This window comes from Acinetobacter sp. CAU_H_56 (genome assembly GCF_058599425.1).
The window spans coordinates 57,672-115,342 of the sequence record NZ_CM178654.1; the positions used below are offsets into that span (position 1 = coordinate 57,672).

Annotated in this window: 54 protein-coding genes (1 of these 54 only partly in view); 37 read left to right on the top strand and 17 right to left on the bottom strand. The window is 37.4% G+C overall.

Annotated features, from left to right (window positions below):
- Window positions 1-115 precede the first annotated feature (115 nt).
- From AC4MCC_RS00245 to dnaJ, 4 genes are all read left to right on the top strand, one after another.
- A complete protein-coding gene (locus AC4MCC_RS00245) occupies window positions 116-1,219 on the top strand; it encodes an efflux RND transporter periplasmic adaptor subunit (RefSeq protein WP_491885493.1) in 1,104 nt (367 codons plus the stop codon).
- 2 nt (window positions 1,220-1,221) lie between these two features.
- Window positions 1,222-4,359, top strand: coding sequence for an efflux RND transporter permease subunit (locus AC4MCC_RS00250; RefSeq protein ID WP_491885494.1), 3,138 nt, complete (start codon window positions 1,222-1,224; stop codon window positions 4,357-4,359).
- A gap of 130 nt (window positions 4,360-4,489) precedes the next feature.
- Window positions 4,490-4,867 (top strand): hypothetical protein, encoded by a 378-nt coding sequence (locus AC4MCC_RS00255; protein WP_341121036.1) that lies wholly within the window; start codon window positions 4,490-4,492, stop codon window positions 4,865-4,867.
- A 103-nt stretch (window positions 4,868-4,970) separates the two neighbouring features.
- Window positions 4,971-6,086 carry a molecular chaperone DnaJ gene (gene dnaJ, locus AC4MCC_RS00260; RefSeq protein ID WP_034703346.1) on the top strand — a complete coding sequence of 372 codons (1,116 nt, stop codon included), beginning with the start codon at window positions 4,971-4,973 and terminating at the stop codon, window positions 6,084-6,086.
- Between the two features lie 171 nt (window positions 6,087-6,257).
- On the opposite strand, the gene AC4MCC_RS00265 is transcribed toward dnaJ, so the two are convergent.
- Window positions 6,258-6,443 (bottom strand): hypothetical protein, encoded by a 186-nt coding sequence (locus AC4MCC_RS00265; RefSeq protein ID WP_004780424.1) that lies wholly within the window; start codon window positions 6,441-6,443, stop codon window positions 6,258-6,260.
- 856 nt (window positions 6,444-7,299) lie between these two features.
- Between AC4MCC_RS00265 and AC4MCC_RS00270 the strand changes: the two genes are divergently transcribed.
- From AC4MCC_RS00270 to AC4MCC_RS00280, 3 genes are all read left to right on the top strand, one after another.
- A complete protein-coding gene (locus AC4MCC_RS00270) occupies window positions 7,300-7,497 on the top strand; it encodes a hypothetical protein (protein ID WP_104426834.1) in 198 nt (65 codons plus the stop codon).
- Window positions 7,498-8,036: 539 nt separating this feature from the next.
- Entirely contained in the window at window positions 8,037-8,858 is an 822-nt protein-coding gene (dapB, locus tag AC4MCC_RS00275; protein ID WP_180033589.1) for a 4-hydroxy-tetrahydrodipicolinate reductase, read from the top strand.
- Window positions 8,859-8,915: 57 nt separating this feature from the next.
- The gene (locus AC4MCC_RS00280) at window positions 8,916-9,560 is read left to right on the top strand and encodes an START domain-containing protein (protein ID WP_034704880.1); all 645 of its coding nucleotides are present in this window, start codon (window positions 8,916-8,918) and stop codon (window positions 9,558-9,560) included.
- Window positions 9,561-9,609: 49 nt separating this feature from the next.
- On the opposite strand, the gene AC4MCC_RS00285 is transcribed toward AC4MCC_RS00280, so the two are convergent.
- Window positions 9,610-10,785: an MFS transporter gene (locus AC4MCC_RS00285; RefSeq protein WP_419375069.1), complete on the bottom strand. Its 1,176-nt coding sequence runs from the start codon at window positions 10,783-10,785 to the stop codon at window positions 9,610-9,612.
- 9 nt (window positions 10,786-10,794) lie between these two features.
- The gene (gene dkgB / locus AC4MCC_RS00290; RefSeq protein WP_419375070.1) at window positions 10,795-11,601 is read right to left on the bottom strand and encodes a 2,5-didehydrogluconate reductase DkgB; all 807 of its coding nucleotides are present in this window, start codon (window positions 11,599-11,601) and stop codon (window positions 10,795-10,797) included.
- 113 nt (window positions 11,602-11,714) lie between these two features.
- Here dkgB and AC4MCC_RS00295 point away from each other — a divergent pair, with 113 nt between their 5' ends.
- Window positions 11,715-12,605 (top strand): LysR substrate-binding domain-containing protein, encoded by an 891-nt coding sequence (locus tag AC4MCC_RS00295; protein WP_419375071.1) that lies wholly within the window; start codon window positions 11,715-11,717, stop codon window positions 12,603-12,605.
- Window positions 12,606-12,690: 85 nt separating this feature from the next.
- Here the strand turns inward: AC4MCC_RS00295 and ahr are convergent, their stop codons facing one another.
- From ahr to AC4MCC_RS00350, 11 genes are all read right to left on the bottom strand, one after another.
- Window positions 12,691-13,713, bottom strand: coding sequence for an NADPH-dependent aldehyde reductase Ahr (gene ahr / locus AC4MCC_RS00300; RefSeq protein WP_419375072.1), 1,023 nt, complete (start codon window positions 13,711-13,713; stop codon window positions 12,691-12,693).
- A gap of 4 nt (window positions 13,714-13,717) precedes the next feature.
- A complete protein-coding gene (locus tag AC4MCC_RS00305) occupies window positions 13,718-14,299 on the bottom strand; it encodes a DNA-3-methyladenine glycosylase I (RefSeq protein ID WP_419375073.1) in 582 nt (193 codons plus the stop codon).
- Window positions 14,300-14,322: 23 nt separating this feature from the next.
- Window positions 14,323-14,568 carry a hypothetical protein gene (locus tag AC4MCC_RS00310; protein WP_004780440.1) on the bottom strand — a complete coding sequence of 82 codons (246 nt, stop codon included), beginning with the start codon at window positions 14,566-14,568 and terminating at the stop codon, window positions 14,323-14,325.
- A gap of 15 nt (window positions 14,569-14,583) precedes the next feature.
- On the bottom strand, window positions 14,584-15,087 hold the full coding sequence (locus tag AC4MCC_RS00315) for a M23 family metallopeptidase (RefSeq protein ID WP_419375119.1): 504 nt from the start codon (window positions 15,085-15,087) through the stop codon (window positions 14,584-14,586).
- Window positions 15,088-15,177: 90 nt separating this feature from the next.
- Window positions 15,178-16,206 (bottom strand): A/G-specific adenine glycosylase, encoded by a 1,029-nt coding sequence (gene mutY / locus AC4MCC_RS00320; RefSeq protein ID WP_491876347.1) that lies wholly within the window; start codon window positions 16,204-16,206, stop codon window positions 15,178-15,180.
- A gap of 164 nt (window positions 16,207-16,370) precedes the next feature.
- A complete protein-coding gene (locus AC4MCC_RS00325; RefSeq protein WP_005233203.1) occupies window positions 16,371-16,730 on the bottom strand; it encodes an HIT family protein in 360 nt (119 codons plus the stop codon).
- A 79-nt stretch (window positions 16,731-16,809) separates the two neighbouring features.
- Window positions 16,810-17,544: a dienelactone hydrolase family protein gene (locus AC4MCC_RS00330; protein ID WP_491885495.1), complete on the bottom strand. Its 735-nt coding sequence runs from the start codon at window positions 17,542-17,544 to the stop codon at window positions 16,810-16,812.
- A 163-nt stretch (window positions 17,545-17,707) separates the two neighbouring features.
- Window positions 17,708-18,397: a BamJ family beta-barrel-assembly machinery protein gene (gene bamJ / locus AC4MCC_RS00335; RefSeq protein ID WP_005233205.1), complete on the bottom strand. Its 690-nt coding sequence runs from the start codon at window positions 18,395-18,397 to the stop codon at window positions 17,708-17,710.
- A gap of 48 nt (window positions 18,398-18,445) precedes the next feature.
- Window positions 18,446-19,150, bottom strand: a complete 705-nt coding sequence (gene bamJ, locus AC4MCC_RS00340; RefSeq protein WP_125279709.1) for a BamJ family beta-barrel-assembly machinery protein — start codon at window positions 19,148-19,150, stop codon at window positions 18,446-18,448.
- A gap of 166 nt (window positions 19,151-19,316) precedes the next feature.
- Window positions 19,317-21,500 carry a polysaccharide biosynthesis tyrosine autokinase gene (locus AC4MCC_RS00345; RefSeq protein ID WP_419375077.1) on the bottom strand — a complete coding sequence of 728 codons (2,184 nt, stop codon included), beginning with the start codon at window positions 21,498-21,500 and terminating at the stop codon, window positions 19,317-19,319.
- Window positions 21,501-21,928: 428 nt separating this feature from the next.
- Window positions 21,929-23,005: a polysaccharide biosynthesis/export family protein gene (locus AC4MCC_RS00350; protein WP_179992915.1), complete on the bottom strand. Its 1,077-nt coding sequence runs from the start codon at window positions 23,003-23,005 to the stop codon at window positions 21,929-21,931.
- 747 nt (window positions 23,006-23,752) lie between these two features.
- On the opposite strand from AC4MCC_RS00350, the gene rfbB reads away from it, so the two are divergent.
- The 13 genes from rfbB to AC4MCC_RS00415 all read left to right on the top strand — a co-directional run bounded on the left by rfbB (window position 23,753) and on the right by AC4MCC_RS00415 (window position 37,645).
- Window positions 23,753-24,811: a dTDP-glucose 4,6-dehydratase gene (gene rfbB / locus AC4MCC_RS00355; RefSeq protein ID WP_491885496.1), complete on the top strand. Its 1,059-nt coding sequence runs from the start codon at window positions 23,753-23,755 to the stop codon at window positions 24,809-24,811.
- Entirely contained in the window at window positions 24,811-25,686 is an 876-nt protein-coding gene (gene rfbA / locus AC4MCC_RS00360; protein WP_104426847.1) for a glucose-1-phosphate thymidylyltransferase RfbA, read from the top strand. The genes rfbB and rfbA overlap by 1 nt, the downstream gene beginning before the upstream one ends.
- 5 nt (window positions 25,687-25,691) lie before the next feature.
- Entirely contained in the window at window positions 25,692-26,117 is a 426-nt protein-coding gene (locus AC4MCC_RS00365) for a sugar 3,4-ketoisomerase (protein WP_491885497.1), read from the top strand.
- A gap of 94 nt (window positions 26,118-26,211) precedes the next feature.
- A complete protein-coding gene (locus AC4MCC_RS00370; RefSeq protein WP_491885498.1) occupies window positions 26,212-27,300 on the top strand; it encodes an acyltransferase family protein in 1,089 nt (362 codons plus the stop codon).
- Window positions 27,301-27,387: 87 nt separating this feature from the next.
- Window positions 27,388-28,503: a DegT/DnrJ/EryC1/StrS family aminotransferase gene (locus AC4MCC_RS00375; RefSeq protein WP_491885499.1), complete on the top strand. Its 1,116-nt coding sequence runs from the start codon at window positions 27,388-27,390 to the stop codon at window positions 28,501-28,503.
- Window positions 28,504-29,748, top strand: a complete 1,245-nt coding sequence (locus AC4MCC_RS00380) for an O-antigen translocase (RefSeq protein WP_491885500.1) — start codon at window positions 28,504-28,506, stop codon at window positions 29,746-29,748. It begins immediately after the preceding gene.
- Window positions 29,749-29,763: 15 nt separating this feature from the next.
- Entirely contained in the window at window positions 29,764-30,651 is an 888-nt protein-coding gene (locus tag AC4MCC_RS00385; protein WP_491880972.1) for a glycosyltransferase family 2 protein, read from the top strand.
- 131 nt (window positions 30,652-30,782) lie between these two features.
- Complete coding sequence (locus tag AC4MCC_RS00390) at window positions 30,783-31,925, top strand: O-antigen ligase family protein (RefSeq protein ID WP_491885501.1); 1,143 nt, start codon at window positions 30,783-30,785, stop codon at window positions 31,923-31,925.
- Window positions 31,926-31,927: 2 nt separating this feature from the next.
- Window positions 31,928-32,797, top strand: coding sequence for a glycosyltransferase family 2 protein (locus AC4MCC_RS00395; RefSeq protein ID WP_419375084.1), 870 nt, complete (start codon window positions 31,928-31,930; stop codon window positions 32,795-32,797).
- The gene (locus AC4MCC_RS00400; RefSeq protein WP_419375085.1) at window positions 32,794-33,948 is read left to right on the top strand and encodes a glycosyltransferase family 4 protein; all 1,155 of its coding nucleotides are present in this window, start codon (window positions 32,794-32,796) and stop codon (window positions 33,946-33,948) included. The genes AC4MCC_RS00395 and AC4MCC_RS00400 overlap by 4 nt, the downstream gene beginning before the upstream one ends.
- Before the next feature lie 83 nt (window positions 33,949-34,031).
- Entirely contained in the window at window positions 34,032-34,985 is a 954-nt protein-coding gene (locus AC4MCC_RS00405; protein WP_491885502.1) for a GNAT family N-acetyltransferase, read from the top strand.
- Between the two features lie 845 nt (window positions 34,986-35,830).
- Complete coding sequence (locus tag AC4MCC_RS00410; protein ID WP_491885833.1) at window positions 35,831-36,469, top strand: sugar transferase; 639 nt, start codon at window positions 35,831-35,833, stop codon at window positions 36,467-36,469.
- A 306-nt stretch (window positions 36,470-36,775) separates the two neighbouring features.
- On the top strand, window positions 36,776-37,645 hold the full coding sequence (locus tag AC4MCC_RS00415; protein ID WP_491885834.1) for an IS982 family transposase: 870 nt from the start codon (window positions 36,776-36,778) through the stop codon (window positions 37,643-37,645).
- Window positions 37,646-38,034: 389 nt separating this feature from the next.
- Here AC4MCC_RS00415 and AC4MCC_RS00420 read toward each other — a convergent pair whose 3' ends face one another.
- The 3 genes from AC4MCC_RS00420 to AC4MCC_RS00430 are packed head-to-tail and all read right to left on the bottom strand — an operon-like array spanning window position 38,035 to window position 41,794.
- Window positions 38,035-40,230, bottom strand: a complete 2,196-nt coding sequence (locus AC4MCC_RS00420) for a polysaccharide biosynthesis tyrosine autokinase (RefSeq protein WP_491885503.1) — start codon at window positions 40,228-40,230, stop codon at window positions 38,035-38,037.
- Window positions 40,231-40,265: 35 nt separating this feature from the next.
- Window positions 40,266-40,694: a low molecular weight protein-tyrosine-phosphatase gene (locus AC4MCC_RS00425; RefSeq protein ID WP_034706709.1), complete on the bottom strand. Its 429-nt coding sequence runs from the start codon at window positions 40,692-40,694 to the stop codon at window positions 40,266-40,268.
- Window positions 40,694-41,794 carry a polysaccharide biosynthesis/export family protein gene (locus AC4MCC_RS00430; RefSeq protein ID WP_491885504.1) on the bottom strand — a complete coding sequence of 367 codons (1,101 nt, stop codon included), beginning with the start codon at window positions 41,792-41,794 and terminating at the stop codon, window positions 40,694-40,696. Before AC4MCC_RS00430 ends, AC4MCC_RS00425 begins: the two co-directional genes overlap by 1 nt.
- Before the next feature lie 294 nt (window positions 41,795-42,088).
- Here AC4MCC_RS00430 and tviB point away from each other — a divergent pair, with 294 nt between their 5' ends.
- The 16 genes from tviB to AC4MCC_RS00510 form a co-directional block, all read left to right on the top strand.
- Window positions 42,089-43,387, top strand: a complete 1,299-nt coding sequence (tviB, locus tag AC4MCC_RS00435) for a Vi polysaccharide biosynthesis UDP-N-acetylglucosamine C-6 dehydrogenase TviB (RefSeq protein ID WP_491885505.1) — start codon at window positions 42,089-42,091, stop codon at window positions 43,385-43,387.
- A gap of 28 nt (window positions 43,388-43,415) precedes the next feature.
- Window positions 43,416-44,366: a Gfo/Idh/MocA family protein gene (locus AC4MCC_RS00440; protein ID WP_491885506.1), complete on the top strand. Its 951-nt coding sequence runs from the start codon at window positions 43,416-43,418 to the stop codon at window positions 44,364-44,366.
- Window positions 44,363-44,950, top strand: coding sequence for a UDP-2-acetamido-3-amino-2,3-dideoxy-D-glucuronate N-acetyltransferase (wbpD, locus tag AC4MCC_RS00445; RefSeq protein WP_491885507.1), 588 nt, complete (start codon window positions 44,363-44,365; stop codon window positions 44,948-44,950). Before AC4MCC_RS00440 ends, wbpD begins: the two co-directional genes overlap by 4 nt.
- Window positions 44,947-46,032 (top strand): DegT/DnrJ/EryC1/StrS family aminotransferase, encoded by a 1,086-nt coding sequence (locus tag AC4MCC_RS00450; protein WP_491885508.1) that lies wholly within the window; start codon window positions 44,947-44,949, stop codon window positions 46,030-46,032. The genes wbpD and AC4MCC_RS00450 overlap by 4 nt, the downstream gene beginning before the upstream one ends.
- 3 nt (window positions 46,033-46,035) lie before the next feature.
- Window positions 46,036-47,328, top strand: coding sequence for a lipopolysaccharide biosynthesis protein (locus tag AC4MCC_RS00455; protein WP_491885509.1), 1,293 nt, complete (start codon window positions 46,036-46,038; stop codon window positions 47,326-47,328).
- On the top strand, window positions 47,315-47,863 hold the full coding sequence (locus AC4MCC_RS00460) for a serine O-acetyltransferase (protein ID WP_491885510.1): 549 nt from the start codon (window positions 47,315-47,317) through the stop codon (window positions 47,861-47,863). Before AC4MCC_RS00455 ends, AC4MCC_RS00460 begins: the two co-directional genes overlap by 14 nt.
- Window positions 47,864-47,880: 17 nt before the next feature.
- On the top strand, window positions 47,881-49,038 hold the full coding sequence (locus AC4MCC_RS00465; RefSeq protein WP_491885511.1) for a hypothetical protein: 1,158 nt from the start codon (window positions 47,881-47,883) through the stop codon (window positions 49,036-49,038).
- Window positions 49,028-49,288 (top strand): hypothetical protein, encoded by a 261-nt coding sequence (locus AC4MCC_RS00470; RefSeq protein WP_491885512.1) that lies wholly within the window; start codon window positions 49,028-49,030, stop codon window positions 49,286-49,288. The genes AC4MCC_RS00465 and AC4MCC_RS00470 overlap by 11 nt, the downstream gene beginning before the upstream one ends.
- Window positions 49,289-49,443: 155 nt before the next feature.
- The gene (locus AC4MCC_RS00475; RefSeq protein ID WP_491885513.1) at window positions 49,444-50,274 is read left to right on the top strand and encodes a glycosyltransferase; all 831 of its coding nucleotides are present in this window, start codon (window positions 49,444-49,446) and stop codon (window positions 50,272-50,274) included.
- Window positions 50,275-51,378 carry a glycosyltransferase gene (locus tag AC4MCC_RS00480; protein WP_491885514.1) on the top strand — a complete coding sequence of 368 codons (1,104 nt, stop codon included), beginning with the start codon at window positions 50,275-50,277 and terminating at the stop codon, window positions 51,376-51,378.
- Between the two features lie 29 nt (window positions 51,379-51,407).
- Complete coding sequence (locus AC4MCC_RS00485; RefSeq protein ID WP_491885515.1) at window positions 51,408-52,580, top strand: nucleotide sugar dehydrogenase; 1,173 nt, start codon at window positions 51,408-51,410, stop codon at window positions 52,578-52,580.
- Between the two features lie 8 nt (window positions 52,581-52,588).
- The gene (locus tag AC4MCC_RS00490) at window positions 52,589-53,842 is read left to right on the top strand and encodes a glycosyltransferase family 4 protein (protein ID WP_491885516.1); all 1,254 of its coding nucleotides are present in this window, start codon (window positions 52,589-52,591) and stop codon (window positions 53,840-53,842) included.
- On the top strand, window positions 53,835-54,446 hold the full coding sequence (locus AC4MCC_RS00495; protein ID WP_491885517.1) for a sugar transferase: 612 nt from the start codon (window positions 53,835-53,837) through the stop codon (window positions 54,444-54,446). The genes AC4MCC_RS00490 and AC4MCC_RS00495 overlap by 8 nt, the downstream gene beginning before the upstream one ends.
- Window positions 54,439-55,095 (top strand): NeuD/PglB/VioB family sugar acetyltransferase, encoded by a 657-nt coding sequence (locus AC4MCC_RS00500; protein WP_491885518.1) that lies wholly within the window; start codon window positions 54,439-54,441, stop codon window positions 55,093-55,095. The genes AC4MCC_RS00495 and AC4MCC_RS00500 overlap by 8 nt, the downstream gene beginning before the upstream one ends.
- A 31-nt stretch (window positions 55,096-55,126) precedes the next feature.
- Window positions 55,127-56,296, top strand: a complete 1,170-nt coding sequence (locus tag AC4MCC_RS00505) for a DegT/DnrJ/EryC1/StrS family aminotransferase (RefSeq protein ID WP_491885519.1) — start codon at window positions 55,127-55,129, stop codon at window positions 56,294-56,296.
- A gap of 135 nt (window positions 56,297-56,431) precedes the next feature.
- Window positions 56,432-57,671, top strand: partial view of a polysaccharide biosynthesis protein gene (locus tag AC4MCC_RS00510; protein ID WP_491885520.1) — the 5' portion only. The gene runs 635 nt beyond the window's last position; 1,240 of the gene's 1,875 nt are visible here — the first part of the coding sequence; the start codon lies at window positions 56,432-56,434; its stop codon lies off the right edge, out of view.

The window sequence follows — 57,671 nt, forward strand, 5'->3', positions numbered from 1 at the left end:
TTTTAACTGCAGAATCCTAATTAGTGTACCGGGTGGTATATTAATTAAAAAATAAGCAATTTATATATCTACCTATTTTGCCCTAAAAATGATGATTAGATAAGAGCGAACAATAATGAGCACGATACAGAGCGCACTGGCTGGCATGATCGTCCTATGCAGTATGGCTTTCTCAGGATGTAGCAAGGACAGCGCTGCAGCAGAACAGGAAGTTCCATTTGTCATGGTGACCACACCGAAAACTTCACATCAGGAATTGAAAAGCTATGCCGGTGATATCCAGGCACGTCAGCAAACAGCACTGGCATTCCGGGTAGGCGGGCAGGTCACCCAGCGTTTTGTCGATGTAGGTGATCAGGTAAAAGTCGGGCAAGTCTTGGCGACCCTAGATGTGAAAGATGCTCAACTTCAATTAAATGCAGCACGTGCCCAGCTAGAAAGTGCTCAATCGGCCAGTAAAATTGCTCAGGATGAATTACAGCGTTTCAAGCAGCTGTTACCGACCAATGCTGTGAGCCGCTCGCAATATGATGCGGTTGAAAATCAATATAAGGCAGCTGCGTCAAATCTGAAACAGGCCCAGTCCAATTATGATACGGCCAAAAACCAGACCGCTTATAACCAGCTCATTGCCAATAAAAATGGGGTAATTACTGCACGCAATATCGAAATTGGTCAGGTCGTTGCAGCAGGGCAGGCTGCCTTTGAACTGGCGATTGCCGGTGAGCGTGAAGTCGTAATTGGGGTTCCTGAACAGGCGATTTCCGAAATTAAAACCGGTCAGCCGGCCTGGGTGACGTTATGGTCCAAACCGAATGAAAAATTTGCTGCCTTTGTTCGTGAGATTTCACCAGCAGCAGATCAATCGCGTACCTTCCGGGTGAAAGTGGCTTTACGCGAAGGTAATAGCCAGATTCAGCTCGGTCAGAGTGCCCGGGTGTTCTTCCAGAACAGTCAGGACAATGTCCTTAGCGTTCCTTTATCCAGCGTTTCAGCGACTGATCAGCAGGCCTATGTGATAGTAGTCAAGCCGGATCATACTATTCGCAAAGTGCCGGTGCAGCTGGGTGCTTATGGCCGTGATTCTGTGCCAGTCTTCAGTGGTTTAAAGGCTGATGATTATGTGGTGATTGGTGGAGTGCATCTGCTGCGTGACCAGCAAAAAATCAATCCGATTGACCGTGAAAACCGTAGTGTGAAAATTCAGGCAGGGAGTTAAATATGAACTTTAACCTGTCTGAATGGGCCTTAAAGAATAAAGGTCTGGTACTGTATTTCATGATCCTGCTCGGTTTGGTGGGCATCGTATCCTATTCCAAACTGTCACAAAGTGAGGATCCGCCGTTTACCTTTAAGGTGATGGTAATCCAGACTTACTGGCCGGGTGCCAGTGCTAAAGAAGTATCCTTACAGGTTACCGACCGGATTGAAAAAGAGTTGATGACTACCGGACAATATGACCGAATCATGGCCTATTCCCGTCCGGGAGAATCTATGGTGACCTTTATTGCCAAGGATTCCTTGGCTTCCAAGGATGTCGCAGATGTCTGGTATAACGTCCGTAAGAAAATCAATGATATTCGGCATGAATTACCGCAAGGCGTACAAGGTCCATTTTTTAATGATGAATTTGGCGATACCTTTGGCAACATCTACGTCATTAAAGGCAATGACTTCGATTATGCGACGCTTAAAGAATATGCCGACCGTTTGCAGTTACAGTTGCAACGGGTCAAGGATGTTGCCAAAGTTGAACTGATTGGACTCCAAGACCAAAAAATCTGGATCGAAATCTCCAACACCAAAGCCACCCAACTGGGTATTCCGGTGACTGCCATTCAGCAGGCACTGCAGCAGCAAAATGCCATGACTCAGGCGGGCTTTTTTGAAACCGGTTCTGACCGGATTCAGGTGCGGGTCAGTGGGGCGCTGAATAATGTCGAAGAATTGCAGCAGCTACCTTTACTGGTGAATGGCAAGACCATCCAGCTCGGCGATGTGGCTGAAGTTTATCGCGGCTTTACCGATCCGGCACAACCGCGTATGCGCTTTATGGGCGAAAATGGTATCGGTATTGCCGTATCGATGCGTAAAGGCGGTGACATCATTGCCTTGGGTAAAAATCTGGAACAGGAATTTGCCCGTTTGCAGAAAACTTTGCCTCTGGGGATGGATCTGCAAAAAGTCTCAGATCAACCAGTAGCGGTGAAGCGCAGTATTAATGAATTTATGAAAGTTCTGGCCGAGGCAGTGATTATTGTTCTCTTGGTGAGTTTTTTCTCACTCGGTTTCCGTACCGGTCTGGTGGTGGCGTTCTCGATTCCGCTGGTACTGGCAATGACCTTTGCCGGTATGCAACTGTTTGATGTTGGCCTGCATAAGATTTCTTTAGGGGCCTTGATTCTGGCACTCGGGCTTTTAGTCGATGATGCGATCATTGCCATTGAAATGATGGCAATCAAAATGGAGCAGGGTTTTAGCCGCTTACAGGCGGCCGGTCATGCCTGGCGGACGACTGCTTTTCCAATGCTGACCGGAACCCTGATTACTGCTGCCGGTTTCCTGCCAATCGCGACAGCAGCATCCAGTACCGGGGAATATACTCGCTCGATTTTCCAGGTGGTGACGCTGGCACTGTTGGTATCCTGGATTGCCGCAGTTCTGTTTGTCCCTTATCTGGGTGATAAACTCCTGCCAGATTTCAATAAGGATCTGGTGCAGAGAGCGCCATGGTATCAACGTCTCTGGGCGCGTTTACGCAAACGCCCTGAACCGGAGCCGCTGGTACATCATGCCGGTGAACATCATGATCCTTATCAGACTAAGTTTTATCAGGGCTTTCGTCGCTGGGTAAATATCTGTGTCACCTACCGTAAAACGGTCATCGCGGCGACTGTCGGGATTTTTGTGCTATCCATTTTGATGTTTAATCTGGTGCCCAAACAATTCTTCCCGCCATCGAACCGTGCCGAAATTCTGGTAGATCTGAAACTGGAAGAGGGCGCTTCATTAAAAGCGACTGAAGCGGCAGTGAAAAAAGTTGAAAACTTCCTGTCCAAACAGGAAGGGATTGATAACTATGTGGTCTATGTCGGTACCGGCTCACCGCGTTTTTATTTACCTCTAGATCAGCAATTGCCGCAAGCCAGCTTTGCCCAGTTTGTGGTCTTGGCTTCATCACTTGAAGACCGCAATGAAATCCGTAAATCCTTAAGCGACCAGATTCGGGTGCTGTTACCAGAAGCCCGTACCCGGGTATCTCTACTGGAAAATGGCCCACCCGTCGGCTATCCATTACAGTTCCGTGTATCGGGTGAAGACCTGGGATTAGTCCGTCAATGGGCACAGAAAGTTGCAGCAACGGTCGGAGACAATCCGAATACCACTAATGTGCATCTGGACTGGGGCGAGCCAAGTAAAGTGATTAAACTGGATATTGATCAGGACCGCGCCCGTCAGCTTGGCGTGAGCAGTAGCGATTTGGCCAATTTCCTGAATAGCTCGATTTCTGGAACTGCGATTGATCAATATCGTGAAAAACGTGAACTGATTGAAATCCGCTTACGGGGTGATCAGGCTGAACGTGTCGATGTCGGTTCACTGAGTAGTCTGGCAGTACCGACCACGAATGGGAGCTCAGTTCCTCTGGCCCAGATTGCCAAGATCGAATACAGCTTTGAAGAAGGCCTGATCTGGCATCGGAATCGTTTGCCGACCATTACGGTACGAGCCGATATCCGGACACAGCTGCAACCGGCAACTGTGGTGAATGAGCTGAAAGATCAGTTGGCGCAGCTCAGATCAGAAATGCCAAGTGGCTATCTGATTGAAGTAGGCGGGACAGTCGAAGAATCTGCACGTGGGCAGAATTCAGTAAATGCAGGTATGCCATTGTTCCTGGCAGTGGTGATGACTTTGCTGATGATCCAGCTTAGAAGTATTTCACGTGCCTTTATTGTCTTCCTGACGGCGCCATTGGGCATTATTGGCGTGGTCTTATTCCTGTTAATTTTCAATAAACCTTTTGGCTTTGTGGCTATGCTAGGCACGATTGCTTTGTCAGGCATGATCATGCGTAACTCGTTGATTCTCATTGACCAGATTGAACAGGATATTCAGGCAGGTGAATCGCAATGGAATGCAATTATCAATGCCACAGTGCGCCGTTGCCGTCCGATTGTCCTGACTGCACTGGCTGCCGTTCTGGCCATGATTCCTTTATCCAGAAGTATTTTTTTCGGGCCAATGGCGGTTGCAATTATGGGCGGATTGATCGTTGCGACGCTATTAACGCTGTTTTTCCTGCCAGCCTTATATGCACAATGGTTTAAAGTGAAAAAAAGTTTAAATTCTGTTTAAATTTGTCATAATTTCAGGTGCGAAATATTGAAAATTTCAATATAGTAGTACCTGATTTTTTAATAATTCAAAAAAGACATACTGCTGCGGAACTCGCTTGTGCTGGGCCGCACACTAAGGTTGACTAAACATGACTCAAGACACACTCACCAAGATGCGACGCTCCGTGGCGATGGCTTATGTCTTCATGTTTTTTGCTTTGTTTACAGTGGTGAGTGGTGTATTTGCTTACTGGTATGCACGTAAGGTGACCCAGATTGATTATGCCGAAGTCTGGTTACAGGCACAGGCACTCTGGATCATGCGCAATATTGTGATTTATTCAGTACTCGCGATTTTTGCTGCGCTCTGGTTTATTCCATTATTTTTCTTTGCCTGGGATAGCCAACTTTGGGTGAAAGCCTGCACAGTCGCAGGTGTGGTATTCAGCTTTATTGCCATTATTTTCCTCATTAATGCCTGGTTCAAAGGCATCTTCAAATTTTCTCAAAACAAAGCCGTATTCTAAGCTTTCAATTTTTTTTCAGAATTCCCCTTGTAAAGCTGGGTTTAACCCCAATTTTAGACCACAGTCAATATTAAATAGAATTCCGTGAGGAGCATCGCCAGACATGGCTAAACGTGATTATTATGAGGTTTTGGGCGTTTCTAAAACCGCTAGTGATGATGAAATTAAAAAAGCCTACCGTAAGTTGGCGATGAAATATCATCCAGACCGTAACCCGGACAATCCTGAAGCTGAAGAGAAGTTTAAAGAAGCTTCAGAAGCGTATGAAGTTCTGTCAGACAGCGAAAAACGTAGCATGTACGATCGCATGGGCCATCAAGCCTTTGAAGGTGGTATGGGCGGTGGTGCTGGCGGCTTCGGTGGTTTCAGTGCGGAAGATATTTTCAGCCAGTTTGGGGATATTTTCGGTGGAGCGTTTGGTGGGGGTGGCCGTGGCCAGCAACGTCAACGCCGTGGTTCAGACTTACGCTATGTAATGGAACTGACGCTCGAAGAAGCAGTGAAAGGCGTTAAGAAAACCATTACTTTTACTGCACCAGCGCCATGTGATGCCTGTGATGGTAAAGGTTCTAAAAATCCGAATGATGTTGAAACCTGTCCAACCTGTCATGGTGCCGGCCAGGTACGTATGCAGCAAGGTTTCTTCTCGGTACAACAAACCTGTAGTACCTGTCGTGGCCAAGGCAAGATCATCAAGAACCCATGTAATAAATGTCATGGTTCAGGTGTATCTGACCGTCAGCAAACCCTGGAAGTTACTATTCCAGCCGGTGTGGACAATGGCGACCGCGTACGTTTGACTGGTAAAGGTGAAGCGATCCGTGATGGCCAATCAGGTGATTTATACGTTGAAGTCGTGGTACGTGAACACGAAATCTTCCAACGTGACGGTGCAGATCTGTATATGGATGTGCCGATTTCAATTGCGGATGCAGCTTTGGGTAAAGAAGTTCAGATTCCGACACTAGATGGTCGTGTCAGCCTGAAAATTCCTGAAGGTACGCAAACCGGTAAACTGTTCCGCTTACGTGGTAAGGGCGTGAAACCAGTACGTTCAACCATGCAGGGTGATCTGCTTTGTCGTGTTGTTGTAGAAACACCGGTGAACCTGACTGCGCGTCAACGTGAACTGTTGAAAGAATTGCAAGCAACCATGGAAGATGAGGGCAGCCAGTCTTCTCCAAAGAAAAAATCTTTCTTTGATCGTTTGTTTGACTGATTGAATGAGATTGGAAAGGACGCTCAGGCGTCCTTTTTTATAGCTTAAATTCGGAAAAGACGTATAAGTTAATTATTAGATAGAAATAATGAGAAAATTATTCTTTTAATGATATTAGCTTTTTAAGAAGGATTTATATCCCTCACGCAGAGAAATATAAATCCTGTCATATTATTGCGCTTCAGTTGCTTGAGCTTCTGATGCTGGAGCTTCGCTTGCAGGTGCTTCAGCAGCTTGAACTTCAGATGCAGCTGTTTCAGTTGCAGCAGGAGCTGTTTGTGCTACTTCTTCAGCAGCAAAAGTTTGTGATGCAGCAATTAACGCTACCCCGGCAAAAGTTAATTGAACTAATTTCATATAAATTTCCTTGTATTAAAAATAGTGTACTACTCAGTACACTTGGCAAAAATGTTGACATAAAATGTAGATATTGATGTTTTTTTGTGTGTACTTATGTTTACTAATGTAATTTGATGTTATTTAAATAATTGAAATATAAGATTAATCATTAATCTCATAAAATTGAGCTAGTGGCAAAATATATAAGAAAATGGATTTGTTAATGTGATGTATGTCACATATTTGCATTTCTAAAGAATGAAATTTAATTTAAATTCTAAAAGAAAAACCCCAGCATCCTGCCGGGGTTTTTCGTATGGGTTCGCTCGGTATAACTCCTGTCGTACCTTACTGTCCTTGTGCTGATCTATTGTTATTCTTGTTTGGAACTTCCTGTTCCTGATGAGTTCATCATAGGAAACTTCCAGTATTCTGGATAGCAGCAAAAGGCCGAGATTAATGTGAGCCAAAGCGTACAAAGAGTCTGGTTCTTACCTTTGCCAGACAGAGAAAAATACTTTGTCTTTTAAAACCGCATCATCAGGATATGAAAATCCTGAGTTAATGATCTCTCCATTCATTTGACTAATAAAATATTATGAATAATCTGGAATATTAAAAGAATTGTTACAAAAACTGGTTCCTATTAAATTTTTAGTAATCATGAGATTATTAAAAATTTGATATATAAAATTAATTTTTAGGCTGACAATCTTGCTAAATAGGCAGGATTTAGAAGGTTATTTAATCTGTCGATTCCTCAAAACTTGCAGAACTTTTTCTAATTTGTAATCCTTGCGACCAAGGGTGTCTAGCTGAGCTAAGGCAGGTATTTGTTGTAGTCGGGCCGCTACAACTGATAACAGGTGCCTATATGTTTAATTTAAAGATTTTTAATAAGATCTCTACTGAAGTCTTGACCTTAAAAAATGACCTTGAGCTGAATTCCGAGATTCAACTCATCACTAAATATAAAACATCTATTTGTGAAGATTATAAAAAAGCGATTATTTTGATCTTTAAAGAACGTGGATATACCAGCTTGGAAGTTGGTCAACTACTTGATGCTTAATCCTTAAACATTCCTAAATTTAAAAAAGTATGGATTTACCTTTCCATTTACCCAAGCAATCCATCGTGTTTTATCGAAAATAATGCCATGCGCTAAAGGCATATGCTTCAGTACGCGATGATGGGTATTTAGTTCAATAATATCAGTGGTACTTATATTGCTGAGGCGGTCAAATTGGAGTTGCAATATATTTCCCTTAAATGCAAATGATCTAAATATGAAAAATCAAGATCATACGTATTATAGAAAAATATTTTTTATCTTATTAAATTCAATTATTTATAATTAAAAATTAATTCTTATTAATTAGAATTTTCTTTAAATAAGTTTATCTCTGACTAAGCATTTAATCATTATTTTTCTAACAGAATTATTTTTCTTTTTACTCGTCCATAAAATATTGTTTATATGGACTGCATATCAAAATCCCTCATGACCTTCTTTAATTCTTTTCATTGATTTTTATGCGATCAATCTTAGTGTTATGAGCGAGTTTTGCTATAGTAAGAGCAATTTCGAATCAACATCAGGACTATGTTATGTCAGCGACACCACGCATTGGGATTTTAGGTGCAGGCGGCCGTATGGGACGCATCCTTATTCAGGCGGTGAAAGAAGCCGGTTACCAATTGGCAGCAGCTGTTGAGCGCCCTGAAAGCTCACTCATTGGTGCAGATGCCGGTGAACTGGCTGGCGTAGGGAACTTGGGTGTAAAGGTTGTCGGCCATCTTGAAGAAGTGGTCAAAGACTGTGACGTGGTGATCGACTTTACTGCGCCTGCTGCGACGGTGAATCATCTTAAAATCTGCCGTGAAAATGGCGTTGCGATCGTGATTGGTACTACTGGTATGAATGACGAACAAAAAGCTTATCTGGATGAATCTGCAAAAGAGACTCCAGTGGTGTATGCAGCGAACTATTCAGTAGGTGTGAACGTTTCGATCAAACTGCTAGAACTTGCCTCTAAAGTCTTTGGTGATACGGTCGATATTGAAGTGATCGAAGCACATCACCGTCATAAGGTAGATGCGCCATCAGGTACAGCTTTAATGATGGGTGAGGCGATTGCTGGAGCACTGGGTCGTGATCTGAAAAAAGATGCGGTATATCACCGTGAAGGGCATACGGGTCCACGTGAACGTAAAAGCATTGGTTTTCAGACCATTCGTGGCGGTGATATCGTCGGTGAACATACTGCAATGTTTATTGGCGAAGGCGAGCGTGTTGAAATTACGCATAAAGCCACCAATCGTATGAACTTTGCAGCGGGTGCCGTACGTGCCGCAGCTTGGGTCGTTGGTCGTGATGCGCGTAAATATGACATGAAGGACGTACTTGGTTTTAACGATATTCAAGTATAAATTTTCGTCAAAATCCTATATAAAAATAACTTAAAACTAAAATAAGATGACAATGGAATGAAGAAATTAATATTAATGGCGTGTGCTGTAGCCTTTGCCGCTACAGCACAGTCGACCTCTGTGCAGAATGCCAAGCTCAGTATTAATAAAAATAATATTAAAGTCTGGACCTATCAGGATGAGCGGAATCCCGTTTTTCTCTATAAAGCCGAAACCACCTACAATGTCCCGATTGAGAATGCCGTCTCTTTAATTCTGGATGTTGATCATGCAGTGAAATGGGTGCCTTATATGGGCAGTATCAAGGTGCTGTCGCGTGATGATAAAAAAGGTGATTTTATCCTGTATATGGTGCTGGATTTTCCATTTCCTTTAAAAGATCGTGATCTGATTGTGCAGGGTAAAATGATCAAGGATGCAAATGGCCAGATCACCATCAAGAATAAAGCGATTCAGACCGGTTATGCCCTAAATCCGAATTATGTACGTTTGACTGATTATCAGGGAGACTGGACTTTCCAGAAACTGGCGAATAACAAGGTCAAGGTATCTACTTATGGTTATGCCAATCCTGAAGGTTCGATTCCTTTGACCTTTGTGAATATGTTTGTGCAGCAGCAGCCTTATCAGATGCTGCAAAAGATGAAAACCGAACTGGCTAAACCTGTGGCAACGCCTGTGTTACCTGAAGCTTTACGCTAAATAGCCAATAAAGAGTCCGCATCAGGCGGACTTTTTGATGAAGGAAATTTTAAGAGCATTGCTGCGCAGGAATATCTTGCTGTGGAGCCAGTTTCATTTGAATCACGACCAGAAGCAAAGCAACAGCACTGAGCCCAGCACCGGTAAATGAAACCGCACTATAGCTAAGTCCCAGATTTAGCACACTGGCTCCCGCAATCGCACCCAAAGCATTCCCGAGGTTAAAGGCACCAATATTTACCGAAGAAGCCAGTCCAGGCGCATCATAAGCCACGGACATGACTCGCATCTGTAAAGGTGGAACTACGGCAAAGGCAGCAGCACCCCAGATGATTAATGCCAGACCTGCGCCAAGAGCTGTGCTTGCCAGAATCGGGAAGAGCAGCATCATCAGCATGAGCAAGATTAAAAAGCCGATCAGGGTTTTATCTAAGGATAGGTCTGCAAACTTGCCACCCAGATGATTACCAATCGAGAAACCTACTCCAATTAGTACCAGCATCAAAGTAATCAATGCAGGGGAAGCCTGAGTAAAGCTTTGCAGACTTGGCGCAATATAAGTATAGAGAGCAAACATGGCACCCGCGCTCATCACGGTGGTCAATAAAGCTAACACCACTGGTAAACGGGTCAGGACTTGCAGCTCCTGCCTTACATCCGGTTTTTGGCTGCTTTGACCTTCAGGCAAGGCTTTCCATAGGGAGAACATGGTCAGCAAACCAAGCAGGGAAATACCCAGAAAAGCCGTACGCCAGCCGATATGTTGCCCTATCCAGGTTGCCAGTGGTACCCCGCCAATATTGGCAATGGTCAGGCCCATAAACATCATGGCTACGGCGCTGGCCTGTTTATCTTTCGGAACGACACTGGCCGCGACAACCGAACCAATTCCGAAGAAAGCACCATGGTTCAGGCTGGTGATGATGCGTGCTCCCATCAGCCCCAGATAATTAGGCGCTAATGTCGCCAGAATATTGCCAATCGTAAAAATCGCCATCAGTAAAATGAGAGATTTACGTTTGGAATAACGGCTTAACCAGAGGGTCATTAGCGGTGCACCCAACATCACCCCTAAGGCATAGGCACTGATCAGCATCCCGGCACGAGGAATCGAAATCTCCAGATCGCGGGCGATTTCTGGCAGAAAACCCATAGGAGAGAATTCAGTGGTACCAATTGCAAAGGCGCCAACCGCCAGTGCAAGCAAAGGAAAATTAATTTTCATGGTTTCTGCTTAGTCCCAGATAGGTGCCAGTTGTTCCGGATCGACTTCGCGGCCATTACGCTCCAGGGTACTGATCAAAGCCATTTCTTCTTGAGTCAGCTGTATCTCCTGCGCTGCCAGATTGGCAAGTAGATGTTCACGTTTGGTTGAAGATGGAATCACCGCAAAGCCTTTTTGTAAGGCCCAAGCCAGTGCAATTTGTGCAGTCGAAGCCTGATGCTGGGCAGCAATTCCTTGCAGGACAGGATCATTTAGCACTTTGCCATAGGCCAGTGTCATATAAGAGGTGACATCAATCTTCTGAGATTGTAGGAAATTGACCAGACGCTGATTTTGTAAATAAGGACTGAGTTCAATCTGGTTAGTGGCGATATGCTCCAGACCAATCGTATCAATGGCTTGTTGGGTCAGCTCAATATTGAAATTGGACACACCGATATGCTCTGTCAGACCTTGCTGTTTGGCTTCTAATAAAGTTTGCATCAGCTCAGGAATTTGAACGCCTAAGCGAGGAGCAGGCCAGTGAATGAGCGTCAGATTGACTGCATCGGTACGCAGTTTATGCAGGCTTTCTTTGAGGCTTGGAATCAGTTTGTCAGGTGCGTAATGATCTGTCCAGATTTTGGTGGTAATGAACAGCTCGTTACGATTGACCTGACTTTCTGCAATGGCCTGACCCACTTCCGCTTCATTGGCATAAATCTGTGCCGTATCCACGGCGCGATAACCGACTTCCAATGCTGTTTTGACTGAATCAATGACGGTCTGTCCAGACAGGCGAAAGGTACCAATACCAAATTGAGGAACAATATTCATAGCTTTAATCTTTAAGTATTTTCGATGTTGAGTATTTTGTGCTTTTTATTGTTGCGAAAAAATAGCTGAATTTGCAAAATATTATTGACTGAAAATCAATAAAAGAGTGACAAATGAAATCGACGATTGAAGAATTACAGGCTTTTGTCACTATTGTGGATAGTGGTTCTATCGTCATGGCGGCAGAACGTTTGGGGCAAACCACTTCGGGTGTCAGTCGGGCGCTGCAACGTCTGGAAAATAAATTAAATGTCACTCTTTTAGAAAGAACCACACGTAAACTCAAACTGACTCAAGAGGGCCAGCTATTTCTAGAAAAGGCGCGCAAAATTCTCAATGATTTGGCAGAAGCTGAGGATGCTTTGCTGAAATCAGATAGTGATACGTCAGGATTGATTCGGGTTGATTCAGCGACACCTTTTGTGCTGCATGTAATCGTGCCGCTAATTCAGGAATTTATGCAGCGCTATCCCCAGATTGAAATTGAACTGAATAATCATGATCAGGTGATTGATCTGCTGGAACATAAAACCGATGTCGCGATCCGCTTTGGAGAACTGCATGATTCCAGCCTGCATGCCAGATTATTATGCCGCAGCCGTTTGTATATTGTGGCTAGCCCTGAATATTTACAGCAAAAGGGCAGACCGCAATCAGTGGCAGATTTATCGGAGCATACTTTGCTGGGATTTAGTCAGCCTACGCATTTGAACACCTGGCCGATTCAGCTGAATGGCGAACCTATCATTGTAAAGCCAAAGATTAGAGCACCCAATGGGGAAACTGTCCGCCAATTGGCTTTATATGGGGTGGGTATTACTTGTCTGTCACGCTTTCTGGTTGAGGATGATTTACAGGTGGGTCGTTTAGAGGCACTATTTGAAGACCAGATTGAGCTGCATTATCAAAAAATTCATGCAGTCTATTACCGTCAGGAGCATCTGCCTAAACGGGTACATCTATTCATTGAATTTTTGGCTCAGAAGCTGGCTAAATATTTATAAACCAATTGTTTATAAATATAGTTATAAAAAATCTACCCTAACATGATGCTAGGGCAGATCTAAATTTACTGATGATCGGTACAAATTAGAAATCGGCTTTCAGTACAATCCGGTAACGGGCTTTGCCTGAATGCAGACATTCAATCGCCGCATTAATTTCCGACATGGGGAATAGTTCAATCTGTGGCGCAATATTTTTACGTGCCGCAAATTTTAGTAACTGACGTAAAGCTGCTGGTGAACCTGTCGGCGAGCCAGTCACAGATTTAGCACCACCAATCAGTGAACCTGCAGAAATTTGCATGGGTTCCAGTGGTAAGCCCAGCATATGTACAGTGCCATTTGGCGCTAAAGTTGATAAATAAGCCTGCCAGTCTAGTGTGACATTCACAGTACTCATTAATAGATCAAATTTACCACGGAGCGGTTTAAGCGCTGCTGGGTCGCGACTATTTACTACATGGTCTGCACCCATAGCTTTCAGCTCATCGGTTTTATCCAGATTTGAAGTAAAGGCGGTAATTTCACAACCCCACGCTTTCAGCAGCTTGATCGCCATATGTCCCAAACCGCCAATACCAATCACACCGACGTGGTGAATGGCCCGAATCTGGTGTTTCAGAATCGGATCAAATACAGTAATCCCGCCACAGAGCAGGGGACCGGCACTTTCCGGGTCGAGATCCTCAGGTAAGGGAATTACCCATTGCCAGCCAGCACGGACTTTATCCGCAAAACCGCCTGCATGACCCACAATGGTTGCAACCTGACCTCCGGTACACAGCACTTGCTGACCTGAAATACAAGGATCGCAATGTTGGCAGCTTTCCGCAGTCCAGCCAATACCGACACGTTGACCTACTTTTAGGCCTTTGGCTTCAGAACCCAGTTGCGTAATGGTGCCGATGACTTCATGTCCGGCCACCACAGGATAGACCGAAGATCCCCAGTCATTATTGAGTACTGAAATATCAGAATGGCATAGACCGCAGTATTCAACTTTCACTTCAACCTGATGCGGCTGAAGTTCACCCGCATCAAATTGATAAGGTTCCAGGGCGGCGCCGGCAGACATTGCGGCATAAGCTTGAATAGTATTATTGGACATAGATTCAGCTCTTATTTGAATGGGAGGATATTGTTTTAAAGTGACAGTGATTTTCATGGTCATCGACCATGCCGACTGCTTGCATAAAGGCATAACAGATCGTAGGACCGACAAACTTAAAGCCTGCTTTTTTTAAGGCTTTGGACATGTTCTGGCTTTCAATGGTTTGTGCTGGAGCCTGACGATAATCTGCAACATCATTATTTAACCGGGGCTGATGGGCAAAGGACCACAACCATGTGACCACATCAATTTCTTGAGATTTAAGCTGTTGCCAGGTCCGGGCATTATCACGAATCGCAGTTAGTTTACCGATATGCCGGATTAGACTAGCATCTTGCAGTTTTGCGGTGAGTTGCTCATCTGTAAAAGAAGCAATCGTTTCAATCGAATATTGAAAGAAATGTTTGCGATAAGATTCACGTTTTCTGAGTACGGTAATCCAGGCTAAACCGGCCTGTTGGCCTTCCAGACACAGCATTTCAAATAGGCGTTTTTCATCATGCAGCGCCTGTCCCCATTCCTGATCATGGTAAGCAGCATACAGAGAATCATCAGAGCACCAGCCACAGCGTTGGATCGTCAAGGGATGCTCCTTTTTTGATTATCTTATAATTTAAATGTCGTCCACTGATCTTGCTGATTGTCCCAGTAGGAGAGTTCTGCCTGCTGCAGATCACTGAACTGGATCCACATATCCTTACCACTTTTATCGGCATAACCAGTACTGATCAGAAGCGCCTCTTCGGTAATTTCCATGATCCAGCCCTGATAGGTCTGGCCATTGAGCACGATTTTCTGTTGATTGCCTGATTCAGCAAATTCGACCAGACGGTTGATCAACGCTTCTGACATGTAAACTTCCTAAAATTAACGTAAATATGGATAGGGGTTAACAACACCACGGCCCTTACCACTTAAATAGAGACCATAATGCAGATGTGGCGCGGTATGCCGGGCATTGCCAGTATTACCGACATAACCAATGACATCGCCCTTTTTGACATAGTCACCAACTTTCAGGCCACGCTTATGACCATCCAGATGTGCATAATAATGCCAGGCACCACCTGGACCCAGAATCCAGACTACTTTACCACCCAAATTGTTATTCCGTAAATCCGCGATCAGACCAGGCGTCGCACTGCGAACCTTGGTTCCACGTGGAGCCAGAATATCAATGCCCTCATGCAAACGGCCACTACTACGCGAAGCTCCCCAAGTATCTTTCAATTCACGAGCCTGGACCCGATCTACCGGAATCGGCAGAGAAGAGGGCATACGCATATGATTCAGTTTTTTGACCAGTGCCGGATTAAGCTGAACCGCAGAAGGATGTTTCGGTGCGCTATTACACGCCACCAGAAATAACATCACCAAAGAAAGTCCGACAAACGCAAGAGAATGGCGCAAAATATTTATCCTTAAATGAGGCCAGTATGATTCTTCTTGTTCCAGACTATGTCATAAATTTACGGTAGAAATCAATTTTTTCATGGCGGTTGGAATACCTGCATTGACTGCAGTTTCCGGGTTCATCCAGATGCCTTGTAACTCAATCGCCAGATGTTCCTGCTGATCTTCATCGACTGCAAAAACCATGGCTTCAAGCTGCCAGGTAAAATGGGTGAAACTGTGGCTGATCTGGGCTTTTTGTACGAGATTTTTCAGACCGAGTTGCTGGCACAGTTGTTCAAATGCATGAGTGTCTTCAATAATGGGCAGACACCAAAGCCCGCCCCAAAGACCACTATTAGGACGCTGTTGCCATAGCCATTCATCACCTGACTGGATCAACAGCACTTGAGCTGCTTTGACCGGTACCGGCTTTTTGGCTTTTTTAAAGGGCAATTCATTTTCCAGACCCTGCTGATGTGCCTTGCAATGTTGCTGCATCGGACAATACAGGCATAAAGGCTTTTTAGGAGTACAGACGGTCGCACCGAGATCCATAATCGCCTGGGTATAGTCATGATTCCGCTCAACCGGACATAATTGTTCAGCAAGCTCCCACAAGGCACGTTCATGAACCGGTTTAGACAGATCATCTTCGATCGCAAAAAACCGTGCCAGCACCCGTTTGACGTTGCCATCCATGATTACGCCGTACTGACGTAGACCTAAAGACATTAAAGCACCAGCGGTTGATCGGCCAATGCCGGGCAGGGCGATCCATTCTTCCAGGCTCGTCGGGAAATGGCCCTGACTTGCCACAATACCGGCTGCCTTATGCAAATTGCGGGCACGAGCATAATAGCCCAGCCCCGCCCAATAGGGTGCGACTTCATCCCAGGAAGCTGTACCGAGGTCCTGTACCGTCGGAAAACGCTGAATAAACCGCTCAAAATATTGCAACACGGTTTTGACCTGAGTCTGCTGTAGCATGATTTCAGAGACCCAGACTTTATAGGAATCATCAGCCACTTGCCACGGCAAATCATGGCGGCCATGCACATCAAACCATTCTAAAAGGGCATCTGAAAATACAAACATGAAAATAGAACAAACTGGAAAACGAGGCCTAGTATAACTGAAGAGACTCAGCTAAAAGATGAAAAGTCTGCTAAAACAGCGAGACTGTAAAAGAGTAAAAATGAATAAATAGAAGGGACAAGTGAACACTTCAAAAAGCATTCACTCAGCAAAAAATTAAATTCTTATTCTTCAATGCCCCAGCGTGCATCTAGCTTTAATACTTTGCCTTCATAACGCGGGATTATATGAATGTGTAAATGTTCTGATTTTTCCTGAAATACTTCGCCATCATTAAACCCGACATGAAAACCGGAAGGCTGATAGCGTAATTGCAGTTCATTACGAGCCTGTTCGAGTAAGGACATCATACTTTTACGTTCTTTATCTGTGATTTCAAAAAATGACGCCACATGACGTAATGGAGTAACTACATAATGTCCTTTGGACAGCGAGTTGGGTTCAGGTAACACGACAGCAAAATCATTTTTAGCCAGAATATCGTATTCGTCAAAATTACAGTACGGGCAGTTATTTTCAGTCATGATATTGGCTCCTTTCATTGAATTTATTTTTTTCATGTATGACCCAGCTCGATCATGAGCCGGATCAATTTATCTGTTATCAAGCGAGTTGTCGTGCCAGTAATTCATACATGGCAGCCAAGCTTTGTTTCTCTGCTTCAGCATTGTAGCCCAGATCTACACCATTGGCCTTGGCGCGCTCATCCGCAAGCGGGTTGCTAAATCCATGCTTGGCATTTTCAAATACAATCACATTATGCTCGACCTTAGCCGCCTGCATTTCTTCTTTAAAGCTGGCGACATCATCCAGGCTCACCATACTGTCCTTTTCACCATGTAGAACCAGAATTTCTGCCTGTACTTGGCCTTCTTGTGCAGGTGCTTTAGGAGACAGGTTTGCATGGAAAGTAGCCACAGCTTTTAACGGTGCATTTGAGCGAGCCAGATCCAGAGCCGCTTTACCGCCGTAGCAGAAACCAATCGCAGCCAGTTTTTCCGGATTGACTTCATCCTGTGCCGCCAAAGTATCTAAAGCAGCTTTCGCACGGTTCACAATAGTGTCCGGATCTTCAAACGTCTGCATCATCCATTGATAGGCCTGATCAGAGTTGGCGGTCACTTTCTTGTCACCATACATATCAATTGCCAGCGCTGCATATCCATGTTCCGCCAGTTCACGGGCACGCTGTTCAGTATAGTCATTGCGGCCCCACCATTCAGGTGCCACAATAACACCTGCCACAGGTGCATCAGTTTCTGGTGCGGCAAAATAACCAATCAAAGTGCTGCCATCCTGAGCAGTATATTGAATTTCGCGGGTCTTGATTGCTGCCATGCTGAAGTCCTCTATTGTTGTTGAATATTTTGATTAAACTATAAAATAGCAAAACTGCTATGAATATACATGAAAACCGCCAACTAATTCGTTTCTCATCAGTACAAAAAAAGAGAGGCAAATAATTTGCCTCTCTTTTTAATTTTTAAAATTAAAGGAATTTTTATTTAATAATTTCCAGTAGTTCGATATCAAAGATCAGGGTACTATTTGGTTCAATAATATCTCCCGAACCAATCTGTCCATAGGCCAGATCAGCAGGAATAAAGAAACGGTATTTAGCACCGACTTTCATGAGCTGTAAGCCTTCTGTCCAGCCAGTAATCACCTGGGTGGTACGGAAATCGACTGGCTGCTGGCGGGCAATCGAACTGTCAAAAACGGTACCATCAATCAGGCGACCTTCATAATGCACGCGGACATTACTGTTAGCACTTGGTGATTTCCCTTTACCTTCTTTCAGCACCAGGTATTGCAGACCAGATTTGGTGGTTTTAACGCCGGGCTTTTTGGCATTTTCCTGCAAGAAGGCTTTGCCAGCTTTGGCATTTTCTTCAGCTTTCTGTTTCAGCACAATCAGTTCTTTGGCATCACTTTGACGTTTATACTGAGTCAGTACCTGGGTCATTTCTTCATCGCTTAAACTGGATTTTTGTCCAGCAGCGGCTGTCTTTAAGCCCTGGCTAAATGCATCTAAATCAAGATCCTTTAAAGTGTCAGCATTACTGCGCCCCATCAGATAACCAAAGCTATAGCCAATCTTCTCAGCTTCACTACTTGTATTATTGATCTCTTTAGCAAAAAGGCTGCCTGAACTGAGCAGCAAAACCATTAAACTGATTTGTATTTTCATTATCAATTCTCAAAAATAAAGGAGAGCTGATCGCTCTCCCTATTTGTATTATTTTACTTCGATTAATTCCACATCAAAAATCAAAGTGCTATGTGGAGGAATCGTACCAGGGACACCCTGTTCACCATAACCCAGATTTGACGGAATATATAGAGTTGCCTTACCGCCTTCTTTCATCAGCTGCAGACCTTCAGTCCAGCCTGGAATGACCTGATTTAATGGAAACTCGATCGGTTCGCCGCGTTCTACTGAACTGTCAAATACAGTGCCATCTACCAGTTTACCGGTGTAATGTACTTTCACAATTGAAGAGGCTTTTGGCTGTTTACCTGTACCTTCTTTAGTGACTTGGTATTGTAAGCCGGAAGCAGTTGTTTTAATGCCTGCTTTTTTCGCATTTTCAGTCAGGAAAGTATCACTTGAAGCTTGAGCTTGTTTTGCACTATCAAGCTGCTTTTGTTGCATTTCTTTCTGGAACTGCTCATAAGCTGCCTGTAATTCTTCTTCCGTATAGGCAGGTGCAGAACGCGCATGTCCTTCACGTACACCGGTCACAAAACTGTTAATGTCCAGCTCAGGAGGAGTTTGGTGAGCCACTTCATAACCGAGTGCATAGCTGATTTTAGAGACAGCAGAGGCATCTTTAGATGCTTTTGTAGTTTGAGTAGCAGGGTTTTGAGTTGCATAGTAAACAGGTACTAGCGCGGCACCGCCTAAAAGAACAGCGACGGCAATCGGTAAGGCCTTACTCATGTATTTGTCCAATCTAATGTTATCGTTGAGGTTCAGTCCATCTTAGCAGAAAATTTTAAGAAATCTTGTAGAACGGGTGGTTTTTTAGCAAGTGAATACCTGCATTTGGTACGACTCAAAAAAGAAAAAACCAGCAATGATTGCTGGTTTTTTGGGAGCTATCAGATTAGCTGGTTTTGGCTTTCGGCTTATAACTATACGTATAATCATAGCTATAGCTGCCACCGGCTGAACGCTGGATATCGTTCAGGATCAGACCATTGACAGTACTGCCAGCCTGTTTAAAACGGTTTACTGTAAGCGCCAGTTCCTTCATCTGGGTTTTTGCATAGCGCGCTACAACCAGATTGAGTCCGACGTATCGGGATACAATGATCGCATCCGTAACAGCCAGTACCGGTGGAGTATCAATGATAATATGATCATAGTGCGGGATCAGTTTTTGCAACAATTCCTGGAAGCGTTCTGAATTTAGAAGCTCGGCTGGATTAGTTGCATTTTCACCACAGCTGATGACATTTAAGTTCGGCACATTGGTAGTTTGTACCACTTTATCCAAAGATACGTGTTCATTCAGATATTCAGTTAATCCATACTGGTTATCCAGATTAAAATATTTGTGTATATGACCACGGCGCAGGTCTGCATCAATGATCAGTACACGCTTATTTTTCTCTGCCATGATGACTGCCAGATTGCTGGCAACAAAAGATTTTCCAACTTTTGGTGCTGGCCCTGAAATCATCATGATATTGTTTTTAGCCTGAGTCAGGGCAAAGTGGCTCGCTGTACGAATGCTTCTTAAGCTTTCAACTGCCATATCATCACTGTGTTTCAGTGCCAATAAGAAAGGCATTTTTTTCTTTTTCAGTAATTTCAGGCCAGGCTTCTGAACAGTAGAGTGAGCGATATTGGCATAGACTGGAAGATCCAGCTGGTATTCGATCTGACTGCTATCTTTCACACCAGACCGTAACATGTTACGGAATAATGCCACCAGGATGCCCAGGAAAATACCAAAGCAGAAGGTTAAAAATAAAATCAGTGGCTGTTTCTGTTGAATCTGGTCAACTGGCTCAAGTGCGGTATCAATAATATGAACATTACCGCTTTCACCTGCTTTAGCAACACTCAGTTGCTGATAAGAATTTACTAGATTGGTATACAGTTGCTGTTTCACCTCAACATCACGAGATAGTTGTAAATACTGGCGTTGAATCTCTGGAATATTTTTAAGTGTTGAATTCAATTCACGAATCTTGCCATTCACTACGCGAAGTTGGGCGGTAATTTCACGCATGGCTGGATGGGCAGCTGCATACTTGGCACCTATTTCCGCCTGTCTCTGTTCAAGTAGAGCTCTTTGTGATTCTAAATTAACACTTTGATTTAAATATAATTCTGACTCTCTGGTGATATCAACAGTATTATATTTTTGGCGGAAGCGATTGAAGGCAAACTCTGCATCATCAAGCTGTTTCCGTAGATCAGGCAATTGTTCATCCAGGAAAGCCAGTGTTCGTGCAGTGTCTGTTGAACGGCGTGTAATATTATGCTGGCTGTAAACTGCTAAAATCGTATTCAGGACTTTAGTAATGTGCTGTTTATCTTGACCCTGATAGCGAAGTTGCAAAACGCCGCTCAGATCACCTTTTTCTGTAATCGTATAATTGGCAAGAATAGAATCGATCGCTGCAGGCAATGAGAGCTTTTTCACCTGATAGCTGTTATCAAGATTATCTTGAGTAAAGATGGCAATTTTCCAGTCACCCTGTGCAGCTTTAGCCTCAACCGGCTGGTTTAATGCGCCTTGAAAGACGATTTCTTCGGTCAGTGGATTGATCAGGCTAAAGCTCTGTTGTTGAAATTTCAGCAGCAGATTTTTATCCAGATAAGCTACAGGGACTTCAAACTGACGGATATCAAAACTTTTTTGACCATCTTTAAAGCGTACAGTTTCGGTCTGATATTCAGTTTGAGAAGTTCTGCCTTGAATCAAACGGTTAATAAAAGAGTCTTCGGTGCTGGCAATATGCAGATCCAGATTTAAACGGTCAATTACGGATTCGAGAATCGTACGTGATTTTAAAACCTCAATCTCGGCATTGGATGAAGACATCTGACTCACAATGCTGGATAGGCTACCAAGTAAAGCAGCTGAAGAGCCTCTACTTTCTTCGACCTGGACGATTGCATCAACCTTATAGTTAATCGCTGCGGTACGTATGTAAAGCAGCACTACAATCAGGCTGAGCAAACCACATAGCAGGATGAGCTTCCATTGCGCGAGCAGGGAAAAGAACACCCCTTTTAGGTCAATCATATTATCGGTATTGTTATTTTTGTTCATAATTTTACTATCTAAAAGTTTAAAAGTGATTTTTCCAGTCATTGATGCCGTTTTGAATTAACTCAAAACGGCATCAATGACTTGCTGCCCCTGCGAGAAAGGATCCTCAATATTCTGTTTTTTTATCCTCTCTGAGTATGTCGAGTCCGCTAAAGACCAGACATTCTGATTATGATCAGAATAATGTTGTCTTTAATTTAATCTGTTTCATATTCGGTTTTTGAGCACCATGGAGTTGCAGGTGAAGTCCATGGAGGAATTAAAAATAGTGTTTTTATTGCTAGTCCCGGTCATTATTTCAATGACCCAACCTTATAGATTTAATCTGAAAATACGGGTAGATATTATAAATAAATGTTTAGCTATTGATTGATGATCAACATGTCCAAAACAGATTGCTAAAAGATTTTTAATTTTCATACTTTCACCTATCGTATAGCTGAACCAGCGACATATGAAAATGGAAGAATCTGGCTCACTACACGTTCCCAACGGGTCAGACCGGTAGCATCAACATAGACAATATCGTTACTATTCATCTTGAACTGTTTAGCCAGACCAAAATCTCCCAGATTTTTTAGACTTAAGTGATAGATTTCAGTCATCTTGTTGTCAGAATTGCCACGCAAGACATAAATTCGACTCGGATTGGCAGAATATGGATTAATCCCTTCGCTTTCACCCAGTACATCAGCGAGTGTCATGCCCTGATCACGGATAGGTAATGGTTTATTGGTGCCGGCTTCACCCATGACATAGATTTTCTGGTTTTCCCGAGGACTGATATACAGCGTGTCATTGGGTTGAATCAGTAGCTTATGCAAGGAATAACCCGCTTTTTCCAAAGCAATCGTATTCAGATCATAGGTCACTCCTTGGCGTACGAGCTGGATTGAAGTGGAATCACCTTGCTCATTAATCCCGCCAGCCAGGCCCAGCGCCGTATACACACTTACCGGCTGATCAGTCAGATAAAATTGTCCAGCTGATTTCACATTCCCTACTACTGAATAACGCTGTCCCTGATAGGAAATCACTCTCACGACCACATCTGGATTATTCAAATAAGGAATTAACAGACGTCGTACTTCCTGATTCACTTGTGGAAGGGTTTTCCCGGCTGCTTTATAACGATTGATGAATGGAAACTGGATATAACCATTCCGGTCAATTTGATAACCATTGTTATTGTCACTAGCTGTAGGAACTGCACTAATTTCAGGATAAGCCCATAACTGGAAAGATAAAATATCTCCTGGATTCAAGCGGTAATCCTGCACCTCAGTCTGAAAGAGAGGAGTATAATGACTGAGATTATGCGTTTGCGCAGACTGTACTACAGGTAATGTATCCTGAGTCAGTTTCACCAGATTGACTGGAGTTCCCAGTTCAGTTTGATAGATTCCTTCTGTCGGTAAATCATACGTTTGAAAGCCGGATGTTGCTGCACATCCAACCAGAGATAGGCTTAAGGTAAAAGTACCTAAAAGGTGTCTATAGTTCACTTGAAACCCCTTTATTTTTATATGTTCAGAATTGGTATTTATTAATAATTATTAATTTTTTTGAATTCGGTTTATGTGATTAACGTCTAAAAAATATAATAGATCACATACCTTGTCTATAGCTATTCTTAAGTCAATTTAATAAGTCTGAGCTGAAATTTAACTGTAAGATTGACGAAAATAGACGTGAAACCGTGATTAAATAAGCTGTAGAGATATAGTGAATTGCTTAAGATGACATAAGAATATTAATTGTTTCCAATTGTTATTTTTTAAATAAGTACTGTTCTTCAGTGATAGAAGGAATTAAGCCCTGAAATTAATATAGAAAAGTATTTTCATATAATTTTTATTTAATCTAGAGGTTTTTTAGATCATTGATTTTTCTTAATATTCAATTATATTTTAATGGATTTTAAAATAATTTATTTTTATAGTAATCAAAATAATCTGTTGTTAATTAAAATAATATTTAATTAGTTTAGGTGATTGTTAAATTAATATTAGTGGAAAATTATCTAAAAACTTGAAACCTATATCAGATGGATTAAGTTTAAAAAAAATTATCCAGATTTTTAAAATGTAACTACATTTGATGATTAGCTGTTCTATGGGTGGTTTGTGTAATAAAATTAATATATCTTATAGACAAATCAATAAAAACAGATATGCCTAGACGGCAACAACACATTAAAAATAATTTGTGAAAAGTAAAATAAAAAATATTAAAGGATAATCAAAATGGTGATGAATATATTGGTAACCGGTGGGGCCGGTTTTATTGGATCTGCCGTCATTCGACATCTCATCAACGAGACGGAACATCATGTATTAAATGTTGATAAGTTAACTTATGCAGGTAATCTGGAGTCACTTATTTCTGTATTGGATCATCCCCGTTATCAATTTGCGCAAACTGATATTTGCGACCATGTACCTTTAACCCGATTATTCTCAGAGTTTCAGCCAGATATCGTTATGCATCTGGCTGCAGAGTCTCATGTGGATCGTTCGATTGATGGTCCGGCAGAATTTATAAATACAAACATTGTGGGAACTTACACCTTACTAGAAGTAGCTCGAAAGTATTGGCAAAACCTATCTACGATTAAAAAGTCTAGATTCAAATTCCATCATATTTCAACGGATGAAGTATATGGAGACTTAGAAGGTACAACAGACTTATTTACTGAAACTACGCCTTATTTACCAAGCTCACCTTATTCAGCGAGTAAAGCCAGTTCGGATCATTTGGTTCGGGCCTGGCATAGAACCTACGGTTTGCCAGTCGTAGTCACGAACTGTTCAAATAATTATGGTCCTTATCACTTTCCTGAAAAATTGATTCCTTTAATGATCTTAAATGCCCTGGATGGGAAGTCATTGCCAGTTTATGGCAATGGTCAACAGATCCGGGATTGGCTTTTTGTAGAAGATCATGCGCGTGCTTTATATCAGGTTGCTACCGAAGGCACCGTAGGGGAAACCTACAATATCGGGGGGCATAATGAAAAACAGAATATTGAGGTAGTTAAAACCATCTGCAAAATTCTGGATGAGCTCAAACCCCGTCCGGAGGGAAAAATTTATGAAAGTCTCATCACTTTTGTTAACGATCGGCCAGGGCATGATTTGCGTTATGCAATTGATGCTTCAAAAATCGAGCGCGAACTAGGCTGGAAGCCCCAAGAGTCCTTTGAAACAGGTATCCGGAAAACGGTGCAATGGTATCTGAATAATCTGGAATGGTGTCAGCGTGTTCAGGATGGTTCTTATCAGCGTGAACGTTTAGGGGAGGCAGTATAATGTTAAGAACAACAAAAGGGATTATCTTGGCGGGCGGCTCAGGTACACGTTTGCATCCTATTACCAAAGGAATCTCAAAACAGTTACTTCCAATTTATGACAAACCAATGGTTTATTACCCCTTATCGGTATTAATGTTGGCCGGTATTCGTGAAGTCCTAGTGATTAGTACACCAGAAGATATTGAAGGGTTTAAGCGCTTATTAGGGGATGGTTCACAATTTGGCATGGAGCTGAGCTATGCGATTCAGCCTCGTCCTGATGGTCTAGCACAGGCCTTTATCTTGGGTGAAAAATTTATCGGTCAAAGTAATGTATGTCTGGTATTAGGCGATAATATTTTCTATGGTCAAGGTTTTACACCGATGTTACGTCAGGCGGCAGCACGGCAAAAAGGTGCAACAGTATTTGGCTATCAGGTGAAAGATCCTGAACGCTTTGGCGTCGTAGAATTTGATGAACAGCAACGGGTAATTTCAATCGAAGAAAAACCCCAAAATCCAAAATCTAACTTTGCGGTGACGGGTTTATATTTTTATGACAATGATGTCATCCAGATTGCCAAACAGGTCAAACCTTCTGAACGGGGTGAGCTGGAAATTACCTCGATTAACCAGGCTTATCTGGAACGCGGTGATTTAAATGTTGAACTGCTGGGACGTGGATTTGCCTGGTTAGATACAGGTACCCAAGGGAGTTTGCTTGAAGCCGCTCAATTTGTTGAAACATTGGAAAGACGTCAAGGTTATAAGGTTGCCTGCCTGGAAGAAATTGCCTTAAACAATGGCTGGTTGAGCAAAGAGCAAGTTTTAGCGATTGGTCACACCATGCATAAAAATGGCTACGGTCAATATCTGATTTCTTTGGTGGGATAATAAGCATGAATTTAATTGAGTGGATTGAATTACCTAACCTGGGAGATCACCGTGGCAGTCTGGTCGTCGCAGAAGCCAATCGAAATATACCCTTCAGTATACAGCGACTTTATTATATTGCTGGTGCTCAACCTGATGTTCCACGTGGGTTCCATGCACATAAGCAACTTCGACAGATTGCTTTTGGAATTCAAGGTAGCTGTAAAATGCTGATGAATAATGGCAAAGAAAAACAGGAAGTTTTAATCGCTCAATCTAATAAGGGGTTATTGATCCCACCTATGGTTTGGCATGAGATGCATGATTTTTCAGAAGATTGCATCCTATTAGTACTGGCAAGTGATTACTATGATGAAAGTGATTACATTCGTAATTATGACCAGTTTCTAAAAGAAGTAGACCAGACTTTGGTTGAGCAGATCATTAAATAATAAAATTAATTCATTAGAATGAAGGCCTTGCTAAAGAAGAAGCTTCAAAAGATAGAATTAAAAAATAATAATAAATATCAAGGAGATATATGGCGTGATTAAGCCGCTTACATCATTGCGTATGTTTTTCGCACTTTTTGTTTTTCTGAGTCATTTGGCTTTTCTAAAAGGAACAGACTATGCCAATATTTTTAATAGTATTTTTGACGAAGGCTTTTTAGGGGTCAGCTTTTTCTTTATTTTGAGTGGATTTATCTTAGCCTACAATTATAAAGAAAAGTTTTTAATCGGAAATATTTCGAAAAGAGAATTTTATATTTCTCGTCTAGCCAGAATATATCCAGTACATATTGCCACAACAGCACTGGTATTTTTATTAACCTTTGCTCAGTCTGGGAAAGGTTGGGAATATTTAATCCAGCATGTTTTTCTGATACAAAGCTTTTTTACATCAGAAGAGATCTATTTTTCATTGAATTCTCCTTCCTGGAGCATCTCGGATGAAATGTTCTTCTACCTGCTGTTTCCATTTGTATTTTTGATTTCTGAAAAAATCAGAAGTTATATTTTTATACTATATCTTATAGGTATTTTGATTCTAAATATTCAGCTTGATAAAAATCAGGATCACTATTGGTTATATATTTCGCCATATATACGTTTTTCTGACTTCTTACTCGGTATTATTCTTTTTGATATTTTTGAAAAAGTAAATGTGGGCTATTCCAAAATTAAGCAACCTATAGTTATATTTGAATTAGGGGCTATTTTACTTTTTATTTTATTCTTTGTATTTCATAATAAAATAGATATAAGTTATAGATATTCAATTTATTATTGGGTGCCTATGGCAGCAATTATTTTAATTTTTTCCCTGTCTCATGTTGCCCAGAAAAAAAGTATAATTACCCAGTTTTTATCAAATAAATACATGGTATTAGCAGGGGAAATCAGTTTTTCTTTTTACTTGCTACATGTTTTGGAAATACAAATTTTAAATTATATAAGAAAAATATTTTTATTGAATATGGACTTAATGCTGTTTTCCTTTTTTATATTTATTGTCACTCTAATCGCTAGCTTTTTAATGTATAGGTTTATTGAAAAACCACTAAATAAGAAAGTAAAACAATTTTTATTGGAGCCAAGCTTTAAATCTAAAGGTTATGAACTAAATAAATAGGATTGTATTTAAATACTATAGGTATATTAATTTTAATTAATATGAGATTAAAAAATAAATATAAATTTTTATATGAGATTGATAAGAATGATTCCTTTTCTTGATCTGAAAGCAATAAATACTCAATACCGTGATCAACTGATTGCAGCTTGCACTCAGGTAATCGACTCTGGTTGGTATATCTGTGGCAAAGAATTAGAAAAATTTGAGCATAATTTTGCAAATTATTGTGGAACACAATATGCCATAGGTGTTGCTAATGGCTTGGATGCTCTTATTTTAACGCTACGCGCATGGAAGGAATTAGGAAAACTCAAGGAAGGAGATGAGGTTATTGTCCCTTCAAATACCTATATTGCAAGTATCTTAGCAATTTCACAAAATAATCTGAAACCGGTACTGGTTGAACCGGATATAACGACTTTTAATATTGATACCAAGAAAATTGAGGCAGCCATTACTCCAAAAACAAAGGCAATTTTGCCTGTGCATTTATATGGACAACTTGCTGCAATGCCAGAAATTATGAGTATTGCCAAGAAATACCATCTACTGGTTTTAGAGGATTCAGCCCAAGCTCACGGTGCTGAAATAGGGGGTAAAAAAGCAGGAAATTGGGGAGATGCCTCAGGCTTTAGTTTTTATCCGGGTAAAAACTTGGGTGCATTAGGAGACGGGGGAGCGATTACCACCAACGATGCCGAGTTAGCGCATATGCTTAAAGCTATACGTAATTATGGTTCACATGAAAAATATAAAAACCTGGTACCGGGTGTAAATAGCCGTCTTGATGAAATTCAGGCTGCAATCCTGAATGTGAAACTTAAATTTTTAGATCAGGAGAATCAGCATCGTCGGCATATTGCAGATCTGTATTTAAAAGAAATTCAAAATCCCGCAATTGAGCTCCCGTGCAAAAATATAGACACCGAGACATATGCACAACATGTCTGGCATTTATTTGTGATCAGAACAAAGTATAGGGAAAAATTACAACAATATTTAGCAGAAAACGGGGTACAGACACTCATTCATTATCCAATTCCGCCTCATCAGCAGCAGGCTTATCAGGAATGGAATGGCTTAAGTTTTCCAGTTTCAGAACAGATGCATGCGGAGGTCCTAAGCTTACCAATTGGACCCACTTTATCTATGGATGAAGCAAAGCAGGTTGTTCAATTGTGTAATGGTTTTCAAGCATAGATGAATCTATTTAGGACCAGTGTACTGAATGGTGTAGCCGTTTTGATTAAAACCATCACCATGTTTGTACTAAATAAAATTCTGGCTGTATATCTAGGACCCACTGGATATGCAGCGATCGGCCAATTCCAGAATTTTATTCAAATGGTGACGACTTTTGCTGGTAGTGCCATTAATACCGCAGTAGTTAAATATACGGCTGAATATCATGAAGATGAGACTAAACAACGAGCAGTCTGGAAAACAGCAGGAAGTATTGTTTTTCTATTTAGTTTCGTTTTCGCGATTCTCATACTTATTTTTCAAAAGCAGCTGGCATTATATATATTTCAATCACTTAAGTACCAAACGATTTTTATATGGTTTGCCATTTTTTTAATATTTTTCAATTTTAATACGCTATTTTTAGCCATATTGAATGGGAAAAAAGAAATTTTAAAGCTGGTACTTGCAAATATTGCCGGTAGTTTATTTGCACTTGTGATCACTGGTATTTTGGCAATCAAGCTGCAGTTATATGGGGCTTTAATTGCATTATCCATTTATCAGTCAATTGCATTTATAGTGACATTAATACTCTGTCATAGAGCAGACTGGTTTGAGTTTTCCTCACTATTAGGAAAAATAGACTTAGGAATTACTAAAAAATTTGCCTCATTTATTTTCATGGCATTAGTCAGTGCGATCTGTGTGCCGCTATCGCAAATGTTAATTCGGACTTACTTAACCCAAGAATTTAGTCTGGCTTATGCGGGCTATTGGGAGGCGATGATCCGTCTAAGCACAGTATATCTTTTGCTTGTAACCACTACATTAGGCGTGTATTACTTGCCGCGCTTATCAGAACTAAATGCAATTGATGAAATTAAGAAAGAGGTCTATTTAGGCTATAAGTTTATTTTTCCACTTGCTGTTCTAGGCGGAATTTGCGTTTTCATACTACGTGATTGGATTATCAACTTATTATTTAGTCCATCTTTTGCCCCTATGCAGGATTTATTTCTTTGGCAAATGATGGGAGATGCCTTGAAGATAGGAAGCTGGATACTGGCTTATTTAATGCTCAGTAAAGCAATGACTAAACTCTATATTTGTACAGAGATTATATTTACAGTGTCTCTCATTGCTTTAACTTATATATGTACTCAAGTATTTGGTTTTGAAGGAGTTTCTATTGCTCATCTTATAAATTATGGGCTGTATTGGATCGTAATCAGTTTATTTATATTTAAACAATTAAAATAAAGAGGGAATAATATGATGATAAGTGAACAACCCTTAGTCTCTATAGTTATACCAAGTTATAATCATGAAAGGTTTATACGTGATAGCATCAAGAGTGTTATTGACCAGTCTTATCAGAATATTGAGTTAATTATTATTGATGATGGATCTACAGATGCTTCAGTAGAAAAAATACAAGAATTAATTCCATTATGTGAAAAACGATTTACCCGATTTGAGTTTAGACATCGTCCGAATAAGGGCTTAAGCGCAACGCTAAATGAAGCATTAGAATGGGCACAGGGGGAATATTTTTCCTCCCTTGCTTCTGATGATATAATCTTAAAAGATAAAATAAAAATACAAACCAAATTTCTAAGCCAGAATAAGAACTGTATAGCTGTATTTGGAGGAGTATCAATTATTGATAATGATTCTAATCTTGTGAAAAATAGAGTTAAAAAAAGAAAAAGTTATACCTTCGACCAGATTTTATTGTTAGAACATGATTTGCCGGCTACTACACAACTTATTCGTACTCAAGCTTTAAAAAAAATAGGTGGCTACAATGCAGAAGTACAAATAGAAGACTGGTATATGTGGCTACTTTTAGCGCAAGCAGGGGAGTTATGCTATCTTCCTGTGCTTTTTGCAAAATATAGGTTGCATGATAGTAATATGCATAAGCAAACGACTCTTATGCACGATTCAAGAATGATGATTCTAAGTGAATATCAGAATCATATTTTATTTAATAAAGCAAAAAAAAGAGCTTTATGGATTAATGCATTTGAGCTAGGGCTATTATCTAAAAAGAAATCATTAGAAAAGATGATAAAAATTTTAAAAGAATATCCTACAGAAATTTTAACATATGATTTTTTTAGATTTTTTTATTGGTTATTAATTAAAAAAGATTTTTAATAATTAAAAAATTTTATATCAATAATTATATTTTAACTATGTTTAATAAAATAATTTAGTTAGTAATATAAAAATATTAATCATTTCTTTTGCTGATTCTAGGCATTAGATAATAATAAAAGGAATGGATAATGATTATTTTAAATGAAAGTAATTCAAAAAATAACATTATTTTTTTAGATGATATTAATTTAAAAGATAAAGTGGTTATATACTTTATCTTGCTGTCATTTTTCTTATCTCAGTTTTATTTTTGGTCTAGTGGGGTTCCACAATTTAGTCACCTTTTTATTATGGCGGCTATATTTTTATTATTCAGCCATAGCTCAAAAATAACCATCGAATACTCAAGTGTAGCCTTAATCTTTGTCGCATATACAGTTTGTGTAAATTTTGCTTGGTATTTGATCGTTCTAGATCCCAGTTATATGGTTTCTACCATTTACTGGATCTTTAACTTGTTGTTTTTTTTATTATTAATGAATTTGAGTTCCTCTCAAGTTAACTTTTTTTATGAAAAAATACTGTTTCTTATTCCATTTTCCTATGTAATAGAAATTGCGATCTGGGCAAGTGGATTAGGTCGTTACAATTTTGAACCACGATACAATGGTCTTTTTAATGATCCCAATCAGATGGCATTTTGGGTTTTAACTACCTGTGCTATTTTTTTATATATTTCTGAAAGTAATTTAAAAAAGATAATCGTTTATTTTTTAGCTTTATTCTTAATTCTATTGACCATGTCAAGGTCTGCTTCAATTGGCTTCTTAATGCTGACTTTAGGATTTATATTTAGTCAAAAAGGAGATCTGAATAAAAGAATATTTGTATTTTTTGGAATATTAGTCATTTTTAGTACCCTCAGTTACTTTTTATATCATTTAGGAGCTTTTGATAGTGTTGTTCTGCGTTTTGTCGAAGCCCTAGATCAAAAAGACAGCCAGGCGGAAGGACGAGGTCTTTTTAACTTCCTTGAATATCCTCAATATTTAATTTTTGGTGCTGGCCAAGGTGCACACTGGTTATATAATCCGAAAGGAAACGAAATTCATTCAACCTGGTTAGGTATCCTTTTTTATTATGGGATCGTCGGTATCTCTTTATTTTTAATCTTTTTATATCAAATATTTAAAAAATTATCATTTTCAAACAAGCTGATATTCTTGGGGCCGATGCTATATGGGTTTACAACTTATAGTGCGCGAACACTCATTTTTTGGTTTTTATTGGCCGCTTTTTTACTATTTTCAAATAATAATAAGGAAGAATAACAATGTATATTTCTATAGGAATTCCATTTTTTAATGCTGAAAAATATTTAGAAGATGCGATTAAATCGGTATTAGCGCAAACTTTTCAAAATTGGGAATTAATTCTGGTAGATGATGGATCAATAGATCGATCTTTAGAAATTGCCCGCTCATTTAATGATCCGAGAATCCGTATCATAGCTGATGGGCATAATAGAAGATTACCTTACCGTTTAAATCAGATTATCAATGAAGCAAAGTATGATTTTATTGCACGTATGGATGCTGATGATTTAATGGCAGTGGATCGTCTTGAAAAACAGATTAAAGTACTAAATGAAAATCCAGATATTGATGTTGTAGTCACCAGCTTATATTCAATTGGAGACAAGAATGAAATTTTAGGAAAGAGAATCTATTCTAATCATCAAATGCAGCCCAAAGAAATTTTGCAAGGTGTTACTAATATACTGCATCCTTCATTACTTGCCCGAAAGGCGTGGTGTAAAAGGAACCCTTATCAAGTCGATAATTGCTTAGCTGAAGATTATGAACTATGGCTTTCAGCTGCGATAAAAAATGATTTTAATTACATAGTTTTACAGGAACCCTTATATTTTTATAGAGAAGTTGAAAATGTAAAAAAAGAAAAAATGATCCGTGGTTACAATACCCAGATCGGAGTAATCAAAAAATATTATAATAGTACTATTTCCGATCTTGAAAAAAATAAGATTGTTTTAAAGTTTGAAATTAAAAAAATTATTGTAAAAGTACTAAATTTTTTGAACTTAATGCAGATACTACATAAGCGTAGAGTTACATCAGTCTCTGACTCCGATAAAAATTTTTATGCTGCACAATTAGAACTCATAGAGCGTATAAAGCCATGATCTCTAAAAAAATTATCATCATTGGAACGACTGCCTCTAATCTTTACGGTTTTCGAAAAGATTTTATTTTGTCTTGTCTGGCACAGAATTATCATGTTTATGCCTTTGTATCTGAATATACAAATGAATGGTTGGCCAAAATTCAAGATTTAGGAGTCACCTTAGTGACATATCAGCTTAGTCGAGGAGGATTGAATCCCTTGGCTGATTTACGTTCAACTTATCAGCTGGCTAAAAAAATAAAAGAAATTCAACCTGATATTGTATTCTCCTATTCAACTAAGCCTGTTATCTATGCAACGCTAGCTGCCTATAAGACTAAAGTGCCTTATATTTATGGCATGATCGAAGGACTAGGATCACCTTTTACTATTCATAAATATGGCCAAAGCTTAAAGGCTAAATTCATACGTTTTGTGCAAGTGTCACTATATCGGCTTGCATTTCCATATCTAGATAAAATTATTTTTTTAAATCATGATGATCCTAAGGATTTAGTCCATCATTATAATTTGCCACATAAAAAAAATGCGATTGAAGTCTTGGGGCCGATTGGCCTTAATTTACAAGATTATGCTTATACAAAATGGAATAATCAGGAAAATATATCATTTATATTTATAGCTCGATTGATCGCTGAAAAGGGAATATTTGAATATATAGAAGCAGCAAGAATAGTAAAAAGAAAATATCCTGAAGTTGTATTTAAAATTATTGGTGGATTAGATCCTGAAAATCCAACTGGCTTAAAGCAAGCTGAATTAGATCAGCTAATACAAACAGGTATTATCGATTATAGTGGTTTTGTGACTGACGTAGACCGAAGAATACGTAATAGCGCAGTTTTTGTATTGCCGTCTTATTATCGAGAGGGGGTGCCCCGTAGTACACAAGAAGCAATGGCTATAGGACGTCCGGTAATCACCACCGATGTTCCAGGCTGCAATGAGACTGTAGTTGATGGATTGACAGGTTTCCTTATTCCTAAATGGGATGTGGCTGCATTGGTAGAGAAAATGACTTATTTTATAGAACATCCTGAACAAATAAATAAAATGGGCTATCAAGGATTTCTCTATGCTAGAAAGAATTTTAATGCGGATCATATAAACCATAGACTATTACAAATGATGGGCATTAATAGGCTTTAAAAAAGTAATAGTATTTTCCTTAATAAATAGAAAATTATATTTGATTTAAAAACAATAACTGGGATATAGATATGGGTATTATAATGAAAGAGGACTTAGGTTTTCAAATACATAAATATGAAGCTTCAGATAAAATAATATGGAATGAGTTTTTATTAAAATGTAAAAATTATCATTTTATGTTTAATCGCGACTTTATGGAATATCATACTGATCGATTTGAGGATCTCTCACTAATATTTAAAAATGAAAAAGGGAAAATTGTAGCCTTATTGCCTGGAAATATTAAAGATAATATTTTTTATAGTCATCAAGGTTTAACTTTTGGTGGTTTTTTAATTAATAGAGATATTCATGCAGCTGACATGCTAGAATTATTTACTTTACTAAGAATTTATTTAAAACAAAAAAATATTGATAAAATTATATATAAATGTATTCCTGTTATTTATCATAATTATCCGGCTCAAGAAGACTTGTATGCTTTATTTCGAAATGATGCCAAGCTTTATCGACGAGATATTAGCGTTTCTATTGCTCTAAATGAAGAATATTCATACTCAGAAAGTAAAAGAAGATCAGTCAATAAGCTTAAAAAAAATGGGGTCAGCTGTGAGGAGGTAGAACAGCCTAGTATGGTTTGGGGAGTAATCCGAGAAGTACTCCATCAGCATCATAACCAACAACCTGTACATAATGAAGATGAAATAGATTTATTAAAAAGTCGTTTCCCTAATAATATAAGAGCATATAAATGTTGTCTTGATGGAAATATTGTGGCAGGAGCAGTGACTTTTGAAACTGAAAGAGTAGTTCATACTCAATATTTGGCTAGTAATGATAAAGGTAGGGAGAACAAGGTATTAGATTATCTCATTGATCATTTAATAGACAAAAGTAAGAAAAATGCCAAAATATTTGATTTCGGTACTTCTAATGAAAATGAAGGAAAATATTTAAATATGGGATTGATTGATCAAAAAGAAAGATTTGGTGCACGTGGTATTGTGCATGATTATTATAGTATAGATTTATGATAACCTAATTTTAACTAGAATAATTCCACCTCATTATTAGACAGAGGTGGATTTCTAATTTTCTTAAATTTTATATCTTATCTGGTTTTATATATTTAAGACTGCCTCAATAGAATAAAAATAACGTTATCTTGGTTATATAATTAATTAGAAATATATTAAATTATAAAATTAAAATGGAATTCTATTGTGATATAGCGCTCACTAATTATTTATATATTACATTTTGTCACATTTTATTTAGTGTGAGATTTGCTATATTTTAAAAAAATTATTTCTCTTAATAATAAAATATATTTCATTATCAACTGATCTATTGTAATTATAAATTATTTACTTTAATTTGGTGTAAGTAATTAATATTTATACAAAAAAATATAAATTTAATTTTATTATTAAGTGAATTTTAATTAATTTTAGTTAAATATATATTTTAATAAAAATAATAATAATATTTTTAAAAAGCAAAAATATGGAATTGGCTAACAATAGTCTCCCTACTTTAATAAAAATACAATTGATATGATGCGTAGATAGACATAGTGAGGTGTTTATTAATGGATCTACAACAAGAAAAAAATAAGATCGAAAACTTTGTAAAAAACTCTATTACAACACGTAAATCTTTATTTATTGAAAAAGATAATATTTTCTTAAAAAAAAACCTTATAGAAAAAGAAGGATATCAGAACCAGATCATTCAATTTTCTCCACGGATAAATAAAGCGGCTAAGCTAGATAAAAAAAAATCCTGGTATTATCGGGGGAAGAAAGATCTAATTTTAAAAAATTATTTGACATCGTACCCTCATCTATATTCTAGTGCTGACCTTTATAGGAATGATATAAGAGTTGCTAAGCGATTAATCGATATTATTATTTCTCTTACTGCTATATTTATATTATTGCCTGTTTTTATCGTCATTGCTTATAAAGTACGTAGAAATCTAGGCTCACCAATTTTCTTTTATCAAGAACGACCTGGTAAAAATGGAAAGCTTTTTAAAATGATTAAGTTTCGGTCTATGAGAAATGCATTCGATCAGGATGGTAATCCTTTACCAGATAAATTTCGAATTACACCATTTGGTCAAAAATTACGTTCTACCAGCTTGGACGAAATGCCTCAGCTTATAAATGTCTTAAAAGGTGATATGAGTATTGTTGGGCCTAGACCTCAAATGAAAGAATTTCTAGAACATTATACCGCTGAACAAATGCGAAGACATGAGGTAAAACCCGGCATGACAGGGCTTGCCCAAGTCAGTGGGCGTAATAACTTATCTTGGGAAGAAAAATTCGACTTAGATGTTCAATATGTTGAGCAAAATAACATTTGGCTAGATTTTAAAATTATGTTTAAAACAGCTAAGGTGATGTTTAATCAAGAAGGAATTAATGCGCCAGATCAAGAAGTTGGTGCTGCACGATTTTGTAGAAAGGAGGTCACTAAAAACCATTTACGTGCAAAAGAAGTGAAATAATTTAATAAAGTTCATTATTACTAAAAAATATTTTTAACTTCTTCTAATTATTTTTTAGAAGATTCCTTTTATTACTATTATTTTTATCCTTTTATTTTAATAAAGGTTTATTATTTTTTTAATTATTTCTGGTTGAAATATATTAATCTTATTATTAGATACTTTTATTAGTTATAGTGGATGTCTAAGAAACTTTTTATAATAGTTGTATATTTAACCCGAATCTCGGATAAGAAATTGACTTGAAAAAAAGATGACTAGAGCCATCAGTTGAGTTACCACACCAAACTCACAACTCTAGTCACCATGTTTGATTTTATTACTTTATTCTGTGCAATTGATGATTTCTTTCAAAAATTTGAATCAACTTATTGGAATTTTCTAAAACAAGGAAAAAAACGCTTAAGAGTGCGCTCATCCGTATTGAGCCTTTCTGAAATCGTCTTTATTGCCATTTGGTATAAATGTTCACATTTCAACAACTTTAAAGCATTCTTTGCATCTTTAAGACAAGATAATAGTCATTTATTTAAAAGCCTACCTTGTTACCAACGCATGATTCATCTGATTCAATCACATCAATTAGCATTACATGCTTTGCATTTTGCTTTGATGAAAGATCAGCAAAACGCTTATTTATGGGTTGATTCAACGACACTGCCAGTATGTAAAAATCAACGCATTCAGCGACATAAATCTTTAGCTAAAATTGCATCTAGAGGCAAGAGCTCTATGGGCTGGTTCTATGGCTGTAAGCTGCATTTAATCATGAATCAACCAGGAGAGATTGTCCGTACAGCTTTATCCAATGGGCATACAGCAGATATTAAAATGGTTGAACAGTTGGTAGACGGATTAAAAGCAAAACTCTATGCGGATCGTGGATACATCAGTCACGAATTGAAATCCAAGTTGAAGAACAAAGGTATTGATTTAATTACATATCATCGTAAAAACATGCAAGCTGTTGGTTTATCCAAAGCAGATGAATACAATTTAAAGCAGCGGAATAAAATAGAAACTTTATTTAGTTTACTGAAAGGTCAATATCATTTAGTGACGACTAAAGCGAGAAGCCTTGAAGGCTATTTGGCAGGTATTTATGCAACTTTGTGTGCTTATCAGCTCTGCCATAAAAATAAGCCAATGATCAAAGTTAGTGAAGCATTGGTTTAAACAGGATTCGGGTTATATTTAAGGTTTTCTATATTAGAAAATAAGCAAAGAAGCTAATAAAGGTTTTTCTAATAAAAAATATTCCTTTAAAGTAAAATTTATTAATAATTTAATATCTAAATAAGATGTTAATGATATTAATAACATAAAAATAGATAGTTAAATTTTAATCGTTTAGAATCAAGGTTAGTATTTAAATTTATTGAAGTAAGTAAAGAATCTTATATTAAATATTATTTTTAATTTTACCAGTCATTATAAGACTATAACTAATTTTATAGTAGGATAAATATAAAAAAGCTTCAAACTAATTTGATTGCTCTAACTTAGTTTGAAGCTTTATAATAGCAATTAATTTATCCTTATATTTTAAGTAAATTTAATTTATCTTAATCGCCATCTTTTGAAGCCTTATAAGCATACGCATAGTTATATCCGTACCCATAACCATAACCATTACCTGGCCCTTTTTGTACATCATTAAGAATAACACCATTAACTTTCACATTAGCCTGTTCAAAACGAGTGACAGTAATTTCAAGCTCTTTAATTTGTGTTTTACCATGACGTGCAATTAATAGATTCACACCAGCATATTGTGCAATGATGATACCATCGGTTACGGCTAATATCGGCGGAGTATCAATCAATACGTAATCAAAACTAGCAGAAGCCTGGTCAAGAAAAACTTTAAACTTATCTGTACTAAGTAATTCAGATGGATTTACTGGGCTTTTACCTCGAGTAACAAAGAATAAATTATCAACCTGTGAGTTTTGAACTACATCTTCATAACTATTTTGATGATTTAATAGTTCGGATAAACCTGGTTGTACTTCTTTATTAAAATATTTATTTAAATAACCACGACGTAAATCACCATCAATCACTAATACGCGACTTCCGCCTTGGGCCAAAATAGTCGCTAAATTGGTAGTAATAAATGACTTACCAATTTCAGGAGCTGGACCTGAAAGTGCAATAATATTATTTTTGGCATTGCTCAAAGCAAAATGGATTGCAGTACGCATACTGCGTAAGCTTTCAATTGCAATATCACTACTATCTTTAACCGCAAGAATAGGAATGTTCTTTTTCTTTTTCAGCAAATTGACGCGACTTTCTTGGAGAGGAGATCGAGGAACTGTTGCATATACAGGCAGATCTAACTCTCTTTCAATTTGTGCTGAATCTTTGATTCCTGAACGCATCATATTGCGTAATAAAGCGAGTAATGTTCCTAAAAAACCACCTAAGAAAATAGATAGAATTATAATTTGTAATTTCTTTGGTTTAATCGGTTCAATAGGTTCTACAGCAGTATCAACAATACGCACATTACCAATTTCACCGGCTTTAGCGATGCGAAGTTGTTGGGAAGTATTAAGTAAACCTGTATATAGCTGTTGTTTAACTTCAACCTCACGATAGAGTTGTAGGTAACGACGCTGTAAATCAGGAAGCTGCTTTAAAGTATTACCCAATGCTGCAATTTTGCTATTAATTGCACCGAGTTGAGCATTCATTTGTTCCATTACTGGATGTTCTTCAGTATAACGTGCAGAAGCTTCAGCAACTTTAAGTTCAAGTTCGGCTTTTTGTGTTTCTAAAGCAATACTTTGAGTCAAATACAATTCTGATTCTTTAGTTAAGTCCACAGTATTATATTGCTGACGGAACTGGTTAAATTCACGTTCTACCTGATCTAGCTGCTGGCTCAACTCAGGGAGTTGTTCATCTAAAAACTTCAATGTTTGGGCAGATTCAGCTGAACGACGTTCAATATTTTGCTGACTATAGGCTGTTAAGATGGCATTCAATACTTGAGTAATATGCTGTTTATCTTGGCCCTGATAATTTAATCCAAGTACCCCCGTCATTTTACCTTTTTCAGCAACTGAATAATTATCAAGTACGCGTTGCACTGCCGCAGGCAAAGTCATCTTTTGAATATTATAAGTAGAATCTAAGGGATCTTTGCTATAAATAGCGACTTTCCAAAGACCATATCTTGATTGAATTTGACGGGTTTGGTTTAAAGGAGCAGTAAATATGATGTCATTTGTTTCAGCATCAGTCAGATTATATTTATTATGATCAAAACTTAATAAAAGATTTTTATTTTTATAATAGTTTGGAATATCAAATTGCCTTACGTCAAAACTAAGTTCATTATCCTTAAAGAGTACTGATTTTGTCGTATATTGGATATCATAATTATGATTTTTTAATAATCGATTCCAAATTGTGTCTTCAGTACCAGAAATTACAAGATCCAAGTTTAACTGGTTAATTACTGAGCCAAGGACAAGACGCGATTTTAAAATCTCGATTTCAGCTTGAGCAGGAGATTTTTGCTCAATCATATTAGAAAGATCACCTAATAAAGCTGCTGATGCACCTTTATTATCTTCTACTTGTACCAGAGCATCTACGTTATAGGTATCTGGAGTGATCCGTAGATATAATAAAGCTGCAATTAAACTTAATAATATGCAGATCGTGATCAGTTTCCATTGAGCAATTAAGGAAAAAAATAATTCCTTCAGATCAATAGTATCTTCGGTATTGGCAGTTTGGCTCATAATTTAAATATCAAAAAGTGAAAATATTAAAAAACTTAAATATATTTTTTCCAGTCAGTAATGCAGTCTTGAATCAATCTACAAGTTTCATCAAAGACTGTTTGATCATGCTGATAAGGATCGGCAATATTTTTACTTTGCCAATGCCCCAGTCTAAAGGTTTTACCTTTAGCAAAAGGCCAGGTTTGTTCTATATGTTTTTGCTGATTCTGGCTCATAACTAATATCAGGTCGGCTTTTTTAATGAGTTCTGCATTCAGTTTTTTTGCAACATGAGGACTCATATCAATTCCAAAGCGCTGCATACATAGACTCGCTTTTTCATCAGCTGCATGGCCAATTAAACCAGAAATACCTGCAGATTCAATATTTAAATGAGGATATTCCTGTTTTAAAAAATATTCTGCCATTGGGCTACGACAAATATTACCAATACAGACCACTAAAATATTGTTAATTTTCATTAGTTCCCCAAACGATCTAAATTATACAATGCATTTGAGAAAGGAATAACCTGGTTAACTACACGTTGCCAGCGTGCAAGACCTGAAGCATCTACATAAACAATATCATTGCTACGCATTTTAAACTGATTTGCTAGGCCAAAGTCCCCAATATTACTAAGATCCATATGATATATTTCTGTCATTGGAGAATTTACATTACTTCGTACTACATAAATTTTACTGCGACTAGCAGAAAGTGGATTTAATCCCAAGCTTTCCCCAATTACATCGCTAAGACTCATGCCTTGATCTCTTATAGGTAGTGACTGGTTTTTACCTGACTCACCCATAACATAAATTTTTTGATTTTCACGATTATTGACATATAAGGTGTCATTAGGCTGTATTAATAAATTATGTAAAGAGAATCCGGCTTTTTCTAATTCTAAGGTATTCAAGCTATAGGAACGTCCCTGACGGACTAATGTAATAGATGTGTTATCACCTTGTTGAGGATTAATACCACCTGCCATTCCTAATGCCGTATAAACACTCACAGGTTGATCATTGAGATAAAACTGGCCACCTTTTACAACATTGCCTTGAACCGAATATCTTTTACCTTGGTATGATAATACCCGAACGATGACATCCGGAGTCTTTAAGTAATGTGATAACTGGCTACGTAATTCACGATTGACCTGAGCTACTGATTTTCCTGAAGCTTGATAGCGTCCAATAATTGGAAAATGAATATAGCCATCTGAATCGATCTGGAAGCCATTCGCTTGTGCAGACTGGTCACTTGTAATATTACTTGCAGAGGTAAGTTCTGGATAAGCCCATAAATAAATAGATAAAATATCACCCGGACTCAACTGATAGCTGCGGTGTGATGTACTAAAAAGATGAGCATATTCTTGTTGAATATTATGTACAGCAGGTTGAGCAGCCATAATTGATTCTTGATCTAGTTTAATGACATTTACTGTAGTACCAAGATCAGTTTGATAAACACCCTCACTTGGTAAGTCATTTGTTTGTAGACCAGAGGTGATTGCACACCCTGTAGTGGTGATACCACCTGCCAATAAAACAGCTAATTGAAAGTGTCGCACAGGCTTTCCTAAATATTAATTTTTAGATTCATTCAAATTGAAGCTATTCTACCGAAGTTACTGGTTATATACATCACAATTTGTGACTTATTACCAGTTTTTTTAAAGGGAAAAATTAGGTTTATAGCAGATAATAATTGTATTAAATAAAATACCAAATTTCACAAAAATATACATTACTTTATAATTTAATTTATTTGAGCACAAATCATAATAGAAGTTTTATTGTTTTCTGATACTATTCGTGCCGGAAGATTTTAATCTCTATAAGCACAGTATAAATAAGGCGTTGACATGCTATCTATTGCAGATTTAAGAATTGCGGTGATTGGTTTAGGTTATGTAGGTTTGCCACTTGCAGTAGAATTTGGGAAAAAATTACCCGTTGTAGGGTTTGATATTCACGAGAAGCGGATTGATGAATTAAAAGGTGGTCAAGATCATACTTTAGAAGTATCACCAGAAGAATTAAATCAAGCTAAGAGGCTCAGTTTCTCTTCTACGTTAGAAGATTTAAAAAAATGTAATTTTTTTATTGTAACAGTTCCTACCCCTGTAGATGAAGTAAATAGACCTGATTTAACTCCTTTAAAGAAAGCCAGTGAAACACTCGGTAAAGTGCTTAAGAAGGGCGATATAGTGGTATATGAATCCACTGTATATCCTGGTGCAACTGAGGAAGTTTGTATTCCAGTATTGGAAAAAGTATCTGGTTTAACTTTTAATCAGGACTTTTTTGCTGGTTATAGCCCTGAGCGTATCAATCCAGGCGATAAAGTAAACACCTTAACTAAAATCAAAAAAATTACTTCGGGTTCTACACCACAAATTGCTGAACTAGTTGATCAGGTTTATAGCAGTATCATTACTGCAGGTACACATAAAGCTTCTAGTATCAAAGTAGCAGAAGCAGCAAAAGTAATTGAAAATACCCAGCGTGATTTAAATATTGCTTTGGTTAATGAATTATCTGTAATTTTCGATCGTCTTGGAATTGATACCCTAGATGTTTTGGAAGCTGCAGGAAGCAAGTGGAACTTCTTGCCATTCCGTCCTGGCTTAGTTGGAGGACATTGTATTGGGGTTGATCCTTATTATTTAACTCATAAAGCAGAAGAAGTGGGGTATCACCCACAAGTCATCTTGGCTGGTCGTCGTATCAATGACAATATGGCTCGTTATGTAGCTCGAAATACTATTAAACACATGTTAAAGAATAGTATTGACGTGCCACGTGCAAAAATTGGTGTTCTGGGGATTACTTTTAAAGAAAATTGTCCAGATATTCGTAACAGTAAAGTAGAAGATCTGATTAAAGAATTTCAAGCTTGGGGAGCACAAGTTGTGGTGTGTGATCCGTGGGCCGATGCTGAAGAAGTACGACAGGAGTATGGAGTAGAGTTGTCTACAATTGATGCAGATCATCCAGTAGATAGCTTGGTTGTTGCGGTAGGACATAATGAGTTCCGCACCCTGACACCAGAACAATTACGTAGTTATGTAAATGCTTCTAAACCTGTGATAGCCGATGTAAAAAGCTTGTTTAATCGAGAAGCGTTATCTGCACAAGGTTTTACAGTATTTCGTCTCTAAGATTCATTGATATATAAAAGTGAAAAATATGAAAAAATTTGCCCTGATTGGTGCCGCAGGATATATCGCACCTCGTCATTTAAAAGCCATTAAAGAAACAGGTCATACTTTAGCTGTGGCAATGGATATTAATGACTCTGTTGGAATTATGGACAGTCATTTTCCAGAAGCTGAGTTTTTTACTGAATTTGAAGAATTTGAAGCTTATGTAGAAGATCAAAAACTTAAAGGTGAAAAGCTAGACTATGTCGCTATTTGCTCACCAAACTACTTGCATGCACCCCACATGAAATATGCATTAAAAAATGGGATTGATGTGATTTGTGAGAAGCCTCTAGTTTTAAGTTCAGATGATTTAAATTTACTGTCTGAATACGAAAAACAATATGGTGCAAAAGTAAATTCAATTTTACAGCTACGTTTACACCCATCTATTATTGCTTTACGTGACAAAGTTCAAGCAGCACCTGAAGGTAAAGTTTTTGATGTAGATCTGACCTATCTAACCTCGCGTGGTAAATGGTATTTAAAATCATGGAAAGGTGTAGATAAAAAATCGGGTGGTGTGGCAACTAATATTGGCGTGCATTTTTATGACATGCTGCATTTTATTTTTGGCAAAATTGTGAAAAATGAAGTGCATTATCGTGATGAAAAAACAGCATCGGGTTATTTGGAATATGAACGTGCCCGTGTGCGCTGGTTCTTGTCGATTGATGCCAATAATTTACCTGAAAATGCTGTACAGGGCGAGAAACTGACGTATCGTAGTATTACCATTGAAAATGAAGAGCTTGAATTTTCAGGTGGTTTTACAGATTTACATACCCAAAGTTACCAGCGTATTTTGGAAGGTAAAGGCTATGGGGTAGAAGAAAACCGTGCTGCGATTGAAACCGTTGAAGTTATTCGTGTTGCACCTGTAGTTGAGCAGCCAGAAAATCCACATCCATTATTGGCAAAGGTGAAATCTGTATGAGTTTTTATCAACACGAAAGCGCCATTGTAGATGCAGGTGCACAAATTGGTGAAGGTTCACGAGTCTGGCATTTTGTACATGTATGTGGTGGTGCAAAAATTGGCCGTGGGGTTTCATTGGGGCAAAATGTTTTTGTGGGCAATAAAGTCACTATAGGCGACTACTGTAAAGTACAAAATAATGTGTCGGTCTATGACAATGTTACCCTTGAAGAAGGTGTATTTTGTGGGCCGAGCATGGTATTTACCAATGTATATAACCCACGTTCACTCATTGAACGTAAAGATGAATACCGTAATACGCTTGTGAAAAAGGGTGCAACATTAGGTGCTAACTGCACCATTGTTTGTGGTGTCACGATTGGTGAGTATTCATTTGTAGGTGCGGGTGCTGTAGTAAATAAAGATGTACCTGCTTATGCCCTGATGGTCGGTGTTCCAGCAAAACAAATTGGCTGGATGAGTGAATTTGGTGAACAGTTGAATTTACCGTTAGAGGGGGAAGCACAAGTGGCATGTGAGCATACAGGGGCAATTTACCGACTGAATGGTAAGGTTGTAACAAAAGAGCAGGTTGCAGCATGATTGAATTTATTGATTTAAAAGCACAACAATCACGTATTAAAGCTGAAATTGATGCAGGTATTCAGCGTGTTTTAACGCATGGTCAGTATATTTTAGGGCCAGAAGTTGCAGAGCTGGAAGAAAAACTAGCTGCTTATGTGGGTGCTAAATACTGTATTACCTGCGCCAATGGTACAGATGCTTTGCAAATTGCTCAAATGGCGTTTGGTATAGGGCCAGGTGATGAAGTCATTACCCCAGGTTTTACCTATATTGCGACTGCAGAAACCGTGGCTGTGTTGGGTGCGACACCTGTTTATGTAGATGTGAACCCAAAAACCTACAACTTAGATGTAGAAAAACTAGAAGCAGCTATTACGCCACGTACCAAAGCTATTATTCCAGTAAGCCTGTATGGACAATGTGCAGATTTTGATGCAATTAATGCAATTGCTGCTAAACATAATATTCCAGTGATTGAAGATGCTGCGCAAAGTTTTGGTGCAACTTACAAAGGCCGAAAAAGTTGTAACCTGAGTACAGTGGCTTGTACCAGTTTTTTCCCGAGTAAGCCATTAGGTTGCTATGGAGATGGTGGAGCGATCTTCACCAATGATGACGAACTGGCTAAAGTGATTCGTCAAATTGCACGTCATGGGCAAGACCGTCGTTATCACCATGTTCGTGTTGGGGTAAATAGTCGTTTAGATACTTTACAAGCGGCTATTTTGCTACCAAAACTTGAAATTTTGGATGATGAAATGCAGGCACGTCAGCGTGTTGCAGAAACCTATACCAAACTGTTTAATGAAGCGGGTATAGATACTACGCCATGTATTGAAGCTCATAATCAAAGTGCATGGGCGCAATATACCATTCAAGTGGATAACCGTGCGGATGTGCAGGAAAAATTAAAAGCTCAGGGTATTCCGACTGCTGTGCATTACCCAATTCCGTTAAATAAGCAGCCTGCAGTAGCTAATGCAAATGTACATTTACCTATCGGTGATTCAGTTGCTGAACGTGTAATGAGTTTGCCAATGCATCCTTACTTGACGCTTGAGGCTCAAGAAAAAATTATTGCAGCATTGTTGAGTCGCTAAGTTGTGAAAAGCCTTCTTGAAAAAGTGAATGCGAAATTAAATGCTCAGGGAGGTTTTCTTAAAGCTGTTTCTGTTTTAGTAGGCGGAACAGCTTTTGCTCAGTTAATCAGTTTTATCTGTTTACCAATATTGACGCGATTATATTCACCTCAAAGTTTTGCTTCTTTAGCATTCTTTACATCAATTGTAGGTTTATTAAGTGTTTCTAGTTGTTTAAGATTAGAGTTAGCAATTCCCTTACCAGATAATGATAAAGATGCTATTAGTTTAGTTGTTTTAAGTTTTTTAATTAATATTATTTTTTGTCTTTTATTGGTTTTTTTGTTAATAATGGGAGATTTTCTAGATATATTAGATTTGATGAAAAATTATGTTTGTATACTTCCTGTAGCAGTTTTTTTGTCTGGTTTTTACAATATATTATTATTCTGGCATTCAAGGAAAAAGAACTATAAACAACTTGCTAAAAGTAAATTAAATCAATCAATTTTATCCAATATTGCGCAGTTGATGTTGGGTATTTTAAAGTTTGGATCATTGGGGTTGATTTTAGGTCAGATCTTTAATTATTCTGGAGGTGTATATACATTAATTAAAGATTTTTATAAAAATACAAAATTAAATATAACCACTATATCAATTGATGATTTAATTTCTGTTTTGAAGCAATATAAGAAATTTCCGATATTCTCAACATTTGAAGCTTTAGCCCATGCGGGTGCAATTCATTTGCCAATTTTATTAATAGCATTTTATCTCGATGAATTAATTATTGCTTTTGTAACTTTAGCAATGAGAATAATGATGATTCCTATAACGCTAGCAGGTGGGGCAATATCACAAGTATATTTAGTTGATGCAGTAAAATTTCATAATGAAAGGAAAATGTTTAAATATAGTATATCTATTCTTATTAAAATTATTAAAATAGTAGTTCCAATAATAGTTCTAATGGGTGTATTTTCTTATTACCTTATAGGTTATATATTGGGTAAAGAATGGGAAGAGGTTGGTTATTATTCAATATTAATAATACCTTGGCTGATAGCGCAAGTATTAGCGTCACCTTTTACTATGGGATTGCATATAATTGGAAGGCAGAAAGATGCTTTATATTTACAGGTTTTTGGATTCTTAATTAGAGTAGTAGGTTTGATTTTAATTGGGATGTTTTTTAAAAAAATTCTAATTTATTATTTTTTATTATCTGGTTTTGTATTTTATTTATTGTACTTATTCTATATTTTGAAGAAGATATATTTATCAGATTCTGAGGAGAAAAGTGTTGAGAGTTGAGAGTTGGAGCGATTTTATTTTCTTTGTAAAAAAAGATTTTGAAAAAAGAGAAGGGGGAGTATGGTATAAAATTTACAATCCTTTAATCAGATTTCAAATTGCATTAAGATTCTACGAGCTCTTGATTAATAAACAATCTATTTTCAGATACTTATTTAGAATATACTTTTATAAGTTGTCTATAAGGTTGGGTTTTAGTATTCCTCCAAATACATTTGGATATGGTTTATGCATTGTTCATTATGGGAATATAGTAGTAAATCCTAATGCTAAAATTGGAATTAATTGTCGAATTCATGTTGGAGTGAATATTGGTGGAAAAGCTGGTTTTTATAGTGCAGAAGAAGCTAAAAATTTATGTCCTATTATAGGAGATAATGTATATATAGGACCTGGTGTTAAAATCTTTGGTCCAGTTCGAATAGCAAACAATTGTTCATTAGGTGCAAATACGGTAATTTCAAAAAATATTGATATTGAAAATGCAGTAGTAGTGGGTATACCTGGTAACATTGTGAAAGTAAAAAAATTATAGTTTATTTAGAGTATGAGATGATTTTGGTCAAGAAGGATTTACTTGCATATAGTTTAGCAGCTTTAGTAATTAGTTTTGCAAAACCTGTTTATACTTGGTGGAATCCATCTATAGTTATTTCAATATTTTTTTTAATATTTATTATTTTATTTTTAATTACTAATAAAATAGTGATAAGAAAAGATATAAGTATTGTATTTTTTTTCCTGGTAGTAATATATATATTTACTCCATTTAGAGAATTTGATGAGTTCAAGGCATATTATTTAACTTTTTTATTTTCCTGTTTTATTGTTTTTTTATTGGATCAGTCCACTTTGGAGAAATTTAAATATGCATATCTAAATATAATGTATATTATATCAATATTAACTATTATTTCATCATTATTTTTTATATTTAAGTTGGGATTTCCTAGCATTCAGATTAGTAATGAGGGGCGTAGAGATATAGTATATTTGTACTACTTTTCTACATATTTAGATAGTGAGATTATACACTTTCCAGGGGGTTCTATATATAGAGCGAATGGATGGTTTCAAGAACCTGGGCATTATGGTATATATTTAGGCATTGCATTAACATTTCTAAAGGATTTTTTGAAAAGTATTAAAGGTTATATAATTATCTTATCAATCTTTCTTACATTTTCAGCATCTGCTTATATTATTCTTTTGGTTTTGGTATTTATTAATTATTTTTCATTAAAAAAAATTACTATTATGATTGGAATTCTTTTATTGGGATTTTTTCTTTATAGTGTTCCTTTTTTTAATGGTATTATAAATGAAGTTATTTTGGTAAAATTTCAAGGCGGAAATATTTTAGATGAAAGAACTAAAGGGTTAATTGATTTTAATTTACAAGATTACGGTAAATATTTGTTTGGACAAGGTATTGGTTATTTAGATTATCTAGAGATAGTCTTAAGTGATTACAGACGATTTATTGTTTCTAGTGGTTATATTGGTTTGCTACTTTTGATTTCTATGTATTTTTATCTTCTATTAAAGGCAATATCTAAAAGAGATAAAGTTTTTATATTAGGTCTTGTGATTATCTTTATTATTTTTACCCATCGTAGTTGGGCCTTTTATCAGGGTTTCGTCTGGTTATATTTGGCGGTTATGATGGCTAGCTTAAGTAGTAAAAAAGGAAATATAAATGCAACGTAAGATATTGTTTTTATCTGGAATAGATTTTAAAGATAAATCTATTCAGGTTATAAAGCAGACTCCAGTTTCATTTAGTGATAATGGGTGGGAGGTAACATATATTGTAGGTAGAGATGGTTCATCTAAAGGGAATTATTATTATGAAGATATAGTGGAAATTGATAATATTAATGTTAAGAGGTTTTATTACCCATTTGAAAAAAAAGAAGTAGTAATAATAAACTTATATCCTTGTTTTTTTCAAAACTAAGTAGTTTTATTGTTATTACTTATTTGGTCTACTATGGTTTTTGTTTTTTAAAAAATAATTCTGATTGTAATATTTTATATGGTTATGAATTGCAGGGTATATGGGCTGCTAGGATACTGAAATTTTTTTTTCGCAAAAAGAAAATTGTTTCTAGGATGCAAGGAGTTTTCTATATCAAAGAACATTTTCTAAAAAAAAGATTTTTTAATATTTTATTTAATATCGATGTTATTATGGCACTTTATTTTAAGACTGATTTGTTCATTATGACTAATGATGGAACTCAGGGTGATAAAATTTTATATAAAATTTCTAAAAGTAATGCAAAAAAATCTTTATTTTTAAAAAATGGGGTCAAATCTATTTCCTTAGGAAATAAAGAAGACGATAAATGTTTTTTAGCTACTAAATATAACATTAATATAAATAAACCCATATTATTAATGGTTTCTAGGCTTGTTTCAATTAAAAGAGTTGATCTTGCTTTAAAAGCTTTGAAAATTTACTTGGAGGATGGAGCAGAATTTAACTATCAAATTATAATTATAGGAGAGGGTGGTCAAAAAGAGGAGCTAGAAACCTATGTTATTAAAAACAATTTAACTTCTTATGTTAAATTTGTGGGTGCAGTGAATAATATTGAAGTTTATAAGTTTATGAATATATCTGATTTTCTCTTAAGCTTATATGAATCCTCAAATATTGGAAATCCTTTCTTCGAATCTATGCGTTGTGGATTACCGGTTGTAGCGGTTAATAATGGAGATACATCTAATTTTATTATAGAAAACGGTATTTTGATTAATGAAAATAATATAATAAATGATTTATTAGATTTTTATAATAAAATTAATAGGGGGGAGATACTTAAATCACATTTTTTTAACGCAATTAATTTGTATAATAAAAATGAGATTTGGACTTGGGATGAGAGAATGAGATTCGAAATTAAAGAAGTTGAAAAGTTATTAAAGGCGGAAAATTAGATGAGAGTTGTTTTACTATCTGGTGCATCTTCTATCCACACAGTACGTTGGGCTAATGCTCTAGCAAATAAAGGTTTGGAAATACACTTAATATCACAGCATCCTCCTTTAGAAGCATTAAATTCAAATGTTAAGTCACACATTTTTCCTTTTAAAGGTGAGTGGGGGTATTTTCTTTATGCACGACGTATAAAGAGACTAGTGGAAGATATTCGCCCTGATTTAGTGAATGTACACTATGCAAGTGGATATGCTACCACAGCAAGATTAATTGGGTTTCATCCTACTTTACTTTCGGTATGGGGAAGTGATGTTTATGATTTTCCAAATAAATCTTTTATACATAAACACTTGGTTAAAAAAAATATTAATTTTTCAGATCTAATAGCTTCAACTAGTCATTGTATGGCTAAGCAAACAAATTCTTTATTAAAGAAAAAAAGAGATATTAAAATTACTCCATTTGGTGTAGATTTAAAAAGATATAATTGCATTAATCCTCTGAAAAATAAAGATTTTGATGAGAAAATTATTATTGGTACGGTTAAGGTGCTTGCTCCTAAATATGGTATTGATACTCTTATTAAAAGTTTTTCTATTTTACAAGAACGGTTGAAAGTAACCCATCCTATTTTAGCTGAAAACCTTATCCTCAGAATTGTAGGGGACGGACCACAGCGTAATGATTTAGAAAATTTAGTTAAAAAATTAAATTTAGCAAAATATGTAGAGTTTTTGGGACGTGTTAATCATACGGAAGTTCCAAATATATTATCTAGTTTTGACATATTTGTTGCATTAAGTAGATTAGATAGTGAAAGCTTTGGGGTGGCTATTATTGAGGCGGGTGCAGCTAAAAGACCTGTAGTAGTATCAGATGTAGCTGGATTGAAAGAAGTTGTTGTACCTCAAAAGACTGGTTTAGTTGTACCTAAAGATAATCCTCAAGCGGCGAGTGAAGCGATAGAAAAATTAATTTTAAATTATTCTTTAAGATATAACTTAGGTATTAATGGTTATCATCATGTTTCTCAATTATATAATTGGGATTGTAATGTTGAAAATATGATTAATATTTATAAGAAGTTGTGCAAGAAATTTTAATTTTATATTTGTTTGGATAGGATGTTTTTATGGATTTAGTAATATCAGTAGTAGGGTTAGGTTATGTTGGGCTATCTAATGCAATTTTACTCTCTCAAAGAAATAATGTTATTGCAATTGATACTGATAAGTATCGTATAGATCTTATTAATCAAAGAAAATCTCCTATTCAAGATGTTGAAATTAATTCTTACCTAAAAGACCATAATTTAAATCTTACAGCTACTGAGGATTGGGAAAATGCTTATCAACAATCAGAAATAATTGTTATTGCTACACCTACAGATTATGATGAAGAAAAGAATTATTTTAATACATCATCTGTAGAGTCCGTGATTCAAAACATCCTTACTGTCAATAAAGAAGCATTAATAGTCATCAAATCTACTATTCCAGTAGGTTTTGTCGAACATGCAAGAAAAAAGTTTAAAACAAATAATATAGTTTTTTCTCCCGAGTTTTTGAGAGAAGGCAAAGCTTTATATGATAATTTGTACCCTTCAAGAATTATTGTGGGAGAAAAATCTGAAAGGGCTCGTAAATTTGCTAAATTATTAGCTGATGGTGCGATAAAAAAGGATATAGAAATACTTTTAACTAATTCTAATGAAGCAGAGGCAATTAAACTATTTGCAAATACCTATTTAGCATTGAGAGTTTCCTTTTTTAATGAATTAGATACTTATGCAGAATTAAAAAATCTTGATTCTAAACAAATTATTGAGGGTATTAGTTTAGATCCTAGAATTGGTAACTATTATAATAATCCTTCTTTTGGGTATGGGGGTTATTGTTTACCTAAAGATACAAAACAATTATTGGCAAACTATCAAAATGTACCAAATAATATTATTAAAGCTGTTGTAAACTCTAATAATACAAGAAAAAAATTTATTGTTGATCAGATTTTATCTAGAAAGCCTAAAACTGTAGGAGTTTATAGGCTCATTATGAAACATGGCTCAGATAATTTTAGATATTCAGCAATACATACCATTATTTCATCTTTACAAAAAATAGGAGTAAAGGTAGTCATTTATGAGCCTAATTTAGATTTAGATGTATTTAACGGATGTCCGGTTGAACATAATCTTATTCTTTTTAAAAACCAATCTGATCTAGTATTAACTAATCGCATGGATGATGATCTGATAGATATTTCTGAAAAAATTTATACACGCGATATTTTTAATATTAACTGAGTAAGATTATGAAGATTCTATATTTTCACCAATATTTCAATACACCAGAAATGTCTGGTGGTACACGTTCATATGAAATGGCACGTCGTTTGGTTGCTGCAGGTCATGAGGTACATATGATTACTTCTTGGCTTAAAGAAACTGATCAAAAAGATTGGTACCTGACTAATGAAGCGGGGATTCATGTTCATTGGTTTCCAAATTACTATAATAATAAAATGTCATATATGGATCGTATTAAAGCATTTTTTAGATTTGCCTTCCATGCTGCTCAAAAGGGAAAAAGTTTTAAAGATGTAGATGTTGTTTTCGCAACAAGTACACCATTGACTATTGCTTTACCCGCTGTTCCAACGGCAAGAAAGTTGAATGTTCCTATGGTATTTGAAGTTAGGGATTTGTGGCCAGAGCTTCCTATTGCCATGGGGGCACTTAATAATCCTATTTTGCAAAAACTAGCACATGGTTTAGAACATTGGGCATATAAAAACTCAAAAGCAATAATAGCTCTTTCTCCTGGTATGAAAGAAGGAATCATAAAAACTGGTTACTCTAAACAACAAGTAGCTGTTATTCCTAATAGTTCTGATATAGAACTATTTGATGTCGACACTGATAAAGTTTTACAATTTAGAAAATCATTGACATGGTTACAAAATAGACCTCTTATTGTTTATACAGGGACTTTTGGCCATATTAATGGGGTTGGGTATCTTGTGGAGTTGGCTGAAAAGCTAAAAGATATTAACCCTGAAATTAGAGTTTTATTGGTCGGTGATGGAGTCGAATTTGATAAAGTTACTTCATTAGCTCAAGAAAAAGGGGTCCTAAATAATAATTTATTCATGATGAAGCAAGTACCTAAAAAAGATATTCCAGTGATATTAAATGCGGCATCATTGTGTACAGCTTTATTTATTGATAAACCAGAAATGCGGGCTAATTCTGCGAATAAATTTTTTGATGCTCTTGCTGCAGGAAAACCAATCATGATCAATTATGGGGGATGGATGGTTGATCTGATTAAAAAAAATAATTGTGGTTTGGTTACTTGGGGGTTAGATATTGAATCTGCTGCTAAAAAAGTAGCTGATTTTATAGATGATTCAGAATTGTATAGAGTTTATGCAAATAATGCTAAAAGACTTGCGAATACTCAATTTCATAGAGATATACTAGCTAGTCAATTAAATCAAGTTTTAGTGAATGCTATGAATCAAGCTATTACACCAGAGTCAATTACTCAGGAATATTATGATTAAACGACTCCTTGATATTATTATCGCTTCAATTGCCCTAATCTTGCTCTCACCACTTTATGCCTTTGTTGCGTATAAAGTAAAAAAAAATCTGGGTTCTCCTGTCTTATTTCGCCAAGTACGTCCCGGTTTATATGGCAAACCTTTTGAGATGGTCAAGTTCCGAACCATGAAAGATGCGGTAGATGAACAAGGCAATCTATTACCGGACAGTGAACGTCTAACGGCTTTTGGTCAGATGCTGCGCTCTACCAGTCTAGATGAAATGCCAGAATTGTGGAATGTAATTAAAGGCGATATGAGTATTGTTGGTCCACGTCCATTACTGATGGAATACCTACCACTTTATAATGCCGAACAAGCTAAACGTCACAATGTGCGTCCAGGTATGACCGGTCATGCACAGGTGAATGGCCGTAATGCGATTAGTTGGGAAGAAAAGTTTAAGCTGGATACCTGGTATGTTGAAAATCAATCAATTTGGCTTGATTTTAAAATTATGCTGAAGACAGTAAAAAAAGTTATTGCTAAAGATGATATTAATGAAGCTGGTGAAGTGACAATGACAAAATTTACTGGCACTAAGACGGATCATCATCATGACTGAAATCTATGCAATTTATGGTGCATCTGGGTGTGGCCGTAGTTTAATGCCAGTAGCACGTGAACAGCTAGAGCGTGATAATATTCAAGCTGAAATTTATTTTATTGATGATAGTTTAACTGAGAAAATTATAATTAATGGTCATGTGGCTTTGACTTATGAAGCTTTTAAAGCATTAAAAGCTGATAAAAAATTCGCTTTAATTGCGATTGCCAATAGTCAAATTCGTGAAAAAATTGCGATAAAACTTGAACAAGATGCAATTGAGCGATGGACTGTTCAGGCAGATAATGTGGTGCTTATGGATGAGGTCGAAATTTCTCCAGGCGCTGCATTAAGCCCATTTGTTACGATTACTTCTAATATCAAAATTGGAAAATGTTTCCACGCCAATTTATATAGCTATGTAGAACATGATTGTGTAATTGGCGACTATGTTACTTTTGCTCCTGGAGTAAAATGCAACGGCAATATTCATATTCAAGATCATGCTTATATTGGTGCAGGTGCTGTTATTAAGCAAGGCACACCAGACAAACCTTTAGTGATTGGTAAGGGCGCTGTGGTGGGAATGGGCGCAGTAGTAACTAAAAGTGTGCCGCCAGGCGTGACAGTAGTTGGCAATCCAGCACGCATTTTAGAGAAAAAATAAGTTTTTAAAGTTTTGAAAATTAGGAAGTATCATGTTAAACACTGCATTTGAACCATGGCCAAGCTTTACGCAAGAAGAAGCCGATGCTGTCTCCCAAGTCTTGTTATCCAACAAAGTGAATTACTGGACTGGACAGGAATGCCGTGAATTTGAAAAAGAATTTGCTCAATTTGCTGGCACACAATATGCAGTAGCATTAGCGAATGGTACCGTGGCTTTGGATGTAGCCTTGAAAGCCTTGGGGATCGGGGCGGGTGATGATGTGATTGTAACTTCACGTACTTTCCTTGCATCTGCTAGCTCTATTGTAACTGCTGGGGCAAATCCGATTTTTGCTGATGTGGAAATTGACTCGCAAAATATTTCACGCCGTACGATTGAAGCAGTTTTAACACCTAATACCAAAGCGATTATTTGTGTGCATCTCGCTGGCTGGATGTGTGATATGGATCCGATCATGCAATTGGCACAGGAAAAAGGCCTGTATGTGATTGAAGACTGTGCACAGGCACATGGTGCGAAATATAAAGGAAAATCTGCAGGTTCAATCGGTCATATTGGTGCCTGGTCATTCTGTCAGGATAAAATCATGACCACTGGTGGTGAAGGAGGAATGGTCACTACCAATGATGAAAACTTATGGAAAAAAATGTGGTCTTATAAAGATCATGGTAAAAACTTTGACAGTATATATAACAAACAGCATCCACCGGGATTCCGCTGGTTACATGACTCTTTTGGTACCAACTGGCGCATGATGGAAATGCAGGCGGTGATTGGACGGATTCAATTGAAAAAGATGTCCGAATGGACAGCACAGCGTAATGCAAATATGGAAAAAATTTATGCTGCATTTGCAGATAGCCCATATTTTACAGTTCATCGTCCATCAGATGATTATGTACATGCTGCCTATAAATGCTATGTACAAGTCAATACTGATGCTTTACCAGAAGGCTGGTCACGTGACCGAATCATGACTGAAATTAATGCCGAAGGTGTACCATGCTTTAGTGGGTCTTGTTCAGAGGTCTACTTGGAGCATGCTTTTGATGACACGCCATGGCGTCCAAAAGAGCGTTTAAAGAATGCTCAAAAACTGGGTGAAACCAGTCTAATGTTCCTCGTGCATCCAACGTTAACAGAAAATAATATTCAAACAACTAAAGATGTTATTCAGCAGGTGATTAGTCGCATATAATTCTCTAGGATTCAATCATGTAAAGTGTATCTTTATAGGTACACTTTAAACATTTATCCAAGTTTTTACCTCAATTCTCTCTAATATTTAATATGAGGTAAAAATTTATAAATAATTATTGAGAAGACACAGCAAGTGAAATCTATCATTCTACCTTTAGTTGAATCTCCACGTGCGGCTAAACAGACCTTTCTCGTTATTTTAGACTTTTGCATATTCCCTGTGCTGATCTGGCTTTGCTATGCCATTCGTCAATTCGATCTAGGTGCAGAAGTCGTTCCCAATATTCCTTTTGGTACAGTTTGGGTTAGTGCCATTGCCGTATTGGCTTTATTTGTTTGTGGTGTTTATCGTTTTATTGTTCGTACTTTTAATGAATTTTTTATTGTCAAATTAGGGCTGGCCACTGTTCTGGCAGTCATTGGTTTGTATTTGCTTGCGTATGCAACACATGCGTTCATTCCTACTTCTATTCCTTTGATGTTTGGCTTCATGATGTTTGCCTGGGTCTGGTTTAGTCGAGGATTGATCCGCTTTATTGTTCGTTCTTACTTATATGCAGGAGTATCGAAAAAACGGATTGCGATTTACGGGGCAGGTTATGCGGGACAGCAGGTTGCAGCAACTTTAAATCGTTCTAATGAACATTTACCAGTCATGTTTATTGATGATAATCCTTCATTGAGCGGTCAGAATATTGGGGGAATTCAAGTTTATGCGCCAGAAACTGCATTAAAATCTTTTACCAAACTTCGCATTGATGAAATTCTGATTGCACTTCCTTCAGTGGGACGTATCCGTAAAAGCGAGATCGTAAAATTCTTAGAACCTGCACATTTAAAAATTACTGAAATTCCAGGGCTGACTAAACTGGTCAATGGTGAAATTCGAGTTTCTGATATTCAGGAAGTTGATATTATTGACCTATTAGGGCGTGATCCAGTTCCCCCTGTAGCGGAGTTACTAGAAAAAAATATTAAAGATAAAGTCGTGATGGTTACAGGAGCAGGAGGCTCCATTGGCTCAGAGCTATGTCGTCAAATTATTAAAAATCAACCGGTAAAACTTATTATCTATGAGCTGACAGAGTTTGCTTTATATAGCATCGATAAAGAGTTACGTCTTAGTGCCAACTGTGAAATTATTCCAATTCTAGGTTCGGTAGTGGATGAAAGTAAACTGGAACGGGTCATTGAGCAATATGGCGTTCAAACCGTCTATCATGCTGCTGCTTATAAGCATGTTCCTTTAGTAGAATGTAATCCATTGGCCGGCTTGAAAAATAATGCGGTAGGGACTGCCTTTAGTGTCAACGCAGCAGTCAAAAAAGGCGTCGAGACCTTTGTGCTGATTTCGACTGACAAGGCGGTACGAC

Bases quoted from the DNA above. Each gene is read 5' to 3' on its own strand.
- AC4MCC_RS00250 (WP_491885494.1), top strand. From the start codon at position 1,222: ATGAACTTTAACCTGTCTGAATGGGCCTTAAAGAATAAAGGTCTGGTA.
- AC4MCC_RS00475 (WP_491885513.1), top strand. From the start codon at position 49,444: ATGCAAGGAGTTTTCTATATCAAAGAACATTTTCTAAAAAAAAGATTT.
- rfbB (WP_491885496.1), top strand. From the start codon at position 23,753: ATGAATATATTGGTAACCGGTGGGGCCGGTTTTATTGGATCTGCCGTC.
- AC4MCC_RS00265 (WP_004780424.1), bottom strand. From the start codon at position 6,443: ATGAAATTAGTTCAATTAACTTTTGCCGGGGTAGCGTTAATTGCTGCA.
- AC4MCC_RS00325 (WP_005233203.1), bottom strand. From the start codon at position 16,730: ATGACTGAAAATAACTGCCCGTACTGTAATTTTGACGAATACGATATT.
- AC4MCC_RS00295 (WP_419375071.1), top strand. From the start codon at position 11,715: ATGAAATCGACGATTGAAGAATTACAGGCTTTTGTCACTATTGTGGAT.
- AC4MCC_RS00425 (WP_034706709.1), bottom strand. From the start codon at position 40,694: ATGAAAATTAACAATATTTTAGTGGTCTGTATTGGTAATATTTGTCGT.
- ahr (WP_419375072.1), bottom strand. From the start codon at position 13,713: ATGTCCAATAATACTATTCAAGCTTATGCCGCAATGTCTGCCGGCGCC.
- AC4MCC_RS00465 (WP_491885511.1), top strand. From the start codon at position 47,881: ATGATTTTGGTCAAGAAGGATTTACTTGCATATAGTTTAGCAGCTTTA.
- AC4MCC_RS00390 (WP_491885501.1), top strand. From the start codon at position 30,783: ATGATTATTTTAAATGAAAGTAATTCAAAAAATAACATTATTTTTTTA.
- AC4MCC_RS00495 (WP_491885517.1), top strand. From the start codon at position 53,835: ATGATTAAACGACTCCTTGATATTATTATCGCTTCAATTGCCCTAATC.
- AC4MCC_RS00345 (WP_419375077.1), bottom strand. From the start codon at position 21,500: ATGAACAAAAATAACAATACCGATAATATGATTGACCTAAAAGGGGTG.
- AC4MCC_RS00365 (WP_491885497.1), top strand. From the start codon at position 25,692: ATGAATTTAATTGAGTGGATTGAATTACCTAACCTGGGAGATCACCGT.
- AC4MCC_RS00490 (WP_491885516.1), top strand. From the start codon at position 52,589: ATGAAGATTCTATATTTTCACCAATATTTCAATACACCAGAAATGTCT.
- dapB (WP_180033589.1), top strand. From the start codon at position 8,037: ATGTCAGCGACACCACGCATTGGGATTTTAGGTGCAGGCGGCCGTATG.
- dkgB (WP_419375070.1), bottom strand. From the start codon at position 11,601: ATGAATATTGTTCCTCAATTTGGTATTGGTACCTTTCGCCTGTCTGGA.
- AC4MCC_RS00400 (WP_419375085.1), top strand. From the start codon at position 32,794: ATGATCTCTAAAAAAATTATCATCATTGGAACGACTGCCTCTAATCTT.
- AC4MCC_RS00500 (WP_491885518.1), top strand. From the start codon at position 54,439: ATGACTGAAATCTATGCAATTTATGGTGCATCTGGGTGTGGCCGTAGT.
- AC4MCC_RS00420 (WP_491885503.1), bottom strand. From the start codon at position 40,230: ATGAGCCAAACTGCCAATACCGAAGATACTATTGATCTGAAGGAATTA.
- AC4MCC_RS00270 (WP_104426834.1), top strand. From the start codon at position 7,300: ATGTTTAATTTAAAGATTTTTAATAAGATCTCTACTGAAGTCTTGACC.
- AC4MCC_RS00385 (WP_491880972.1), top strand. From the start codon at position 29,764: ATGATAAGTGAACAACCCTTAGTCTCTATAGTTATACCAAGTTATAAT.
- wbpD (WP_491885507.1), top strand. From the start codon at position 44,363: ATGAGTTTTTATCAACACGAAAGCGCCATTGTAGATGCAGGTGCACAA.
- AC4MCC_RS00485 (WP_491885515.1), top strand. From the start codon at position 51,408: ATGGATTTAGTAATATCAGTAGTAGGGTTAGGTTATGTTGGGCTATCT.
- AC4MCC_RS00395 (WP_419375084.1), top strand. From the start codon at position 31,928: ATGTATATTTCTATAGGAATTCCATTTTTTAATGCTGAAAAATATTTA.
- AC4MCC_RS00245 (WP_491885493.1), top strand. From the start codon at position 116: ATGAGCACGATACAGAGCGCACTGGCTGGCATGATCGTCCTATGCAGT.
- rfbA (WP_104426847.1), top strand. From the start codon at position 24,811: ATGTTAAGAACAACAAAAGGGATTATCTTGGCGGGCGGCTCAGGTACA.
- AC4MCC_RS00255 (WP_341121036.1), top strand. From the start codon at position 4,490: ATGACTCAAGACACACTCACCAAGATGCGACGCTCCGTGGCGATGGCT.
- AC4MCC_RS00280 (WP_034704880.1), top strand. From the start codon at position 8,916: ATGAAGAAATTAATATTAATGGCGTGTGCTGTAGCCTTTGCCGCTACA.
- bamJ (WP_005233205.1), bottom strand. From the start codon at position 18,397: ATGAAAATACAAATCAGTTTAATGGTTTTGCTGCTCAGTTCAGGCAGC.
- mutY (WP_491876347.1), bottom strand. From the start codon at position 16,206: ATGTTTGTATTTTCAGATGCCCTTTTAGAATGGTTTGATGTGCATGGC.
- AC4MCC_RS00440 (WP_491885506.1), top strand. From the start codon at position 43,416: ATGAAAAAATTTGCCCTGATTGGTGCCGCAGGATATATCGCACCTCGT.
- AC4MCC_RS00330 (WP_491885495.1), bottom strand. From the start codon at position 17,544: ATGGCAGCAATCAAGACCCGCGAAATTCAATATACTGCTCAGGATGGC.
- AC4MCC_RS00450 (WP_491885508.1), top strand. From the start codon at position 44,947: ATGATTGAATTTATTGATTTAAAAGCACAACAATCACGTATTAAAGCT.
- AC4MCC_RS00505 (WP_491885519.1), top strand. From the start codon at position 55,127: ATGTTAAACACTGCATTTGAACCATGGCCAAGCTTTACGCAAGAAGAA.
- dnaJ (WP_034703346.1), top strand. From the start codon at position 4,971: ATGGCTAAACGTGATTATTATGAGGTTTTGGGCGTTTCTAAAACCGCT.
- AC4MCC_RS00285 (WP_419375069.1), bottom strand. From the start codon at position 10,785: ATGAAAATTAATTTTCCTTTGCTTGCACTGGCGGTTGGCGCCTTTGCA.
- AC4MCC_RS00415 (WP_491885834.1), top strand. From the start codon at position 36,776: ATGTTTGATTTTATTACTTTATTCTGTGCAATTGATGATTTCTTTCAA.
- AC4MCC_RS00470 (WP_491885512.1), top strand. From the start codon at position 49,028: ATGCAACGTAAGATATTGTTTTTATCTGGAATAGATTTTAAAGATAAA.
- AC4MCC_RS00315 (WP_419375119.1), bottom strand. From the start codon at position 15,087: ATGTTATTTCTGGTGGCGTGTAATAGCGCACCGAAACATCCTTCTGCG.
- AC4MCC_RS00310 (WP_004780440.1), bottom strand. From the start codon at position 14,568: ATGTCAGAAGCGTTGATCAACCGTCTGGTCGAATTTGCTGAATCAGGC.
- AC4MCC_RS00405 (WP_491885502.1), top strand. From the start codon at position 34,032: ATGAAAGAGGACTTAGGTTTTCAAATACATAAATATGAAGCTTCAGAT.
- bamJ (WP_125279709.1), bottom strand. From the start codon at position 19,150: ATGAGTAAGGCCTTACCGATTGCCGTCGCTGTTCTTTTAGGCGGTGCC.
- AC4MCC_RS00380 (WP_491885500.1), top strand. From the start codon at position 28,504: ATGAATCTATTTAGGACCAGTGTACTGAATGGTGTAGCCGTTTTGATT.
- tviB (WP_491885505.1), top strand. From the start codon at position 42,089: ATGCTATCTATTGCAGATTTAAGAATTGCGGTGATTGGTTTAGGTTAT.
- AC4MCC_RS00375 (WP_491885499.1), top strand. From the start codon at position 27,388: ATGATTCCTTTTCTTGATCTGAAAGCAATAAATACTCAATACCGTGAT.
- AC4MCC_RS00480 (WP_491885514.1), top strand. From the start codon at position 50,275: ATGAGAGTTGTTTTACTATCTGGTGCATCTTCTATCCACACAGTACGT.